This window comes from Pseudarthrobacter sp. NKDBFgelt (assembly GCF_046097905.1).
Lineage (GTDB): Bacteria > Actinomycetota > Actinomycetes > Actinomycetales > Micrococcaceae > Arthrobacter > Arthrobacter polychromogenes.
This window is the reverse complement of record NZ_JBJURL010000031.1, coordinates 1-46552: the sequence shown is the minus strand read 5'-3', so window position 1 is coordinate 46552 and position 46552 is coordinate 1. Positions and strand designations below refer to the sequence as shown.

Here is a 46552-nt window from a genome sequence, read left to right as displayed (position 1 = left end):
GGTAAGGACATGAGCTCCAAATACAAGGAAACGGCCATGGGCGGCCTCGCCGTCAACGTCGTCGAATGCTGAAGGAACAGGAAACCTTCAGTTGTGGACTGCAGCCCACCAATTCAAGGTGGACGCGAAGACCAGCCAGGCAATGTAGGGCAGCAGCAGCAGTCCAGCGGTCCGGCTGATGGGGCCGAAGTAGAGCACCGTCACCGTGACCGCGGCGATCAGGGCCACAATAATGGCCATGGCCAGCCAGAGGGCAGCCGTCCCCAGAGCGGGGTAGAGGCCGAAGAACACCGGAGTCCAGGCGAGGTTCAGCCCCAACTGGACCGCGTAGGCAGTCAGCGCCCGCCTGGTTTTGGGAGCCCGCTTCCGCCAGACCAGCCAGGCAGCCACCGCCATGGCTGTGTAGAGCAGTGTCCATACCGGGCCGAAGAGCCAGTTGGGCGGGGACCAGGGTGCCTTGTCAGCCGTGGCATACCAACCGTCCACGTTGTCCACGGTGGAGAATCCGCCGAACCCGGCCACCAGGAAGGATGCCGCCAGGAATCCGGCCAGCACCGCTGCCTGGACCCGCGCGCTGTACGGCTGGTCGCTTCCATCAGGCGGGTAAGACAAGTCTTCACGGTTCGGCTGCATGCCTCCACCCTTGCCAACCGGTCCGCCCGAGTCAAGGGCGCGGGTGACGGCAGGCACGGGCCGGCTGCTGAAAAGCCGTGGGGGCTTCAGGCTTTAGACTTGAGGCTGCATGTCCGCACGCAGACACGAGTACCGAAACCGCGCACGACACCGATTGGACACGGCCCCCTTGCGAGAATTTACCGCACGTTTTGCCACAGCCGAAGAGATTGAAAACTGGGACAAGCACGTCACGGCCAACCCCAACGGCGGCAACATGCTGCAGTCCGCCGCGTACGCGTCAGTGAAGAACGGCAGCGGCTGGAAAGTCCGCTTCCTGGTCCTCGAAAACGGTGGATCTGCCAGCTACAACCTGGTGCTCGAAAAGAGCTTCCCTGTGCTGGGCCGGCTCTGGTACCTCATCAAGGGCCCCGACCTGGAAGCGGCGGCGGACCTCAAAGCGGCCCTGGAGGCCTGCGCAGCTTTGGTGCGCGGCCGGAAGCTCAACGTCTTCACCATCAAGATCGAGCCGGACATCGTGGACTCGGAGGAGGCCCAGGCACACCTGAGGGGGGCGGGCCTGGTCAAGGCGCCCAACATCCAGTCCAACGACTCCACTGCGCTGCTGGATATCTCCGGCCCCGAAGAAGCGGTGTTCAAGGCCATCTCCTCCCGGGCACGTAACGCCATCCGACGGGCCCAGCGGGAAGGCTGCGAAGTGGTCCGCAAGGAACACGGTCCGGAAACCTACCGGGCCCTTTATGGCCTGATGGCGGACACCGTCAGCGCCAAGGGCTCCATGCCCTTGCGCAGCTACGAGTATTACGCTGCGTTCTGGGACGAATTCTGCAACCGGGGCCAGGGCAACTTCTTCTTCACCTATGAGGACGGAAAACCCAGTGTGGGAGCCTTCGTCATCAACTATGGTGCCAAAGCCACCTACAAGGACGGCGGCTCCACCCAGAACCGCACGCAGTACGGCGATTCGCACCTCGTCCAGTGGGCTGCCATCCGGCGCATGCAGGAACTGGGCTGCACGGAATACGACTTCTGCGGCACCCCGCCAGCCTCACGGATCAAGGACAAGAGCCACAATCTCTACGGGATGGGCATGTTCAAGACCAGCTTCACCAAGACTGTCACCGATTTTGTCGGGTGCCACGACTACGTTCTCTCGCCCCTCAAGCACCGGCTCTGGGTTAAGGGAGCGGAGAAGGTGTTCCGCCGGATCGAAACTGCCCGCACCGGCCAGCAGTTCTACTGACCCGGAAGGCGGGGCCGCAGCTGACTTCTCAGCCACCCCGCCGCCGGCCTGCCCACATCCTGCCTATGCCAGCCCCCATTCGTGAAGAAGGTAACCCCTTGACTGCAATCTCCGCCGCCGACCTGGAGTTCGCCATGCTCAGCGATGCCGAATTCGAGCAGTTCGCACTGAAGCACCCACAGAACAGCTTCCTCCAGTCCCTCGACTTCGCCCGGTTCCAGCGCGCCCGGGGACAGCAGGTTGAACTCTTCGGAGTGCGCCGCGACGGTGAACTGGTGGCGGCCGGCAAACTGAACTACACCACCACGCGCCTCGGCTACACGGTGTGCGAATGCGCCAAGGGCCCCCTGATGGACTACACGGACCCTGAACTGGTGCGCGCCGTCGTCGAACTCCTCCGCAAACGTGCAGCGGAGCGGAAAGCCGCCGAGCTGCGGATCTCCCCGAACCTCAGGTACATCGCCCGCGATGCCGACGGCGCGGAACACCCCGAAGTGGAGGACAACAGGCCGCTGGTGGACCAGCTCGGCGGGCTGGGGTTCCAGCACCAGGGGCTGGACATGAACTTCGTGAACGTGAACTGGATGTTCATCAAGAGCCTGGAAGGCATCCAGGACGCGGAGGAACTGATCATGGGCACCAGCTACCGCACCCGGAAGGCCATCCGCAAAGCGGAAAAGAACGGTGTTTTCCTGGAACAGGCAACGCTGGAGACCCTTGATGAGTTCTACGGCGCCCTGAGCCGGGCCGGCGACGAAAAGGGTTTTGTCTACCGCGAACGCGCCTACTATGAACAGCTGCTCCGCACCACGTCGGCCGAGTTCACCAAGCTCATGATGGCCAAGATTGACATTCCCGCCTACCGGAAATCCATTACGGAGCGGCTGGCCGCGGAATCGGAAACCGCGGCAGAACTCCGCCGCGACGTGGAGGAGACCGGCAGCAAGAAGAAGGCCAACCGGCTCAAAGTGGTCCAGGACCTGGTGGACAGCTACGAGCGAAGCCTCAAGGACATCGAACGTTTTCCGGATTCGGTTGGCGTTGCCACGGTGGCCGCCATCCACTTCGTCTGCTACGGCGACGAAGTGGTCTGCGTCATCGGCGGCACCGTGCAGGACTACATCTACTTCAACGGCGCCACGTCGCTGTACTGGGGGATGATGCTCCACGCCCTTGAAAAGGGTTACCCGCGGTACAACTTCTACGGTACGTTCGGCATCTCCGGCCAGGACGAGGAAGGCCACGGGGGCTACGAGTTCAAGAAGGGCTTCGGCGGCGAAGTGGTCCAGCTCGTGGGCGACTTTGTGATGCCTCTCCGCCCGGCAGTGTTCCGCGCCAACAAGCTTGCCCGCGCGGCAGCGGGCGCCGCCCGCCTCCTGCTGGCCAAACTGCCCCTGCGGCGCTCCGCCTGACGCGCTCCGCAGCCACGCTGCACACCATTACAACGGGAGGAGGGACCCATGACCGACCGGCCTGACTATCCCGGCGGCGGATCACCGAAGGCAACGCCATCACCGAAGGCAACGCCGCGCACGGACGGCCTGCCCAAAACCGAGCCGCTGACCCCCTCCCAGCTGCGGCAGAATGCTGCGGCGAAAAGGATGCTGCGGCGCCTGGTCCAGGGCGAGAACCCGCCTACGGCTCCCATGAGCATCGTGGACAGGCTCACCGGGAGCCCCTATGCGAACCCCATGATCCAGGTGGGCGGTGTGGACACGTCCGCCCGGAAAACCCTGGATTTCGCGCTGCACCTGGCCGAAACCATGTTCCGCTACGGTGCGGGAGCCCTCGAGGTTGAAACCAGCATCATTGCCGTCACGGCGGCGCTTGGCCTGAAGAACATCGAAGTGGACATCACCAACCAGTCGGTGGGCATCAACTACGCCCCGAAGGACCAGACCCCCATTGCGCTGCTGCGGGTGGTGCGGTCCTGGACCAACAACTATGCGGGCCTGGCGAAGGTCCACCAGCTGGTGACGGACATCGTTGCCGGGGGAGTGGGGCGCGACGAGGCGATCCGCCGGCTGGATGAGGCAATTACCAGTCCCAAGCCGTTCCCCCGCTGGATGGTGACGGCGGCGTTCGGGGTATTTGCCGCCGCGTTCGTTGCGGTGCTGGGCGGCGGCCCAGTGTCCTCCGTCATAGCGTTCGCCGTGAACATCGGCGTGAGCCTGCTGGCCCGCCAGCTGGGCCGCTGGCGCGTGCCGGACTTCTTCACCACCGCCAGCTGCTCCTTCGCCGTGACCCTGCTGGCATTGCTCTTATGGCAGTTTGGGCTGACCACCTCGCCGGCGATCGTGGTGGTGGGCGGAATCCTCCTGCTCCTGCCCACAGGACGGCTGGTCTCCTCCGTGCAGGACGCCATCAACGGCTTCCCCGTGACCGCCGCGGGGCGGTTCCTTTCCACCCTGCTGACCTTTGGCGCGCTGGTGGCAGGCATCGCCGTAGCTTTCGTGGTGGGCCAGCTGACCAGCATGCAGGCCATCGACGTGACGCAGACCTTCCCGCCCGCCTACGACTTGTGGGTGCTGGTGATCCTTGTTGCCGTGGCGGTGATGGCCATCGGGGTGACCGAGCAGACCACCTGGCAGCTCCTGCTTCCCACCGCGGCCGTGGGGGTCGCGGGGTACCTGGTCCTGCTGGGCGGCGGCCTGCTGGGCATTGGTGACCGGTTCTCGCCGGCCCTGGCCGCCGTGGTGATCGGCCTGCTGGCCCGGGTGGTCGCCTTGCGGATGGGAGCACCCCAGCTGGTGGTGGCGGTACCGGCGGCACTGATCCTGCTGCCCGGCCTCACCATTTTCCGCTCCATGTACGTACTGACCATCGAGGAGGCCGAGATCCTGCTCGGCGCCGGCGGGATGCTCAACGCCGGTGCCATCGTCCTGGGAACTGCCGGGGGGATCGTGCTGGGGGATACCCTGGCGAGGCCACTGACCCGCAGCCTGGCCAGCAACGAGCGCCGGCGGGCCCGCCGCCGCTGACCTGGCCTGGCTGCCTAGATCTGTCCTACGGGCAACTTCTTCTCCGCTTGGAAAACGTCCTCAACGCGGCCCTTGGCCCAGTAGCCGGACAGGGACACCTGCTTGCGTTCCAGTCCGCGCTGGACGAAAAGGAGATCCCGGAGCGCCTTCATGTACCCCCGCTCGCCGTGGGCAAAAACGTCCACCCTCCCGGCAGGCCAGTCAGCGTCCGCGACGGCCTGGACCAGGAGGTTGCTTTCGCCGGCGGGGACACCGTGGCGGAAGAGCCAGCGCAGTTCCAGCCCGGCCGGGGCGGCAATCGGCTGGATGTCGGCGTCGGAATCGACCTCGAGGAACGCGACGCCGGCCGCTTCCGCAGGCAGGGATTCAATGCAGGCGGCGATGGCGGGCAGGGCGGCCTCGTCTCCGGCGAACAGGTACCAGTCAGCTTCGGGATTCGGGTTGTACGCTCCGCCCGGGCCGGTGAAAGTCAGGGTGTCGCCCGGCTGGGCCCTGGCCGCCCACGGCCCAGCCAGCCCCTCATCGCCGTGGACCACAAAGTCGATGGCAAGTTCCCGGGCCGCGGTATCCACCCAGCGAAGGGTGTATGTGCGCGTGAACGGCCATTGTTCCCGAGGCATGGTCTCCCGGATGCTCCACAGATCGAGGGGTGAGGGGTACTGGACACCCGGCTGCGGAAATACGATCTTGACGTAGCGGTCAACAAAGCCGTTGTTGACGAAATCGGCGAAACCGTCACCGCCCGCGACAATCCGGACCATCTGCGGCGCCAGCTGTTCCCGGCGCACCACCGTGAGGTTGACCTGGGGGCGGCTTTTCTTGCTGGCGCTGGTGGAGGCGGGAACAATGCTCATAAGGCAAGCCTAAGCTAGGGCACCGCCGGAAGCTCCCAGGTTACGTCCGCGGCCCCCTGCTCACGCAGGAGCTCGTTGACACGGCTGAACGGGCGGGAACCAAAGAAACCCCGTGAAGCGGACAAGGGGCTGGGGTGCGCGCTGGACACTGCCGGGACCCCGGGCAGCAGCGCGCGCACGCTCTCGGCGTCCTTTCCCCACAAAACCGCGACCAGCGGCAAGGGCGACCCGTCCGGTGCCCGCCGCGCGCCCAGCGCCTCGACGGCCGCCGTCGTAATTTCTTCCCAGCCCTTCCTCCGGTGGGATCCCGCAGATCCCGCCCGTACCGTCATTACGCGGTTCAGCAGCAGCACCCCCTGCCCGGCCCACGCGGAGAGGTCCCCATGCACCCTCGGCGGGATTCCCAGGTCAGCCTCCAGCTCCCGGTAGATGTTCGCGAGGCTCCTGGGAATGGGCCGGACGTGCGGGTCAACGGCAAAGGACAGTCCGACGGCGTGTCCCGGCGTGGGGTAGGGGTCCTGTCCCACAACCAGCACTTTCACTTCCGCGAGGGGCTGGCGGAAGGTCCGCAGGACGTTCGACGGCGCCGGCAGGACCTGGTGCCCGGCCGCCACCTCGCCGGCCGCGAAGCGAAGAACGGCGCGAAGTTCCGCGTCCACGTCCGAGAGTGCGGCGGCCCAGTCGGGCGCCATCAGCTCCGCCAGCGGCAGCTGCGCCAGACCGGCGAAGCCGGTGCTGCCTGCCGGTTCCTGCTCCAGCTCAAACAAGGCGTCCGATTCAAACATCAGTCCATTCTTGCAGGCGGCTGGAGGCGCCGGCTGTACCGTTCGGCGTGCGCGGCAGGGCTATGCGCAAATGACAATGGTGTTGTTCGTCCGTAGCATGGGGGTCAGACATTTACGTAACCAGCTAAGGAGAGTGCGCCGTGGCGGAGCCAGCTCGGGAGCACCTGCCGGCGCAGGCACAACGGAACACCCTGCTGGCGGATTTCACGCTGCGGGAGTCGCCGCTGAGCGAGCGGGACCAGCAGATGCTCGCACTGGAGCGGCAGTGGTGGAAGTATGCCGGCGCCAAGGAACAGGCCATCCGGGAACTGTTCGATCTGTCCGCCACCCACTATTACCAGCTCCTCAACGCCCTGATCGACACCGAGGATGCCCTGGCGCACGACCCCATGCTGGTCAAGAGATTGCGTAGACTACGTACGTCGCGTCACCGTGCACGCACTGCACGCCGCCTGGGGTCCGACGCATAAGACGCTCACGCTGAGTCCTCAGCAGCTACACACAAGGATGTCTCTTTCCCATGACCAAATACGCCCGCGATGAATTCGACAAGGTCCCGGAGACCGCGTCGCGACAAGGTGTACACCGCACAGCCTCCGCTCCGGCACGGGTCCGTCTTTGGCCCATCCTGACTGCGGGGATTGTTGCGCTGGCCATCGGCGTGGTTTCCTTCCTGATCCTGCCCAAGCTCGGATTCGACGGTCCGGCAACCCAGGCGTCGTCGAGCCTGGAAGCAGCGCCGCTGGCCGAAACCGGATCGTCTCCGTCCGCTACGCCGGAGACCGCCGGCGTCCCCTCCACCGAGCCTGAGCCGTCGTCTTCCCCCGAACCGGCCGGCACCGCGGGGAACGGTACCCCGTCCAGCCCCCAGAGCACTGCTCCGGCCGCAACAGTGGACAAGGCCCAGGAGGTGGCGGTCTACAACGCTGCCGGAACTGCCGGGCTGGCCAGCCGGGTGGGCGGAACCGTGCAGTCGGACGGGTGGACCCTGGGCCCGGTAGGCAACTGGGCAGGGGCGCCCCAGCAGGGTTCCATCATCTTCTACGCGGGAGCGGCGCAGGAGGCCAACGCGCAGGCCCTCGCGGAACTCCTGGGAGTCCCCACCGTAGTGGAGAGCACCGAATTCCAGGTTCCCCTGGTGGTGGTGCTCGGCCCCGGATACCGGTAGGCCGGGGTCCCCAACAGGGCGCCTCACGCCACATGCGCGCAGGTGAAGGCCGGGGGTCACGCCTGAATAACGTTTGCGGCCGGCCATGCTGTGCCCCGGCGCTGCCGGCGAGCATTGGCTAGAGTGAATTCCGGGCTTCGAGCCACGGCGGCACCGGCGCAGCATCCCGGACCTAACGGAAAGAGTGGTCATCATGGCACGAGGAACCGTCAAATGGTTCAACGCGGAAAAAGGCTACGGCTTCATCACCGTTGACGGCTCCGGGGACGACGTTTTTGTCCACTGGTCCGCCATCCAGGGCGAGGGCTACCGCGCACTGGACGAGGGCCAGCGCGTGGAACTCGAAGTTGGCGAAGGCGAGAAAGGCCCGCAGGCCGAAAGCGTCCGGCCGGCCGAGTGAAGCACCCGTTTTCCTCCGCTACACCCATCCGTCCGTTGTTCGCCGCAGCCCTCTGCGGCACGCTCGCCCTCACCGGCTGCTCCGGGGTGACCGGAAACGCGCGCACGGAACCGGCGGAGGCCTCAGGTGACGGCACGCTGCGGGTCGGCCTCATCCTGGACAACACCGGTGCCAACAGCTTCCTGAACGGTCCCCAACTGGCTGCCGCCAAGCTCGCGGTCAAGGAAATCAACGCTGCCGGCGGGCACAAGGGCCGGCCGGTGGAACTTCTCCCCGTTGAAACAGGCCAGGACACAGCGTCCCAGGCGCAGTCCCTGGTCCAGGCCAAAGCGGATGTGGTCATTGGCCCCACCGACTCCAGCCACGCCTTCGCAGCCGTCGACATCCTCTCCAGGGCGCGGACGCCACTGATTTCGCCTGCCAACACCGCGGCCGGGCTCAGCAGCATTGCCAGCGGCGGATACTACTTCCGGACGGCCGCCGCCGACGTCGCGCAGGGACCCGTGCTGGCCAAGCTCGCCAAGGATGCCGGCGCCGCAACCATCTCCGTGGTGTACCAGGAAGGCTCCTACGGCAGCGATGTCTCCGCGGCCGTCTCAGCGTCCGCTGAACAGGCGGGCCTGGACGTGTTGTCAGCGGTGGGCTTCACGCCGGGTGAAGCTGGATCTGCGGCTGCCGCAATCCGCGAGGCGCAACCCGACGCCGTCATCCTGGTGGCCCGTGACGGCGCACAGGGCGCCCTGGCCGAGCTCAACAACGCCGCCCTCGCAGGCTCAAGGCTTATCCTGAGCGACGGCGCCTTCAGCCGGTACGGCTCCCGGCTGGGATCCAAGGCCCTGGACGGTGCACGTGCGGTCGTCCCGGGGCAGCTTCCCTCGGCAGGGTTCCAGGAAAGGCTGCTGGGCATCGATCCGGCCCTGAAAGATGTGTCCTTCGCGGCGGAGACATACGACGCCGTGACCCTTGCCGCGCTGGCAGCGGCCAGGGCTGAGGACGATTCCGGGCGTTCAATCGCCGCAACACTGATCGCGGTATCAGGCGGGACTGCTGACGGAACCGGCCCGGCTGGAACGGCGCCCTGCCCCAGCTACAAAGACTGCCTGGCAGGCAAGGCCTCCGGTGCGGACATCAATTACGACGGCGAATCGGGCCCCATCGCCTTCGATGCCAACGGTGACATCACCTCGGCCGCCTTCACGGTGTTCACATATGGCGCCGACAACATTCCGGCGGCCACCGGCGTCGAAACGGCAGGCCGCGCCGCCGGCTGATCGCCCTCGGCGAAGACGTGGCGGCCAGGGTGCTTTCCGCCGGTTATTCGCTTGCACTCTCACGTGGGGAGTGCTAATTATTGAGTTAGCACTCTGACGTACCGACTGCTAAGCAAAGCGTGGCTCCGGCCGGCGGCGCCGGCATCGGTCGAAGAGCGAAGAAACACCTAACTGGAGTGAGACCCACACCCGAAGGCATACAGAGGCCGCCGGCAACGGGTTGTCCGTCGCGGGCACTGCAGCGAAGGTTCATTCTTAACGACTGTCCCGAAAGGACTACTGCCGTTATGGCCAAGATCATTGCATTTGATGAAGAGGCACGCCGCGGCCTTGAGCGGGGCCTGAACATCCTCGCCGACGCCGTTAAGGTCACCCTCGGCCCGCGTGGACGCAACGTCGTCCTCGAAAAGAAGTGGGGCGCCCCCACGATCACCAACGATGGTGTTTCCATCGCCAAGGAGATCGAGCTGGACGATCCTTACGAAAAGATCGGCGCCGAGCTGGTCAAGGAAGTTGCCAAGAAGACGGACGACGTCGCCGGCGACGGCACCACGACAGCAACCGTGCTGGCACAGGCACTGGTGAAGGAAGGCCTGCGCAACGTTGCTGCCGGCGCCGACCCGCTGTCCCTCAAGCGCGGCATCGAGAAGGCCGTTGAGGCCGTCACCGCCGAACTTCTGAACTCCGCCAAGGAGATCGAAACCAAGGAAGAGATCGCCGCCACGGCGTCCATCTCCGCCGGTGACGAGGAAATCGGTGCACTCATCGCCGAAGCCCTGGACAAGGTGGGCAAGGAAGGCGTCATCACGGTCGAGGAGTCCAACACCTTCGGCCTGGAGCTTGAGCTCACCGAAGGCATGCGCTTCGACAAGGGCTACATCTCCGCCTACTTCGTTACCGACGCTGAGCGCCAGGAAACGGTCCTCGAGGATCCGTACATCCTGATCGTCAACTCCAAGATCTCCAACGTCAAGGAACTGGTTGCTGTCCTGGAAAAGGTCATGCAGTCCAACAAGCCGCTGCTGATCATCGCTGAGGACATCGAGGGCGAGGCCCTGGCCACCCTGATCGTCAACAAGATCCGCGGCACCTTCAAGTCCGTCGCCGTGAAGGCTCCGGGCTTCGGCGACCGCCGCAAGGCACAGCTTGCCGACATCGCCGTCCTCACCGGCGGCCAGGTCATCTCCGAGGAAGTCGGCCTGAAGCTGGAAAACGCCGGCCTGGAACTCCTGGGCCAGGCACGCAAGGTTGTTGTCACCAAGGACGAGACCACCATCGTCGAGGGTGCCGGCGACGCCGACCAGATCGCCGGCCGCGTTTCCCAGATCCGCGCCGAGATCGAAAACTCTGACTCCGACTACGACCGCGAGAAGCTGCAGGAGCGCCTGGCCAAGCTGGCCGGCGGCGTTGCAGTCATCAAGGCCGGTGCCGCAACGGAAGTTGAGCTCAAGGAGCGCAAGCACCGCATCGAAGACGCCGTGCGCAACGCCAAGGCTGCCGTCGAGGAAGGCATCGTCGCCGGTGGCGGCGTAGCCCTCATCCAGGCCGGCGCCAAGGCCTTCGCCAACCTGCAACTGTCCGGCGACGAAGCAACCGGTGCGAACATCGTCCGCGTTGCCATCGACGCCCCGCTGAAGCAGATCGCCTTCAACGCAGGCCTCGAGCCCGGCGTCGTGGTGGACAAGGTCCGCGGCCTGCCCGCCGGCCACGGCCTGAACGCAGCCACCGGCGAGTATGTCGACCTGCTGGCTGCCGGCGTCAACGACCCCGTCAAGGTGACCCGCTCTGCCCTGCAGAACGCGGCTTCCATCGCCGGCCTCTTCCTCACCACCGAGGCAGTTGTTGCTGACAAGCCGGAGAAGAACGCTGCTCCGGCCGGCGGCGACGACATGGGTGGCATGGGCGGAATGGGCGGCTTCTAGCCACTCCTGCCGGGACCTGTCCCGCTAAACACGAATGTGGCCCCCTCTCCGGAGGGGGCCACATTCGTGTTTTACCGCAGGATGTTACTACCTGGCGCTGGCCAGCATTCCTTCAACTTCCTTCTTGAACGCGTCAGCGGCCGCCTGGGGCGTGAGGCGGTCATAGAGCACCTCATCGGTGTAGCGCTTGATGACGTTCTGCACGCTGCCCGCCCCCACCGGCGGAACAGGCGGCGCATCTTTGATATCGGGTGCGATGTCCTTCAGGAAGCCCACCACCGTGGTGTCGGCAGGCTTGAGGGACGGCGTAATGCTCTCAACGATGTCCGTGTTGGTGGGCACGCCGCGGTCCGTCATCAGGATGGCCCCGGCCTCCGGGCTGTTGGCCAGGTAGTTGATGAAGGTGGAAGCGGCTTCCGGGTGCTTGGAACGTGAGGAAGCCGACCAGAACATGGTGGGCTTGTAGTACATCCCGTTCTCAGCCGACGAACCGTCGACGCTGGGTGCCCGGAGCATCTTGATGCTGCTCCCGGTGGTGGACTCCAGGGACCCGAGCTGGTTGGTCCACCACCACGCCATCCCTACCCTGTTGGTGCCGAAGAGGCTCTCCTCGAGTCCGGCGCCGGAGTCCTCCGTGGCCACCGTGGCCGGCGGACTTGCCTTGGAGTCGCGCTGTTCCTTCAGCCGTTCCCAGAAGGACGCGGCCGTGGCGGTATCGAAATCGAGCTTGCCGTCCTGCGAGTACAGGTTCTCCCCGTGCTGGCGCAGCCAGATGATCAGGTCGGCTTCATTGCTTCCGTAGGCGGCACCGTAGTTCTTGCCGTCCCCGGCGGCACTGATCTTCGAGGCTGTTGCCATGAATTCCTCCCACGTCCACGTGGTGTCATCCGGCACGGGAACATTGGCTGCTTCGAAGACCTTGGTGTTGGCCATGATGACATAGGCGTTCTGGCCGGTGCTGAGTCCGTACTGGGCGCCGTCATACTGGCCCGACACCAAGGCTTCCTGGTCCAGTTTGGAGGTATCGATACCGCCCTGCTTGGACAGGTCAAGGAGCGCCCCGCGCCCGCCGTATTCCGCGATGTACTTCTGGTCCATCTGGATCACGTCCGGCGCATCGTTGGCGGCTGTCTTGGTGGCCAGTTTGTCCCAGTAGCTGCCCCACTCGCCCGGCTCGGATTCAATCTTGATGTTCGGGTGTTCCGCCTCGAAGGCGTCGATAACCTTCTCGGTCTGGGCGTTGAGGTACTCGTTGCCCCACCAGGCAAACCGGAGGGTTACTTCCTCATTGCTCTCAGAGCCTGAAGAGGTGCCACAGCCTGTGGCGAGGAGGGAGAGTGCAACGGCGGCGGCGCCGAGCTGGAACTTCCTCCGGCTGAGGTTTGGGATCGTCATTGATGTGCCTTCCTGGTGCTGAGGGCGCTTTTCGTTGGCTGCCGCCGCGCGGTGCGTGTTGGGGACCAGGTGAGAAAGCGCTTTCTCGTTTCAATACAGCGATTGTGCCTGCCCGGCTCTCCCCGCGTCAAGTACTTTCGGTAACCGCTTTCCGGGCAACGGTCCGGGGCGGACTCCGGTTTGTCGTGCCGGTCTGGCAGGATGGACCGGTGACGATTACTGCAGCGGCTGACGGTTCGGCCTTGGGAAACCCTGGTCCGGCCGGCTGGGCCTGGTACGTGAATGACGACTGCTGGCGTGCCGGCGGTTGGCCCCACGGGACCAACAACCAGGGCGAACTGATGGCGGTCCTGGATCTGTTCCGGGCCACCGCCCACCTTCCCCAGGAGGACCTTCACATCCTCTGCGACAGCCAGTACGTCATCAATTCGATCACCAAGTGGATGCCGGGATGGAAGCGCAAAGGCTGGCGCAAAGCAGACGGGAAGCCGGTCCTCAATGTGGACCTGCTTAAGGAGCTGGACCGTGAGCTTGCCGGCCGGAAGTACACCTTCGAATGGGTGAAGGGGCATGCCGGGCATGACCTGAACGAAGCCGCGGACGAACGTGCGCGGGCGGCCGCAACGGCCTACCAGCAGGGCGTGGCTGCCCGCTCCGGGCCAGGCTTTCCCGGTGCCCACCATGCACATCCTGCGCCGGCGAAACAGGAAGCCAGGGTCGCGCCCCCGGAACCAGAAAAGCCGGCAGTGGCCTACGAGGAACCTGATCTGTTCAGCCAGCTGGACAACCGGGGTTTCGACGCGCCCGGGACTGCCGCAAAGGCAGCTGAAGCCCCGCCTGAGGCCGTGGTGGAGGAACTTGAGCGGGAACTGCTGGGCCCGCTGGTGCGCGGGGACATCGGCCGGACAGCCGTGCTGCTCCACCCCGATTTCATGGAAATCGGCAGCTCAGGCAGGATGTGGACCCGGGACGCCATGATGATGGCGCTCGAGGAGGATCCGGGCGAGCGGACGGACATCGAGATCCTGGGTGCCGAACGCGTCGGTGCTGAGACGGTCCTCCTCACGTACCGCAGCTATGCGCGCTCCGGCACCACCCTCAGGAGCTCGCTATGGGTATTGCACGGCGGCCGGTGGCGGCTGCGGTTCCACCAGGGCACACCCGAAGCCTAGGCGCAGCTCAGCTGAACCGCTGGGTATTGCCCTGCTCCGCCTGCGCGTAAGTGGCTGCTGCTGAGGCAAGCGCGGCGTTGATGGATGCCAGCGATGCCTCCACCCTCCCCTGCGTGAGGGTCCATTCCGTAATCAGTGCCTGGAAGTTCGTGGCGGCGGAGCCCCGCCAGGAACCCTGGAGTTCGTCCAGTCCGCGTTTCATGGCCTGGACATCGGCGCTGATTCTGTCCATGGTGGCCTGGACGCTGGCGGACTTCAGCTGCAGGAGTTCGGTATCGACGGAGATAATGCTCATGGTGGTGCCTTTCGCTGTGCGGCAGCTTGCGCCTGCGGGCCCGGCCGGTCCGGACCCTTGCCCTCGAGCGTAGGGAAGCCGCTCGGGACGCTGCCACTGCAAACGGCTATATGTGCATAACCTCGCCGCCGCTGCCCTTGCTCTTTTCAGCACGGTTCTCTTCCACGCGCATCCCCGCATCCGGGATGTCGTTACGCTGCGGAAGGCTGACCACGAGGGTGGCGCCGCCGCCGTCGGTCTTTTCAACCCGGACGCTGCCGCTGTGGGAGCCCACGATCGCGGCAACAATGGCGAGTCCCAGCCCGCTGCCTCCCGTTTCCCGCGTCCTGGAGGTGTCTGCCCGGTAGAACCGTTCAAAGACCTTGGACGCGTCTTCTTCCGAGATGCCCGGCCCGTGGTCCCGAACTTCGATCACGGAGAGCAGCTGCCCGTCTTCCGCCGCCCGGACCCCCACCGCCAGCTCGATGGGGCTGCCCTCAGGGGTGTAACGGAGGGCGTTGCCCACGAGGTTGCCCACTACCTGGCGGAGCTTGGCTTCGTCGCCCAGCGCAGGGGCAGGCGTGGCGGGGCCGCCGTCGAGGCCGGTCAGCGAAATCACGCGGGAGCGGTCGCTGGCCTGGGTGTCCACTACGGCATCATGCGCAATGAGCTGGAGGTCCACGGGTTTTTGCTGCAGCGGCCGCTGCTCGTCAAGGCGGGTCAGCAGCAGCAGGTCCTCCACCATCGAACCCATGCGCTTGGCTTCGCTTTCGATCCTTCCCATGGCTGTGGACACGTCTTCCTCCGTGGCCAGCGCGCCATGCCGGTACAGCTCGGAGAACCCCCGGATGGTCACGAGCGGGGTCCGCAGCTCATGGGAGGCGTCGGCCGCGAACCGCCGCATCCTCGCCTCCGATGCGGTGCGGGCCGCGAAGGCTGTTTCGATATGGGCGAGCATGGCGTTCAGCGACCTGCTCAACCGCCCGAGCTCGGTGCCGGGGTTTTCGACCTCCACGCGGCGGGAAAGATCGCCGGCGGCGATTGCGGCCGCCGTCTTTTCCACCCGGGCCAGCGGCCTGAAGGAGCGGGAGACGGTCCAGCTTGCAATGAGGGACGCGAGCAGCAGGGTGAGCAGCCCCACCCCGGTCACCACCAGCGTGGCATGCTTAAGGACGTCGTCGACGCTGCGCAGGGGCAGCCCTATGGCCACCACCGCTGTGGTCTGGCCGTTCTGCACGGGCACCGCGACCACCCGCCAGTTTTCGCCGTCCGTGCCCCGTACCTGGTACGGGACCGTCCCGCGTGCCTGGGCCTGTTCCACGGTGATGGAGCTGATGTCCGGGCGGTTCTCCGGATCGCCGCCGAACGGATAGGGCTCCTCGCCGGGGGCGAAGAGAATCAACGAATAGTCCGTGGGGACCATCGGGTTCGTGGGAGCCTGCAGCGGCGTGAAGGAGCGCTGTTTCCGGGCCAGGTCCACAGCGGCATACAGTTTGCCGTCCACCTGCCCCTGCAGGTAACTGTGCAGCAGCGCCAGCGTTCCAGCCCCGGTCACTGTCAGGGCAACTATCAGCAGCGCCATGATCATGGCCACCAGCTGCGTCCTCAGGGACGCCGACTTCCATCGCTGCAGCAAGGTCAGCGCTTTTCTGCCGTCCGGAGCACGTAGCCCACGCCGCGCTTGGTCTGGATCAGTGCGGGGGCGTCGGGGTCGATGTCCACCTTCCGGCGAAGGTAGGAAATGTACGACTCCACGATGGAGGCGTCACCGTTGAAGTTGTATTCCCAGACGTGGTCCAGGATCTGCGATTTGGAGAGCACCCGGTTGGGATTGAGCATGAGGTAGCGGAGCAGCTTGAACTCGGTGGGGGAGAGCTCAATCACGGTACCGCCGCGGCGTACTTCGTGCGCGTCGTCGTCGAGCTCCAGATCGTCCACGCGGATCACGGCGTCGTCATCCATCATCGGCTGCGTGCGGCGCAGGACGGCGCGGATCCGGGCCACCACCTCATCGAGGCTGAACGGTTTGGTGACGTAATCGTCCCCGCCGACAGTGAGCCCGGTGACCTTGTCCTCGGTGTCGTCCTTGGCAGTAAGGAACAGGACCGGGAAATGCTTCCCGGCGGCGCGGAGGCGGCGGGTGACAGTGAAGCCGTCCATGTCAGGCAGCATGACGTCCAGCACGGCCAGGTCCGGGGCATGGGCATCCGCGGCTGCAAGGGCGTCACGTCCGTTGGCTGCCGAGACGACGTCGAATCCAGCAAACCGCAGCGAAGTGGAGAGCAGCTCGCGGATGTTGGGTTCGTCGTCGACAACGAGGAGCTTCGCTTCTGGACCGTTCTTGTTCATGCTCCCATCATGCTCCCAGACTCTGGGAGTTGTCTGGATATTTGTTGGAAGCCAGGTGGGGAAAGGGGGTGCTCACCAACCCATGGTCCCGGGTTCGCCCTTGAACGGGCCAGCCACGCGGTCAGTGATCCAGCCTCCGTAGAAGCCTCCCGCCTGCGGACGGACACGCTCGCCCTCCACTTCGCAGTAGTCCATCCTGCCCGGGTACACGGCAACGCGGTCAGCCAGTGCCTCATACCCCTTGGATGGCTCCGGGTAGAACCACGCTGCTGCTTCAGCCACCGTCCCGCCGCCGTGGACAGTCAGGTAGTGTGCTGCGCCTTTGAACTCACAGAAGCTGCTTCCGGGGGCCGGTTCCAAGGACCCTGGCGGGAACGCCGACCGGGGCAAGTAGTAGACCGGCGGGTGGCTGGTTTCGAGCACCCTGAGCGAGTCAGCGGTGTCCAGGATCAGTTCGCCGCCAAGGACGATCCGGATCCGTTCGGTGCCCGGCTCCACGCGTGGGGGCCGGGGGTAGTCCCATACGGATTCCTGTCCGGGGCGGGGGATGGCGGGGGTAACTTTTGGGCGCATGCCTCCAGTGTGCAGGACGGGAACCCAAACCGGAGTAAGAACGTTCCGGGCTTCACGCCTTCCACCGGGTGCAGCACGGGAATACAGTGATGGTGCCGGGCTTGGGTCCATCCCTAATCCGGCACCGCAGGGCCCTCCCGGCGCCCGCGGATCCGTGCCTGGCTGCTGTACAACATGTTCTTCAAGGATTTCCGGCCCAATGAAGGGGATAGACCATCATGACTGACCTGAGTGCATCCGAAAACACCGCATCCAACGAACGCAGCATCCGGGACTGGGCGGACCTGGCGGAGGAGATGTGGTCATACCTCACCGGCAAGGGTGCCGCGATCAACTACCAGTTCGTTGATATGACCGTCGAGGTGCCGCGTGACATTGGCCCCGACGCTCCCCGGGCCACCTGGAAGCTGAACGGCAGCCTGCGCGTCACCACCAGCGACAAGGATGCCGTTGGCTCCGATCTGAACCGTGGCTGACGGATATGGCTGACTACCGCCTGGACGTGGATCTGGACTTCTCGTACACAGATGAGTCCGGATCGGTTACGAGGGGCAGCGCCCGGTCCTCGGGCACGGACGTCACGGTGTCCATGGACAGCCTGGCACCCCTGGGAGGCGGCGGCATCCCGTCACTGGACGAAATCAGGCCACTGGCGGAGATGCTGGCCGGGAAGGGACTCAGTGTCACCCTCTCCGGCCCGGACGGAAGCATCGTCAGCCTGGGGGCGGTGAACAGCCCCGCCTCACAGCGCCTGGTGACGCGGTCGCCCCACATCAAACTGGGCAAGCTGGGAGCACTCGTACCGATTGTCAGGCAGGGCCGGCGCAAGGCGGCAGCCGTCCCGCTGCTGCCGCCGTCCACTCCGTTGCCCTTGCTCCCCACCGTCCGGCGGAAGATAAACCGCCGGATCACCACCACGCACTACACCCGGGGCAGCGGCCGGCCGCGGTTGATCTTCGTCCAGGATTCAGCCACATGGACCGGACAGATCCCCAGGGAAGTGACGCTTGCCGGGGAGAAGACCACGATCGGAAGCGACCCTGGCTGCGACATCCTCCTGGAGGGGCTGGAAGGGCTCCATGCCGAAATCAGGCATGACGAGCTGGACGAGTACGTCCTGGTCCCTCACGGCGTGGTCAGCGGCAGCGTGGCGCAGGGCGGACCTTCAGTGCTTCGCACCGGCGCCAGGATCCAGATGGGGCAGTGGTGCCTCGCCTTCTTCCGGGAAGAGTTCGCCGACCACGGCCGCCCTTACGGCGGCCGCAGCGGTGGTGAACTGGCGTACGAGCGCCCGCAGTTCGATCCTCGGACCGGCACCATGGAAAGGGACAGTTCGCGCGGGGTGACCTGACAGGACCCAACCTGGCCGGCACGGCCTAGTCAGCCGTTTCCACGTCCTTGGCGTCCATGATCCGGTACGCGTAGCCCTGTTCCGCCAGGAACCGCTGGCGCTTGGCGGCGAAGTCCTGGTCCAGGGTGTCCCGCGCCACGAGCGAGTAAAAGCGTGCCGAGCGGCCGTCCTTCTTGGGCCGCAGGAGCCTGCCCAGCCGCTGGGCTTCCTCCTGCCGGGAACCGAATGAGCCCGACACCTGGATCGCCACAGAGGCCTCGGGAAGGTCGATGGAAAAGTTGGCCACCTTGGAGACCACCAGCGTTTGGATCTCCCCGGCACGGAAGGCGTCAAACAGCTTCTGGCGCACCTTTACCGATGTATCGCCCTTGATCACGGGCGCATTTAGGCGCTCGCCGAGCTCGTCCAGCTGGTCGATGTACTGGCCGATGACCAGCAGCTGTTCACCTGTATGCCGGCTGACCAGCTGCTCCACCACCTGGGTCTTGGACTCGGAGGTGGCACAGAGCCGGTACTTGTCAGCGTCCTCAGCCATGGCGTAGGCAACCCGTTCGTCCTTGGGCAGGTCCACGCGGACTTCCACGCAGTCGGCTGGCGCGATGTAGCCCTGGGACTCGATGTCCTTCCAGGGCGCGTCGTAACGTTTGGGCCCGATCAGGCTGAACACCTCGCCCTCGCGGCCGTCCTCCCGCACCAGGGTTGCCGTCAGTCCGAGGCGCCGCCGCGCCTGCAGGTCCGCCGTCATCCGGAAGATCGGCGCTGGCAGGAGATGCACCTCGTCGTAGATGATCAAACCCCAGTCGTGCCCGTCCACCAGCTCCAGGTGGGGGTAGAGGCCGCCGCGCTTCATGGTGAGGACCTGGTAGGTGGCGATGGTCACCGGGCGGACTTCCTTGACCGCCCCGGAGTACTCGCCGATCTCGTCCTCCGTAAGGGACGTGCGCTTCAGCAGTTCGTCCTTCCACTGGCGCGCGGCCACGGTGTTGGTCACCAGGATCAGGGTGGTGGTGGACCCGGTAGCCATGGCGGCAGCCCCCACCAGCGTCTTCCCGGCGCCGCAGGGCAGCACCACCACGCCGCTGCCTCCGGACCAGAAGTTGTCGCTCGCCATTTGCTGGTAGGGCCTCAGCTTCCAGCCGTCCTCGTTGAGGGCGATCAGGTGTGGTGTGCCGTCCACGTAGCCCGCCAGGTCTTCGGCCGGCCAGCCGATCTTCAGCAGCAGCTGTTTGAGCTGTCCCCGCTGGGAGGCGTGCACCACCACTGTTTCGCCGTCAATCCTGGGCCCGAGCAGGGGCTGGATCTTTTTGGCCCGGATGACTTCCTCCAGTACCGGATAGTCATCGGTCCGCATGACCAGCCCGTGCTGGGGGTCCTTCTCCAGGCGCAGCCGTCCGTAGCGGGACATGGTTTCTTCGACGTCGATCAGCAGCGAATGCGGCACGGGGAAGCGCGAGTACTTCAGCAATGTATCCAGAACCTTCTCCGCATCCAGTCCGGCTGCGCGGGCGTTCCAGAGCCCCAGGGGCGTCAGCCGGTAACTGTGCATGTGCTCCGGTGCCCGTTCGAGCTCCGCGAAGGGTGCGATGGCGTGGCGGGCTTCGGTTGCCAGCTCATGGTCCACTTCCAGCAAAATGGTCTTGTCGCTTTGGACGATCAAAGGTCCGTCGTTCACGCCGGGAAGTCCTTCACTGGTGCAGTTTCCTCTGCAGCCTCAATGTCGATGATGCGGTGGATGGACAGCACGCGTTCAGTTTCCCTGGCGGGATCAAACACCCGGACGCGTCCGCCGCTTACAGAGAGCGGAACAACCGTTTCCAGGTTGGCATTCCCCAGGCCGTCCACCACGTTCATGCTGATCCGCTGCTTGAGCCTGATGGCGCGCTGCAGGGCCTCAAGCCCCAGCTGCGTCCCCGTCTCGCCGGCGTGGTCTCCGGGCGCGCCGCGGTGTCCGACGGCGGCGCCACCCTGGCGCAGGACCGCCAGCTGGGCTTCCACCTCCTCCGTCCCGGGCGCCATCCGCGGCGCGGTGTACACCGGGCGGTGGGCGTCCTGGGCGGCCTGGGTTCCGCGGAGCCGGACGACGGGCTCATCCGCGCCGTCCACGGCAGGGGAGAGGCCCAGGGTGCGGAGGACCTGTGCGGTTTCCCGCGGTGGCGCGGACGAAACCAGGACAGTTGGGGCAATCTTCTCCAGCTTCAGGTGGGCTGCCGTAGGCCCGGACAGAAGCTCCAGCAGGGCGCCCTCGTCCTCGCTGTGGACGAAGCTGGCCGCCGGCCCCACCCGCAGCCTTCCGTGCCGCAGCGATGTGTCCTCCACAAGGTATTGGAGAGGCTGGGGCACCGCGGTGGCGGAGTGATCGCGGAGGAACTCCAGGATGCCGGCAGCGTCGTACCCCGTGTCCAGGGCCCGCTTGATGGAGCCTTCCGAGAAGCGGTAGATGGTGGCCGGCCCCTGGCCTTCGGCGTCAGCCATCACCAGTAGCTTCTCGGTCAGCCCGGGGTCGAGGTACCCCGGGGCGACAGCTGTGAGATCTGCCTGGAGCAGGACATGGCTCAAAGCTGCCGGCAGGTGTTCGCCGAGGATGGCAATCGCGGCTTCCGGCTGGTCCTCCGCGAGGGCGCTGCCCAGTTGGCTGAGGGCGCCGGACCCCACCAGGCCCAGGAGTTCAGCTTCGGCGAGCACACCGCGGATCATCGAGCTGAAGCGGCGGGCCATCCGCGGCTGGGCCCATTCCGCGCGCTGGAGGACCGCTGCGGCATCAAGCACCGGTGCGGTGCCGTCTGCGGAGCCGGCCTCCACGGTCAGTTCGTGCAAAATCTCCAGGATGCGTTTGCGGACCAGGGGAGCGTCAGGCCGTTGGGCTTCCGCCGACAAAGCGATGATGGTGCTGCCGGAGGCTGAACGGTGCGCCGCCGGCACGCCCCGCGTCCCGTTGATGGGCTGGCCCACCAGGGACGGCACGCGCTCGCTGGCCAGCCAGGCATTCACCAGCCAGAGCCACTGTTCCTGGCGCGGCAGGACCAGCCATTCAAGCTGCGGAGGCTGGACCCAGGACGAGGAATCGACGTCCAGGCGAATCAGGCCTGCCAGTGCGGCCAGCTCCAGCAGGAGTCCCGTTTGCTGCTGGTCGATCCGCAGCAACTCGGCCAGCCGCCTCATCTCGCGCACCCCTACGCCACCGCTGCGCAGCGTGGCCAAGGGTTGCTCCCGTACGGCATGGAGGAGCTCGCCCATCAGCCGCAGCGTCTCCGATATTGCGCTGAGCGCAGCATTCCTGCGCAGGACCGCAGAGGTCCGGCCGAGCTCTGGGACAGGGGGCTGGAGGGTGAAATCGTTGATGATCGCGCCGCCGCGCAGCGAGAGTCCCACGCTGTGGGGCAGCTCCACGTGTGCGGCGTCCAGGGGCACCAGCAAACCGCGCGCCAGCAGCCAGTCGACGGGCCCGACGTCGGACCCCTCCGTGGTGATGGAGGCCTTGCGTTGCGCCTGGGGGACCGCCCCCATGGCCCAGTTGCGGAACCTGGCGAGCAACGCCGTCGTCCGCTCCGGTGCCGTGGACAGGATGGTGTTGAGGGCCTCAGGCGAGGAGGTCCAGTGCTGCAGCGCCAGCGCCGCCTCCATGGGAGTAGTGGCATCGTGGATGGCCACGCCGCTGCGGTGCAGCTCGGAGACCAGCTGCACCACGCGCTGGGCGAAGGCGGGCTGAAGCCGGACCAGTTCCGTGTAGCTCCTGCCCAGCCCGGCGGGATAGATCCCTACCACATCCTTAAGCGAACCCACCGGGAGGTAGTGGCGCTGTTTTGCCGCAGATTCCGGGGTGCCATGGGGAGGATCGGCACGGTGCACCAGTGCCAGGTCCTGCAGAGTGTGCAGGATCCGTTCAACCGCGGCCCCTGACGATCCCGGAATCATTTTGCGGAGTCCAGCCGCCGAGGCGCTGTGCCCGGTGTCCGTATTGGTGCACAGGTGGAGTGTCTCAAGGACCTGCATCTGCGGCCTGTTGAGCCGTTCCAGCGCACGCTGCACGCTGAGCCTGGCGCTGGCCCGCGCCGCGAGGGCGCCGAAGTCGGGGACGGGGGGAGTGATGAGGTCCGGCCGGGCGTCGAACAGCGCACGCAGTGAATTGTCGCTGCGTGCCTCCAGCTCCTTGCTCAACGCGCGAATGAGGGACATCAGTCCAACGTTACCGCCGGTCCGGCTTTCCTGCCCGGCGCCGCCCGGCAACGCTGTCCAGAACCAGGAAAAGCATCAGGAGGAACGCGACCGGCAGGCCGTACAGCGCCGAGTACGTTACCCAGGAGGGGGCCACTGACCCGGCGAAGGCCAAGGCCATCACGGTGCCTACTGCCACCAGGGAGAGCACGGCGACAGCTGCGGCGAGGATCATCAGGGCGCGCCGGTAACGCGAGGGAGTCATGGACGTAACGCTACAGCTCCGGCACCCTCCGGCGTGAACGCTGCTGCACGGAGCCCCGGAATGCCTCCGCAAGGCACATAAAAGCAGGAATAGGGCGGTGGGCAGGATAACCTTGGGGGATAGACCAACACGGCCTGCAGCCGCCATACCCTAAACCCGCACAGCAATGCGGATGCGGTGGCGGGCGGCCGTGTCAGAAGACGCAGAACGAAGAAGGTTGATTACGTGCCTACCGGCAAGGTCAAGTGGTATGACAAGGACAAGGGCTTTGGTTTCCTCGCGGGCGAGGACGGCCAGGAGGTATTCCTGCCTAAATCGTCGCTGCCCGAGGGCGTAACAGAGCTTAAGGCCGGCACCCGGGTTGAGTTCGGTGTGGCTGACGGCCGGAAGGGCGCCCAGGCGCTTGGCCTGCGCGTCCTGGACAAGACACCTTCCCTCGCCAAGGCAAAGCGGCCCAGTGCAAAAGACCTTGCTCCCCTTGTCCAGGATCTGGTGACTGTCCTGGACAACCTGTCCGGAACGCTCTCGGCAGGCAAATACCCGGAAGGCAACAAGGGCAAGGCCATCGCCGCTGCCCTGCGTAAGGTTGCCGACGAGCTGGACGTTTAGGCACTGATGATCCCGGAAGCTGAACAGCCGGTCCCGGCCCCGCCGGAACAGGACATGCCGGAAGAGGACGGTACGACGGCGGGTGGCGCGGCCGCTGCCGGCCCCGCAGTTGCGGGGACGAAGGCTGCCTCCAAGCGCCGCGCGGGTGTCCCGGTATGGCGGACAGGGAAGCCGGATGCTTTCCTTGCCGCCGCCGTGGACGCGGCGCGTGCTGCTGTGGAGGAAATCACGCCTGCACCGACCGTTGGCCGCCACCTGGCGGCCAAAAGCGAAGGCGACCGCCTGGTGACGCACCTGTTTGAATCCCGGCTGCCTGGCTACCTGGGCTGGCAGTGGTACGCGGTACTTACCCGCAACTCCCGCTCCAAGGTGGTCACCGTCAGCGAACTCGGCCTGCTGCCGTCGGAAGATTCGATCCTTGCCCCGGAATGGGTGCCGTGGGCTGAACGCGTCCGGCCCGAGGATGAGCAGGACCAGGAGCCGGAGCAGGTCCGGGCAGGGGAGCCGGAAGCTGGCGGGCAGGAAGCCGGGCCCGTGGAAGGCGAAGCCGATGACGACGCCCAGGATGCCGGAACAGAGCCCGCCGTCGACGCTCCTGGTGGTGCCTCTCTTCCGCCCGCACAGCACGCGGAAGACGACGCCGTCACACCTTGAGGCACGCTGAACACTCCCCGCGACATACACAAAGGCGCCGCCCGGAACTAACTCCGGGCGGCGCCTTTGTAATTTAACGCTCTTTGCTGCTGGGTGCGCTGCTTTTGGGACCACTGAGCCCGCAGCGCGGACTGCTGCTGGAGCCCGCTACTTGCGCAGCTTGCCCACCACGAAGTCGATGCTGGCCAGCAGCGCGGAAACGTCGTCCGGTTCGATGGCCACGAACGTGGCGATGCGCAGCTGGTTGCGGCCGAGCTTGCGGTAGGGCTCGGTGTCCACGACGCCGTTGGCCCGCAGCACCTTTGCCACCACGGCTGCGTCCACGGACTCGTCAAAGTCGATGGTGGCGATGACGTTGGAGCGCTCATCCGGGTTGGTGACGAACGGGGTGGCGAACTCGGAAGATTCGGCCCAGCTGTAGATGCGGCCGGCGGAATCGGCGGTGCGTGCGGAGGCGAAGTCCAGGCCGCCGTTGGCGTTCAGCCACTGCACCTGGGCATCCAGCGTCACCAGGGTGGACAACGACGGCGTGTTGTACGTCTGGTTCAGCCGCGAGTTGTCGATTGCGGTCTGCAGGTCGAGGAAATCCGGGATCCAGCGGTCGGTGGCCTTGATGCGGGCCGCGCGGTCCAGGGCGGCGGGGGAGAACAAGCCCAGCCAGAGTCCGCCGTCGGAGGCAAAGTTTTTCTGCGGGGCGAAGTAGTAGACGTCGCTCTCCGCCACGTCCACGTCAAGGCCGCCGGCCGCTGATGTTGCGTCAACCAGCACCAGTGCGCCCTCGTCCGCGCCTGCTACGCGCTTCACGGGGGCGGAGACGCCGGTGGAGGTCTCGTTCTGCGGCCAGGCGTAGGCATCAACGCCCGCTTCGGCCTGCGCGGCCGGGCGGGTACCTGGTTCGGACTTGATGATGGAGGAGGCAGCCAGGAAGGGCGCCTTGTTGGTGGCGGCCGCGAATTTGGACCCAAACTCACCGAACGAGAGGTGTTGGGCCTTCTGCTCCACCAGGCCGAAGCTGGCGATGTCCCAGAACGCAGTGGAACCGCCGACACCGAGGACCACCTCATAGCCCTCGGGTGCCCGGAAGAACTGGCTGAGGCCCTCGCGCACCGACCCCACCAGGTTCTTCACCGGAGCCTGCCGGTGCGAGGTTCCCAGGATGGTTTTCGACGCGGCGGAAAGCGCATCGATCTGCTCCTGCCGGACCTTTGACGGGCCAGCGCCGAACCGTCCGTCCTTGGGCAGGAGGTCGGCGGGAATAGTGATGCTGTTTTCGCTCACAGGTGCTCCAATTTCGGCGTGGACGCGGCTAGGGTCCGGACGGGTGGTTGCTTGGCGGACAGTCGGCTGTGACTGCAACTTTCGGCCCTCCTCATTCTGCCTGAACAGGCGTTGGGGCGGGAACCGGCGCCGTCATAGTCCAGACACTGAGACGGCCTGGTGTGACGGCCGCCAACTATTCGGACAAAGTCAAAATAGGCTAAGCTTTTCAACGGACTACGTCGCGCGGAAGGCGATACGGTGGGACAACGCAAGGTACTGCGCTCGAGGAGCTGAGCTGGATGACGGATCTGATCGACACTACGGAGATGTACCTTCGGACCATCTTGGAGCTTGAGGAAGAGAATATCGTTGCCCTTCGCGCCCGAATCGCCGAACGCCTGCGCCACTCAGGGCCCACAGTGTCCCAGACCATTGGCAGGATGGAGCGGGACGGCCTGGTGGTGGTCTCGGGAGACCGGCACCTCGAACTCACCGAAGTTGGCCGGAAGCGCGCTACCGAAGTGATGCGGAAGCACCGGCTGGCGGAGAGGCTGCTGGCAGACGTGATCGGCCTGGACTGGGCCTACGTCCATGACGAGGCCTGCCGCTGGGAGCACGTCATGAGCGAACGCGTGGAACGGCGCATCTACGAGCTGCTTGACCACCCAACGGAGTCCCCATACGGCAACCCCATCCCTGGCCTCGCTGCCCTCGGCGGCCAGGCATCACAGGGCTTTGCCGACGGGGCCATCAGCCTTCTGGAAGCAATGAAGTCCTATGGCCCGGCGTCCGAGGTAACCGTAAGCCGCCTGGCTGAGCCGATCCAGGTGGAACCGGAACTGCTGGTCCAGCTGGACGAGGGTGGAATCCGCCCCGGGGCCGCAGTCTCGCTGGAGCGGGTGGGAGACTACATTTCGGTCCGCGTGCCCGGCATAGAGGGCGCCCTGGAGCTGCCACCGGAAGTGGCGGCCCACGTCTTCGTTGCCATCCGGTAAACGGGCCTACTACCCCGGCTGGGGCAGAATAGGCAAAGATAACGGAATTGTTACTTTGGGACTTCTGGCCCTATAGTTAAACCCAAGCGTAGATACTAAAGCGTTACCTGATCCGGAGCCGAGCTCTGCCAGCGGATCAGGTGCACGAGTCATTACTGGCAGAGGCGGGGGAACCACAACCGGCAGACGGGGGACTGCCTTGGGGTGAAGTCCGTCAGCAGCAAGCCTCTTCCAGCGTTGGATCCTTCCGGGGATACCTCTGTGCCGAGCTTGCCCAGGCGGACCGGGTCTGTGAACTCTCTGACCCGAATCCGACAGCTAACTTCGCAGGCTTTCCAGAGAGGAACCCTTCTTGTCCATGCAGACCCCCAAGGGGCGCCGCCGCGCGGCCGCCCCCGTTTCAACGCCGCGCGTTGTCGAGGTCATCACCACGGAACGCCCCCGCGATCCGCACCGTGATGCACGCCGCCGTCGAGGACCCTTCCGGCAAATCACTGAATTTGCCTCCGCCAGCGGAATCGGCCAGAAGGCCGGAATTGCGCTGGCCGCCACCGGGCTGGTGTTGACCGTGACCGTTCCGGCCACCAGCCCCGTCATGGCCACCGACAGTGCCGGCAGCGTTACCCCGGTGGCAGCCTCGGCTATCACTCCGCAGCCGCAGGTATCGGCCGAGGCCGGCGCGCAGATCGACTTCAGCCGCTCTGCCGTGGTGACCCAGGCGGACCCCGACGGCAAACTGAAGCAGCTGCTCAGCGCGCAGTCCGCAGGTTCCGTATCCCGCGCAGCATCTGCCGGAAGCCTCGGAGCCCCTTTGGCCGCGCTGTCCACTGCCTCCCCGTTCGGTTACAGGGTCAGCCCGATCACCGGCGGCTCCGGTGACTTTCACCGCGGCCAGGACTACGTGGCCCAGTGCGGCACCTCGGTCCTGGCAGCAGCCACCGGCACTGTGACATTCGTTGGCTGGCACCAGTACGGCGGCGGAAACCGGGTTGTCGTGGACCACGGCAACGGCCTGGAGACCACGTACAACCACCTCTCGTCCTTCAGCGTCACCGAGGGCCAGACGGTCTCCCGCGGCGATGTCCTCGCGCTCAGCGGCACCACGGGTGCTTCAACAGGCTGCCACCTCCACTTCGAGGTCCAGGTCAACGGCGAAGTCGTCGATCCCACCGGCTGGCTGTAGTCAAATGATGGTTCACTCTCGAATCATCGTGACCTGCCGTGACCTGAATGTGACATTCAACGAAAACTGCTGTACCGTCTAACTCGCGTCAACTTTTCCGAAGTTGACGCTCTTGTGCGGATTGCCTAGCTCTGCCACCGCTCAAGGTCCGTTCGCATTTCATCGTCTGGCAGGGGCGGGGGAACCAATTTTGGTCTTTGCTTGAGCGAAGGCCTTGGGGTTAAGTCGCAAAGCTTCCTTGGAAGCGATGTGGCCGGGTGACTCCCATCCGAATCCGACAGCTCACCTCGCAGGCATTGGGAGAGGCTACCTTCGTGTCTTCACGCCATAATTCTGCGCGCCACCGTGCGCAAACGGTTCGTACCAACCCTTTGGACACCGTGTCCAAGGCTGTTAGTGCCAATGCCGGGACAGTAGGTCGCCAGGCTGCCGTTATCGCAGCCGCTTCCGGTCTCATCCTCAGCATGGGCCTGCCTGCAAACGCCGCGGACACCACCGCCGGCGTTTCCGCTTCCACCGAGTCCGGGTCTGCCCAGTCCGCCCTCGCGGTGACCGCAGCACCCACCGCCACCGTCTCCTTCGAGCGTCCCGTGGTGAAGACCACCGCCGCTCCGAAGCCGGCACCGGTGCGGGCACAGTCGACCGATTCCGAGAGCCGGACTGCTTCCGGAACCCGGACGGCTTCCACCGCGTCGGCCTCCACCGCGCCGGCTCCCGAAGCTGCAGCTGAGAAGCAGGCCGAAACGGTTTCCTCGGCCTCCACCTCCGGCATTGCCGCACTCGCGTACACCGGCATCGGCCGTCCCTACGTCTGGGGCGGCACCACCCCCAACGGCTGGGACTGCTCCGGCTTCACCCAGTGGGTTTATGCCCAGGCCGGCATCAGCATCCCGCGCGTCAACGCCTGGACGGCAATGACGCCCACCTCCACCCCGCAGCCGGGTGACCTGGTCATGCAGAACGGTGGCGCGCACGTAGGCATCTACGTCGGCAACGGCATGATGATCAGCGCGCTCAACCCCTCCCAGGGCACGCTGCTTCACTCGGTGGCCGCCACCGGAAGCTCCGCCTTCTTCACGATCAATAAATAGTTCTTGGGCCTTCGGGCCCAAGAGCTATTTCTTTGCTCCACCACGCTTTCCACAAACACCACATCCCCGTTCGGGGCGTGCCGGCGTACCCCCAAGATGCCGGCACGCCCATACCCCTTGGTGCCCACAACGGCCTGAGGAAAACGAAAGAGAGAACTGATGACTACTCGTGCCACCGCACGGCATCGCGCCGAAGTCACCAAGACCAGCTCAATTGCCGTTATCGCCAAGGCTGTTGGCGGCAACGCCGGCGGCATGGGCCGCCAGGCAGCGGTTATTGCTGCTGCTTCAGGCCTGGTGCTGACCAGCGGCATCGCTGCAAACGCGGCTGACTCCAGCGTCCAGCGCGACTCCGCCCCGGCGTCCACCCTGGAAGTTGAGTCCTCTGTCGAGGCGCCGATCTCCGCTGCTTCCACCATCGCCATCACCTTCGAGAAGCCGGCCGTCACCACCACGCCCGCGCCTGTTGTGGTTGTCGAGGAAGAGCCAGCTCCTGTTGAGGTCGAGGAAGCCGAGCCGGCTCCCGCCGTCGTCCAGCCTGCCGCAGCCCCCAAGGTGACCGCCAAGGTAACCACCGCCTCTGCACCCGCTGCAGCTCCTGCCGCTTCCGCCAGCGGCAAGGGCGCAGCCATCCTCTCCGCTGCGTACGCACAGCTGGGCGTCACGCAGGACTGCACCATGCTGGTGACCAACTCCCTGGCTGCAGTGGGCATCAACTTCCACGACTGGCCTGCAGGGTACCTCTCCCTGGGCCGCACCGTAAGCGCCGCGGAAGCCCAGCCGGGCGACCTCATCTACTACGCAGACGGTGGCGCGGGCATGGCCCACATCGCTGTCTACGCCGGCAACGGCCAGGCTGTCCACGGTGGATACAACGGAAACCAGACTGTCGTCTTCAGCGCCAATGTTGGCTCCGGCCCTGTTTTCATCCGCGTGAACTAACGAGCCCCGCGTTAGCCTTTCCCTGGGAACGGCACGAAGAACCCCTGCCCCGCGGCAGGGGTTCTTCCATTTAAGGACGATGCCGGCGGAGTGCAGCCCGCAGCCACCCGGGGAACCCCGCCAATGGACCCGACACGGCAGTTTTGGAAAACCGCAATTAGCTGATAGTGGGCTTCTATGTTTACTCTTGTGGTGTCGATCCATAGCCCGGACATGCCGAGGGCAGCCGGCCCTCGTGCCCCTGACGGGTGCGGCCGTGAAGAGGTACGTGCATGCGCACTCTCGTTCTGAATGCTGGATATGAACCGCTGGCGGTCATCACGTTCCGCCGGGCGCTGGTGCTTGTGCTCACAGGCAAAGCCAGCGTGGTTGCCGAGGGTGATGATCCCGTGGTGGGACCGCAGGAGATATTGGGCCGCCCGTCCGTTATCCTCCTGAACCGCTATATCCGTCCCAGATACAACCAGGCCACGGCCGTCAGCCGCCGCGGAGTGCTGAGGCGTGATGGCCACCGGTGCGCCTACTGCGGAAAAGCAGCCCACACTATCGACCATGTCCAGCCCAAGTCCCGCGGCGGTGCCGATTCCTGGGAGAACCTGGTGGCGGCCTGCCTGCGCTGCAACAACGTCAAGGGCGACCATACTCCCGCCGAGATGGGGTGGAAGCTGCGGTTCGTCCCGGAGCCCCCGCACGGAACCATTTGGCAGATCAAGGAACTCGAAAAGCCCACCCCCGCCTGGGACCCGTTCCTGCTGCCCGAGCGCGCCGCCTGACCCCACCCCGCACCATGCGCTTGGTGACTAGGCTGGGGGAGTGGAAGAGAACCGGTTGCCCTTCGATGCCCTCATCCTGGCCGGCGGCCGGTCGTCCCGGCTGGGCGGAGTGCCGAAGCAGGACCTTGTCTTCCACAATGCCACTCTCCTGCAGCGTGCGCTTGCCGCGTCCGCAGGTGCCTCCAGCACGGTGGTGGTGGGTCCCCGGCCGGAATCTTCCGCTCCCGGGCTGATCTGGTGCCGTGAAGAACCGGAGTTCGCGGGGCCGGCTGCAGCCATCGCGGCCGGGCTGGAGGCTCTTGCACAGCACGGCAGCAGCACAACGGAATACACCCTTGTGCTGGCGTGCGATATGCCGCTGGTCCAGGACGCCGTAGCGGCACTGAAGGAGGCGCTGATCCCGGGAGGGGGTGACGGCGTCGTGGCCCGTTCCGGTGACGGGACCCTCCAGCCGCTGGCCGGCATCTACCGCACGGCCGGGTTAATAAAATCAGCGGCGGAACTGTCGTCACGCGGTGCCTTAATCAACGGCTCCGTGCGCTCCCTCCTTGCTAGTCTGGAGGTGCAGCCTGTCACCGTCCCCGCAGGTTCCACGGCAGACGTGGACACGTGGGATGATGCCGCCGCACTAGGGATTGCCGCCGGGAACCAGGACAAGGGCCAGGACCGGCGCAGCCGCAGTTAACTTGGGAGGCACGTTCGTGAAAAGTCAGGATGAAACGCTGGAGGAGTGGTGCAGGTCCCTGCTCCAGGCCTATGAGCTCGAGGACGTCCAGGTGGACGTCAACGCCATCCTTGCCCTGGCTGGTGTGGCCGCCCACTCGGTGGTCCGCCCGGCGGCACCGCTGACCACCTTTATCGCGGGTTATGCCGCTGGGCTGGCGTCGGGTTCCGGGCAGGCAACGAACGCCGCTTCCATGGAATCCGCGCTGGCCGTGGCCCGCACCCTGGCCGCCGACTACGATGCTGAAGCCGCCGGGACTCCCGGCGAATGACCAGCGACGCCCAGGAGGAACCGAGCAAACCCGAAGCTGACCAGCCCCGGCATCTCGACCACACATGGGACGAAGCCCGGCAGGCCGCTTTCGACGCCGCCCAGCCGATTCCCGCCGGGCCGGTTGCGCTGGAGCTTGCCCTCGGACGGAAACTGAACCAGGACATCGTGGCGCTGCAGGACATGCCCCACTATGCGTCGTCGGCAATGGACGGCTGGGCGGTGAACGGCACCGGACCCTGGATCCTGGTTGAACCCGGTACGCCCCTTGCCCCGCACCAGGCCAGTCCCATCGCCACGGGGGGACTCATCCCCCCGGGTGGCAAGTCGGTATTGCGCAGTGAAAGTGCCCGGCTGGACAAGGACGAGGACGGACTGCCCATCCTGATGACGGGCGGCACGGCCCGCCCCGGCGAGCCCCGCACCGGCCAGCACGTGCGGAAAGCGGGGGAGGAGGCTTCCGGGGGCGACGTCCTGGTCAGGGCAGGAGTGGTGCTCAACCCCGCACACCTGGCGCTGGCCGCCCTGGCTGGATATGACGAACTTGTGGTCCAGGGAAAGCCCCTGGTCCGGCTGCTGCTGACCGGCTCCGAAGTGGTTGGCCACGGCGTGCCCGTCCCCGGCCAGGTGCGGGACACCTTCGGCCCGCAACTGCCGGCCGTGGTGGGCATGCTGGGCGGGATCCCCGGCGGGCAGCAGAGGATCGGCGATTCCTATGCCGAGTGGCTGGGCGCGCTGGAGGACGTGGTCCCGGAGGTGCCGGGGGCGCCGGACCTGCCGGCCGACGTCGTCATCACCACCGGCGGGACAGGAAAATCAGGCACCGACCACCTTCGCCGGGCCGTAGCTGAGCTGGGAGGGCGGCTGATCATCGACGGCGTGGCCATGCGTCCGGGGCATCCGGCCGTCCTGGCCGAACTTCCGGACGGGCGCTTCGTGCTGGGACTGCCGGGCAACCCGCTTGCCGCCATGATTGCGCTGTCCACGGTAGGGGCCCCGCTCCTGGCGGCGCTGGGGCACGGCGAGATGCCGGCGGTCCAGGACGTGCCGTGCGGAACCACTCTCGAGCCGGAGCCGGGGCGCACCCGCCTTATGCCGTTCCGGCTGCTGTACGGGATGGCCTCCCCGGCCCAGTACACCGGCCCGGGCATGATGCGGGGGCTGGCCTCCGCCGACGGCGTTATGGTTGTTCCTCCCCACGGGGTGAAGCTCGGTGAGCTGGTGCCAGCCTTCGCCCTGCCCTGGGGGCAGCCCATCCCTGCGCCCCCTGACCCCAATGCCAGGCCGAAGACGCGCAGCGCCGGAAGGACAGGCCGGACAGCTGCAAAGCCGGCCGCCACCGGTCCCGTGGACTGGAGCGAACTCCTTGGCTGACGAAGCCCGGGAGGGGCCGGCTGCGCTGGCGTCACCACGGGGCGGTTGCGATGATGGAACCATGAACAGGAACGGTGGGACATGGGACGTGTAACCCAGCGCCGCAAGGTGCACAAGTACGTGCTGGATGGCTCGCCGAATGCCCTCGAGTTCCCGGTCCGGTACCGGGAGGATGTCCTAGCGGTGGAAGAGCCGCTGGAAATACGGCTGGGCAGCATGTCCTACTCCGTCACGATGCGGACCCCCGGCCATGACTTCGACCTGGTGGCCGGGTTCCTGGTGTCCGAGGGCGTCATTTGGGATTCCGGGCAACTCGTCTCGCTGCGCTTCTGCGCAGGGGAAGACGAAAACGGCGTGCAAACCTTCAACGTGGTGGAGGCCCAGTTGCGGCCGGATGTAGAGGCTCCGTCCATAGGCCGGCACGTGTACACCTCCAGTTCGTGCGGCATTTGCGGCACTGATTCCATCGAATCCGTCAGCAAGTCCTCGCACTACAGTCCCGCCGCAGATTCCCTCAGCGTTTCCGCCGAGGTGCTTGCCTCGCTCCCGGACATCCTTCGGGAGTCCCAGCGCCTCTTCGACGACACCGGCGGCGTCCACGCTGCCGGGCTCTTCCGGATTGAGGACGACGGCGGCGCGAACCTTCTGTGCCTCCGGGAGGACGTGGGACGGCACAACGCCGTGGACAAGGTGGTGGGGTGGGCCCTGCGGGAGGGCCTGCTGCCGCTGAGCGGCACGGTCCTCCAGGTCTCGGGACGGGCATCGTTCGAGCTTGTCCAGAAGGCTGCGCTGGCCGGAATACCCGTCCTTGCTGCCGTGAGTGCGCCATCCAGCCTTGCAGTCGAACTGGCCGAGGCCAGCGGCCTGACACTCGCCGGCTTCAGCAGGGGAACCAGCCTCAACATCTACGCAGGTGACGGGAGGATACGGCGGCCGGTGGCAGCTGCGCCGTCGTAGGCCAACCCAGCTGCCTGCTGGCCCGGAAAACAGCCGGGAAACGGTTTCGAAAGGGTTGGTAAAAGGGGTGCCAGCAGGTAGATTTATCCATCGAATGGACACCAGGATCCAGTCCCAAGCGCTAAAGAGGGCACACATTGCATGACGACCGCCGGATCACTGAAGTGCGCCTGCACAGGTTCGTGCGGGAGCGCATCACCCCTGCGGTCTACAGCCGGACCCTTCCCCTCACGCTGAGCAGCTGGGATGCCCCGGATGAACCCGTCCCCGCGCTGGAAGCCATGCGGCAAAAATTCCAGCCGCAGGAACACGGCGCACTGTGGGGAAAGCCTTGGGGCACCAAGTGGCTCCGTCTCCAGGGGGAAGTTCCCGAATCATGGGGCACGGAACCGGACACCACCGTTGAAGTGCTGGTGGACCTTGGGTTCACCGTTGAAATACCCGGGTTTCAGTGCGAGGGCATCGCGTGGCGCCCGGACGGCACCATCATCAAGGCGGTCTCGCCCCGGAACCAGTACATCCCGCTGAAACTCTTGGGTGGCGGCATGGCGGTGGACTTCTACGTTGAAGCTGCGGCGAATCCGGACGTCGCCCAGGGCTGGACGTTCGCCCCCACGCCCTACGGGGATAAGTCAACGGCCGGGGCAGCACCGCAGTACAGGCTGGGAAGCATTGTCATCGCCGAACTGAACCAGAACGTCTGGGAACTGCAGCAGGATATTTCAACTCTCTCAGGCCTCATGGCGGTACTGCCCCTGGAACTGCCCAGGCGGCACGAGATCCTCAGGGCCCTCGAGCGCATGATGGACATCATGGATCCGGACGATGTAACCGGAACCGCTGCCGCAGGACGCGAAGTGCTCGCGGACGTACTTGCCCGGCCGGCATATGCCTCTGCGCACCAGCTGGTAGCCACCGGTCATGCCCACATCGATTCCGCCTGGCTCTGGCCGGTCCGGGAGACTGTCCGGAAATGCGCCAGGACGTTTTCCAACGTCGTGGCGCTGATGGACGAGAACCCGGACTTTGTATTCTCCTGCTCCTCGGCCCAGCAGTTCGCCTGGATCAAGGAGTTCTATCCCGAACTCTTCGGCCGCATCCGCGAGAAGATCCGTGCCGGCCAGTTCGTTCCGGTCGGCGGGATGTGGGTTGAATCGGACACCAATATGCCTGGCGGTGAGGCAATGGCGCGGCAGTTCGTAGAGGGCAAGGGCTTCTTCCTCGCGGAGTTCGGTGTGGACTGCCACGAGGCCTGGCTACCGGATTCGTTTGGATACTCCGCTGCGCTGCCGCAGATCGTCAAGTCCGCAGGCAGCCGCTGGTTCCTGACCCAGAAAATCTCCTGGAACCAGGTCAACAGGATGCCGCACCACACCTTCAACTGGGAGGGCATCGACGGCACCCGGCTCTTTACCCATTTCCCGCCTGTGGACACCTACAACTCGGAGCTGAGCGGACGCGAACTTGCCCACGCGGAGCGGAACTACCGCGACCACGGCCACGGCACAGTGTCACTGGTGCCGTTCGGCTATGGCGACGGCGGCGGCGGACCAACGCGGGAAATGCTGGCTGCTGCCTCACGCGCCGCGGACCTGGAAGGTTCCCCAAAGGTCCGGATCGGCTCCGCGGAAAGCTTCTTCACGCAGGCCGAGGCTGACTACCCGGTCCTGCCGGTCTGGGTGGGCGAGATGTACCTCGAGCTGCACCGCGGAACCTATACCAGCCAGGCCAGGACCAAGAAGGGCAACCGCCGCAGTGAGCACCTGCTGCGGGAGGCAGAATTGTGGTGCGCAACGGCTGCTGTGCGCACCGGCGGCAGGTTCGCCTACCCGGCTGCGGAACTCAAGCGGTTGTGGCGGCTGGTCCTCCTGCAGCAGTTCCACGACATCCTTCCCGGCAGTTCCATCGCCTGGGTCCACCACGATGCCGAGCGAAATTACCAGGCCGTCAGTGATGCCCTTGAGGCCATCATCGGCGGGGCTGCCGCCGCCGTGCTGGGCAGCGGCGACCGGGCATTCCTGCTGAACGCTGCGCCGCATGCCCGGGACGGCGTGCCTGCACTGGCTGCAGGCGAGCCGGCTGCAACGGAGGGCAGGGTCCAGGCCAACCCGGACAACGGGGGCTTTGTCCTGGACAACGGAGTCATCCGCGCCGTCCTGGACGCCGACGGGCTTATCGCCTCGCTGGTGGATTACGCCAGTGGCCGGGAATCGATTGCTCCCGGCCAGCGGGGAAACCTCCTTGAGCTGCACCGCGACACTCCCAACGAGTGGGACGCCTGGGACATCGACGAGTTCTACCGGCGCAACGTAACGCCGCTCACCCGGGCCGCTTCCGTCCGGCTGGTTCACGAAGAGGCAGACGGCGTGGTGCTGGTGGAGCGGCTGGCTGGCGCTTCCACCATTACCCAACGGATCGCACTTGCGCCGGGCAGCCCGTCCCTCTCCATCACCACCTCGGTGGACTGGCAGGAACGCGAGAAACTGCTGAAGCTCGGCTTCGCGCTGGACGTCCGGGCTGACAGGTCGGCTGCAGAGACGCAGTTTGGCCACGTGTTCCGGCCCACCCACACGAATACGTCGTGGGAAACGGCAAAGTTCGAGATTTGTGCCCACCGCTGGATCCATGTGGCGGAGCCGGGGTATGGTGTGGCGATTTCCAACTCCTCCACCTACGGCCACGACGTGGCGCGGAACATCAGGGATGACGACGGCGGCACAACCACGACGGTGCGCCTGTCACTGTTGCGCGCTCCCAAGTTCCCTGATCCGGAGGCGGACCGAGGCCTGCATGAGTTGACCGTCACCATCCGTCCGGGGGCGGATATTGCCGGCGCAGTGGAGGAGGGCTACCGGACCAACCTTGTTCCCAGGCTGGTCCGCGGCGGTTCCCCGGTGGAACCGCTGTTCTCCGTGACGAACCCTGCCCTGGTGATTGAGGCCGTCAAGCTGGCCGAGGACGGGTCCGGGGACGTGGTTGTCCGGCTCTACGAGTCCTTGGGCCAACGGTCTGCAGGAAAGCTGACCGCGAACTTTCCCGTGCAGGGCGTCACACCGGTCGATTTGTTGGAACGTCCGCTCGAGGCCCCAGGTGTGAACGTCAGCGCTGACGGAGCGGAACTTGGCCTCCGGCCTTTCCAGTTGGTGACCCTGCGGTTCGCCTGCTCGGCCGCGGCAATCACCAGCTAACTGAACCGGAGCGTGGGGCCGGGCACTTCGGGCTGCTCACGTTTGCCACGATCGGCCAAAACGGGCCTTAACCAGGCTGAGTGGGGGCGGTCCCCAACGGCCGCCACCACTCATCCCCCCAATAGGTGTGAAGGCCCCCGGAGCGGCCAACGCTTTGGAATTTATCCCCGTTCGAAAACGACCTGCGCTCCACCTTCACACAATCATGATTGTTTCACATTCTAATGAATTTGTGAAAGCCAGCAGGGTTACTTTTCGGTATATGTCCTCTTGGCAGGCGAGGTCCGGCTGCTTCGTACCCTTGCAGCCCAGATCAGCGCCAGGCCAAGGACGAAGCACAGCACGGCCGTGTAGTTGATGACGAACTCCGCCGCCCCCCACTCCGGAGGCACCGCGGGAAAGAGCAGTGTCAGGGCGATAGCTACTCCGCCTGTTGCGAGGAGCGCGGCAGCGACCCGCACCAGCAAGGGCAGGCGGCTTCGGACAGCGCGGACCATGGCAGGCAGCAGCACCAAGGATATGTACGCGGGATAAGCCCGTCCGGCTGCTCCGTAGTATTCAACAAGAACAAAGTTCCGTTCGCTCTTTTCTGACACAGCTGCAAGGCCTGCCGAGGAACCCACTGTATCCATCATGAAGAACAGGACCATCAACGCAAGGGAGATGACCAGCAGCACAACCATGCCCGCTTTACCCGTGATGAGCCGGTACGCGCTGTCGGCGCCGAAACCGCGGGTGACCCGGATCCCGACAAAATAGATGGCTGCGAAGATGATGAAGCGCAGCAGCAGGTTGGCCAGGTTGATGCCGCCCAGGGCCTGGTCGATGGCCACGTAGGGCGCCTCGATGCTCAGGAGGATGGCGACGGTCATCAGTCCGAAGATGTAGAACAGCGACCTGTTCTCTCCACGGATGGCGCTGGGCACCCGGGCTGCAGCGATGAGTCCGCAGGTGGCAAGCGTGGACCACTGAAGAATTTCGATCATCCCAGGTTCTCCCAGATCTTTTCCGTTTGTGCCTGATCCTGCTCCTGGCGTCGCAGCACCTTGCCCAATGCCTGCAGCCTGTCGCCCGCCAAGGCGGTGAGGTCGCCGTCGGAAAGGCTGTCCAGGGCGGCCTGCCGCGCACCCGGCGGCCAGCCCGCTTCCTCTTCGGTGATCAGGCCGGTGGCCACAAGGCCGCCGGCCGGTCCAACGCCGGCAGCAAGGGCGGTGGCAAGCGCCAGCTCCGGTGACAGCCGGTTGGCGGTCAGCTGCGCTGAATAGTTCTGGGGAGCCACTCCGGTGGCTGCGGAAACGCGGTGCCTCACTTCGCCGTCGTCGATCGCGTCAACCCAGTTTTTTACCGAGGTGGCGTGCGGGGCGGCGGAAAGAGGCGGGGACGCAGTCCCGGAGCCGGCGGGCTCCATCGCCGGACGGGCAAGGACAGCGCGCAGGATGTCGGGGGTGGAGACCTGGCTGACAAGTTCGCAACGGGTGGGCGGAACCTGGGGACCGGCCAGGTCCTGGTAGGCCTCGAAGGTGGCCAGGGCCGAGAGTGGATTCACGTTGTAGGCGCGGCTGATGCTGACCACAGTGCTGACTGAGACTTTTCCACGGACCAGCTGCTGGGCCAGGGTGGTCCTCTTGATCCCTGAGATCCTGCAGACGTCAGCCGTGCTGGCGTCCGGCGCAATGCCTTGCAGCCAGCGCTGGAACGCCTTGGCGGGGAGGGTCATGGACAGCTCTCTGCAGAACGGATGGTGTGTCGATTTTAGCGTGCCGCATCCTGGCGGTTTTACCCCTGCTGCCGTTTCGACTATGCTTGATGGTCGAGCCCGTTGGTCCGTACACCCCCCAAGTCCGGACCAGCGGGCTCTTTCATGTCCTGCGGCCCGGGCTCCTTCCTCCCCGGGTAAATGTCAGGGCCCTGCCAGCCAGTGCTCGGGCAGGAAACCCGCTGCGGACGCAGTGGCGAAAGGACAGAACCATGACTGCAACCCTCGTAGCGAAGGACGTTTCCGGCGGCCACGACCACCGGCAGCTTTTCTCCGGGCTCTCCCTGACAGTGGCCCCCGGGGACGTGGTGGGCGTGGTGGGTGCCAACGGAGCCGGAAAGTCCACGCTGCTGCGGCTCCTCGCCGGCGTGGACCAGCCGCAGGAAGGTTCCGTCAGCCTCGCCCCCGCCGACGCCTTCGTTGGCTGGCTTCCCCAGGAGCACGAACGCGTGCCGGGTGAAACGGTGGCAGGCTACATTGCCCGCCGCACCGGCTGTGCCCAGGCCACTGCTGAGATGGAATCCACCGCTGAGGCCCTTGGCAGCGGCGCGCCCGGAGCGGACGACGCCTATGCGCTGGCCTTCGACAGGTGGATGGCCTCCGGTGCGGCCGATCTTGATGACCGGCTTCCCGCTGTCCTGGCGGACCTTGGGCTGGACACCGGTCCGGATGCGGCCATGACCGGCCTTTCCGGCGGGCAGGCAGCGCGGGTGGCGCTGGCGGCGCTGCTGCTGAGCCGGTTCGACGTGGTGCTGCTTGACGAGCCCACCAACGATCTTGACCTCGAAGGACTCGCCAAGCTGGAGGACTTTGTCACAGGCCTGCGCGGCGGCGTGGTGCTGGTAAGCCACGACCGCGAGTTCCTTGCGCGCTGCGTCACCACTGTGGTGGAACTGGACCTTGCGCAGAACGCCGTGGCCGTGTACGACGGCGGCTACGACGCCTTCCTGGAGGAACGGTCCGTTGCCAGGCGGCACGCACGGGAGAAGTACGAGGAATTTGCGGCCACCAAGGCCGACCTGGTGTCCCGGGCGCGCACCCAGCGCGAATGGAGTTCCCAGGGTGTCCGGAACGCAATCAAGAAGAGTCCGGACAATGACAAGATCCGCCGCGCAGCCAGCACGGAATCCTCCGAGAAACAGGCCCAAAAGGTGCGGCAGATGGAATCGCGGATCTCACGGCTGGACGTGGTGGAGGAGCCGCGGAAGGAATGGCAGCTGCAGTTCTCGATCGGAAAAGCGCCGCGTTCCAGCTCCGTGGTGGCAACCCTCCGAGACGCGGTGGTCCGGCAGGGCGACTTCACCCTGGGGCCCGTCAACCTGCAGCTCAACGGCGGGGAACGCATCGGCATCACGGGGCCCAACGGCGCCGGCAAGTCCACCCTGCTGCGCCTGCTGCTGGGCGGCATCCAGCCTGACTCAGGCAGTGCCGCGATGGGTGCTTCCGTGGCCATCGGCGAGATCGACCAGGCCCGCGGACTGCTCGCGGGCAACCTGACACTGGCCGACGCCGTGGAAGCAGTCCTCGTTGACCTGAACCCGGCCGAGGTCCGCACACTCCTGGCGAAATTCGGACTCAAAGCCGACCATACGTCCCGGACTGTGGAGTCCCTGTCACCTGGGGAGCGGACGCGGGCGGCTTTGGCCCTCCTGCAGGCCAAGGGCGTGAACCTCCTTGTCCTTGACGAGCCCACCAACCACTTGGACCTTCCGGCCATTGAGCAGCTCGAAGAAGCGCTGGAAAGCTACGAGGGCGCGCTGCTGCTGGTCACCCACGACCGCAGGCTGCTGGAAAACGTACGGCTGGATGTACGTTGGAATGTGGACAACGGAACGGTAGAGGAGCAGCAGCAATGAGCATGGAAGGGGTGGCCTGGAGCTCCCTGTACAAGATCACCCGGTCGACGAGCGGTTCCCAACCCTTTTCGAAGGCCACCCTGAAGCGTGTCCTGGGCTTTGCCCGGCCGCACCGCGGAAAGTTAATCGCCTTCGTGGCACTGTCCGTGGTGATGGCGTTCCTCGCCGTTGCCACGCCTGTCCTCGCCGGACAGGTGGTGGACGCCATCGTGGCGAAGGCCGCCACCGGGGAAGTGGTGCGGCTCGCCGTGCTGATCGCCGTCGTGGCCGTAGCAGAGGCAGGCCTGGGCCTGGTGAACCGCTGGCTTTCGTCCACGATTGGCGAGGGCGTGATCGTGGACCTGCGCACCAGGGTCTTTGACCACGTGCAGAAGATGCCCATAGCGTTCTTCACCCGCACACGCACCGGGGCGCTGGTCAGCAGGCTGAACAATGACGTGATCGGTGCCCAGTCCGCCTTCGCCGGCACCCTGTCCGGCGTGGTCAGCAACGTGGTGGCCCTGGTCCTGACCCTCATCGTGATGCTGGGAACCTCCTGGCAGGTGACGGTCCTGGCGATGATCCTGCTGCCGGTCTTCCTCATCCCCGCCCGGCGCATGGGCTCCAAACTCGCGGACCTGCGGCGCGAAGCGGCGGAACACAATGCCGCCATGGGCACGCAGATGACCGAGCGCTTCTCCGCCCCCGGCGCCACCCTGGTCAAGCTCTTCGGGCGCCCCCACGAGGAATCCCGGGAATTCGCCGTCCGCGCAGGACGTGTCCGTGACATCGGAGTCCGGACCGCCATGCTGCAGTTTACCTTCGTCACGGCCTTGACCCTCGTTTCTGCGCTCGCGCTCGCCCTGGTCTACGGGATGGGCGGTTGGCTGGCGATCACCGGCCAACTGGCTGCGGGCGACGTCGTGGTCCTGGCGCTGCTGCTCACCAGGCTGTACGCCCCGCTCACTGCACTGTCCAACGCGCGGGTGGAGATCATGAGTGCACTGGTCAGCTTCGAGCGCGTCTTCGAAATCCTTGACCTCAAGCCGCTCATCAGCCAGAAGCCGGACGCTGTGGAATCGCCGCGCGGCCCGCTCTCCGTGGAGTTCGACGATGTCCGGTTCTCCTATCCCTCTGCGGACAAGGTGTCCCTGGCCTCCCTCGAAGACGTCTCCACCCTGGATACCCGCGGCGGCGAGGAAGTCCTGCACGGGGTCAGCTTCCGGGTTGAGCCCGGGCAGACGGTGGCCTTGGTGGGCTCTTCGGGTGCCGGCAAGTCAACCATCGCGCAGCTGCTGGCCCGGCTTTACGACGTCGATTCCGGCGCTGTCCGTTTTGGTGGAGTGACGCCCGGAAAAGGGGTGGATGTCCGCGACCTGACCTTCGACTCGCTCCGGGACACACTGGGCATGGTGACCCAGGACGGCCACCTGTTCCACGAGAGCATTGCCTCCAACCTGCGGCTCGCCCGCCCGGACGCCACCGAGGCCGACATGTGGGAGGCCATCCGGCAGGCCCGGCTGGAGTCCATGATCCGGTCACTCCCGGACGGGCTGGACACCGTGGTGGGGGAGCGCGGCTACCGGCTTTCCGGCGGTGAACGCCAACGTCTCACCATCGCCCGGCTGCTGATCGCCCAGCCCCGGGTGGTCATCCTCGATGAGGCAACGGCGGCGCTCGACTCCACCAACGAAGCTGCCGTGCAGGCTGCCCTCGGGGCGGCACTCGAGGGGCGCACCGCCGTCGTGATTGCGCACCGCCTCTCCACCGTCCGCGCCGCGGACGCCATCCTGGTGGTGGAGGACGGCCGGATTGTGGAACGCGGGACCCACACCGAACTCCTCGCTGCGGAGGGGCGGTACGCCGAGCTCTACCGCACGCAGTTCAACGAGGCCACCGCTGTTGCCCAGGAGGCAGTTCCCGAGCTCTAGGCCTGCCCGTCCGCGCTGCCGGACCTTGCCAGCTCCGGGAGGATATGGTCCGTCAGCAGCGGGGCAAGGTCCCGGGTGGGTTCGGCGCCCAGCGTCAGCCACCGGATCTCGGCGATTTCCGCGGAAGGGTGGGCCTCCCACACTCCCGGGGCCATAAAAACTGTTGCCTCGATGTCCGTGGCGGCCTCATTCGCGGCATCGGCGATCCACACCCCCATCAGCTGCAGTTCCCGGGGATCGAGGACGATGCCCACTTCTTCCGCGAGCTCACGTGCTGCCGCCTGGACGGCTGTCTCCCCGGCCTCGGGTTTGCCGCCGGGATGCATGAACATGGCCGTGCCGCGTTTCCTCACGGTCAGGAGCCGGCCAGTCTTGTCGAAGACACAGACAGCCGAGACCACAATGCGGTTTTTCATGCTGCGGGGCCCTGCCTGCGCACCAGGTGTGACGTCAGCAGCAGGTCCTTGCGGGGGCCCTGGACGTCCCAGGTGTAGCTGAACCTGTCCTGGCCCCCATAGACGTACGTAACGCGGTAGGTATCGGGATCGCACCAGTGGTTGTCAAGGTTGGACGCCGGAGTGAAGCTCATCCGGTGGAAAGGCCTGCCGTCAGGGAAGAACACGTCCATCGCATCCGGGCCCCCGGCAGCCCGCAGGAGGTATTCGCGGGAGGCGGGGCCCGTGAAGGAGGGCCAGCGCATGGTGCCTTCCTCACGGAAGGCCAGGCCGCCGTCGTCCGTGGGGACAAAATGTACGACGCCGGAGAAGGTTCCGCGGGTGCCATCCGCACGGTCCAACAGGTCCCGCTGGACCGTCCACTGCCCGGCGCTGGCAGCGTCCGCGGCGGGGCCGGGTGAGGCGGGGCCGAGGAGGTAGGCGCGGAGCGCGAACTCCGGGGGAGGAAAGTTCAAGTGCCCTCGATTGGAATCGAACCAACGACACCGGCTTTAGGAGAGCCGTGCTCTATCCACTGAGCTACGAGGGCTTAGCATCCGGCGGATCGGCAGGCCAGTCCGGCCGGACACGGATACAAGCATACAAGGTGCTGGGCCGTACTACGCTCAAGGCATGAGTTCAGCGCCGTCCACCGCCAGGCCTGCCACGTTAATTCCGGATACCGCGTCCACCCGCCAGTACATCGGCGCCTGGTCGGTGCTGAGCGTCCTGCAGTATTTTGCCGCGGAGGCGGCAGTGATCGGTGCCTGGGCGGGCCCCAGGCCCTATGACCTGCGGACGGGGTACATCAGTGACCTTGGCGCCCTGAACTGCGGCATCTTTGACGGCCGCGAGGTCTGTTCTCCATTGAACTGGCTGATGAACGCCTCATTCGTGGTCCAGGGGCTCGGCATGCTCCTGGGTGGCCTTTTGCTGAGCTCCGGGCTGCTCTGCGTGGCGGCCCGGGCGGATCTGCGGGTGCAGCCGCGGCGCGGGCCCTGGCTGGCAGCTGTCTGGGTCCGGATCCTGACCGGGACCGCCGGGGCAGGCACTGTGATCGTGGGGCTGGTACCCGAGGACGTAGGTTCCGGCTGGCACATCGTGGGGGCGGTGATGTACTTCCTCGCCGGGGCCGCCGCCCTGCTGGTCCTGGGCATCCTCTGGCTGCGGAAGACAAACTTCGCCTGGTTCATCCTGGTGTGCGGTGCCGTATCCCTCACCGCCCTGGGGACGGGGGGCCTGACGGGAATGGACGTTCCGGAGCCTGGCACGCTTGAGCGGCTCATGGGTTATCCGGTTACCCTGGGCATGGCCACTGCAGGACTGGTTATTGCCCGCCAGGTCCACCGCCACCGCAAAATGATGCGGGCCCGGGCAGCCCTCAGCTAGCGGCCTTGGGCTTGCGGGCGCCGAGGACAACGGCGGCGGCGCCCGCCAGCAGGCTGAGGACCAAGAGGACCCAACCGGCCACGGTGAGTCCCGAGGCGAGGGCCACCTGGCCGGCGTCGGCAGTTCCCGAGGCCAGCACTCCGTCGATGGCGGCGTTGCCCCAGAGCCGGACCACAACGAACAACAGCGGCAAGGACCAGAGCGCCCAGCGCAGGGCCTTCCGGGCCACGTTCGTGCCGATCAGCAGCAGCCAGGTGAATCCGAAGATCAGCGGGAACAGGGTCCCCGCTGTTTTGTGCACGTAGTTAAGCTGGCCGCGCGCGTCGTCGTCCATCACGGCCTGGAGCTGGCTGACGTAGGCCGCATCGAAGCCTCCAATGAGCGAGTCCGGCATGGCCAGGCCTGTGGAGAGGTCACGCATCTGCTCCAGGGTCAGCAGGTGCAGGTACCAGAAGAGGAACAGGCTGGCCACCACGCCGGCGATCAGGATGAGGTTGCTGTTGTTTTGGGCTTTCTGCGGCGTGCGCGCCGTGGTGGGGTTCACCACCGGCGGCAGATGGTGCTGCGGTACCGCCGCCTTCGAGCCGTGTTTCTTGATCCGCTGGGCAGGTGTTTTGGCCATGGCTTCATTATCGCGCCCCTTAAACTGAAGCCATGACCACTGGCCGGCACAGCGCTGTTGAACTTGACCCATCTTTGGACGACTACCAGCTGGCAGCAGCCCTGGTGCGGGAGGCCGGGCAGCTGGCGCTGCTCATGCGGATGGCAGGCCTGCAGTCACAGCAGAAGACCTCCATTTCAGACGTCGTGACCGCCGCTGACCATGCGGCAGAGGCCTATGTCCTGGAGCAGCTGCAGCGCTGCCGGCCACAGGACGGCATCCTGGGGGAGGAAGGCGCATCGGTACAGGGCAGCAGCGGCCGGACCTGGGTCATCGATCCGGTGGACGGCACGTACAACTTCCTGCACGGCTCCACGTACTGGTGCTCGGCCATCGCCTTGAAGGACCAGTCCGATGTGCTGCTTGGTGCCATCTTCCAGCCGGAGGAGGACAAGCTCTGGCTTGGTGGCCGGGCGCATCCGGCCAGCCTCAACGGTGAACGGCTGACGGTTTTCCACGACAACAGGGGAGAGCGCAATGCTACCCCCGCGGCCCAGCTGGGGGCGGCAACCTACATCCACCCCAGCTGGCTGATGGATCCGCTGTGCGCCATGCCCTGGCACGCGGCGGCGACGTCGGCTGCAGCCCTGCGGATGCTCGGCTCCGGCTCGTGCGACCTTGGCCGGGTGGCGGACGGCCAGATCGGGTGCTGGTTCCAGCACAGCTGCCCGGAATGGGACTGGCTGCCCGGCAAGGCCATCGTCCGGGCTGCCGGAGGCGCCGTGGACACGGTGCGGGTCAACGGTTTGGAGTGGTTTATGGCTGGAGGGACGACGGCGGTGCGCGAGCTGCGTGCGGCCCTCGAGTCTGGGTCCGTGGCATAGCGCAAACTCACGCCGCCTCCCGTCGGCTGAAGCGGAGGCTCTTGAGCACCCTGGCCTGCTGACGCTGTCTTCTGCGGCGTTTCCGGCTGCCCCGGGTAGCCGACCTGGCCGCCACGGCAAAGCCCGTGCCGCCTGGTGGGCTCGTGTCCAGCCCTGTGCCGGGTGGGGGAGGCGCCGTGGAGTGGTGGGTGGCCGGTGGGGGTGTGGAGTTCCACCGTGTGCCTGGGCCCGGGTACCGGCGTGGCTGTCCAGCCGGGTGTTTCTTTGGTGTGGTTGCAGGCTTCGCAGAGGCCTTGGCCGTTGGTGCTGGTGGTTGTGCCGTCACTGTGCCAGGGGGTGATGTGGTCGTGGTGGCGGATGGGCGCGTCGCAGTAGGGGGTGCGGCAGGTGTCGTCGCGGACCTGGAGGAACCGGCGGAGCCCGGGAGGGAAGAGCCGGGCCTTGGAGTCCATGGCGAGCAGCTCACCGGTGCCGGGGGCGGTGTAGAGCCGGCGGAGCCACGTGGTGGACTCTGCGGTGTCAGTGTCTTCTCCGAGGACTGTTCGTCTGGCCCAGTGGGCGGGGACGGTGCCGTAGCCTGCGAGGCGGGCGGGTTCGCTGTCGCCCTGGAAGAGTGTGCGGTCGGTCATGACGAGCTGGACTTCGATGCTGCTGACCCCTCCGGGGGTGCCGGTGATGTTTTCGACGAGCTGGTCGGCCATGACCGCGCCCCTGGAGCGTTCATCACCGTTGGCCCGGGCAGTGTCGGCGTGGCGGGTCAGGGCGGCGTACACGGCGACGCCCTGCGCGACCGGGAGCAGAGCGGTCAGGCGGGCCATGGTGTCCGGCGCCGGGCGGAGGGTCACGGTTCGGTCGTTCACCGCATGGCTGGCGCGTTTTGCCACCGAGTGCGGGTCGCGCCGGTACGCGGCAGC

General features: G+C 66.0%; 44 protein-coding genes, 1 tRNA gene, 1 pseudogene and 2 riboswitches. Of the genes and pseudogenes, 27 read left to right on the top strand and 19 right to left on the bottom strand.

What is annotated here, in order from left to right; genetic code table 11:
- Window positions 1–87: 87 nt before the first annotated feature.
- Window positions 88–633 carry a TspO/MBR family protein gene (locus tag ACKAE7_RS10365; RefSeq protein ID WP_190614656.1) on the bottom strand — a complete coding sequence of 182 codons (546 nt, stop codon included), beginning with the start codon at window positions 631–633 and terminating at the stop codon, window positions 88–90.
- 109 nt (window positions 634–742) lie between these two features.
- Between ACKAE7_RS10365 and ACKAE7_RS10360 the strand changes: the two genes are divergently transcribed.
- The 3 genes from ACKAE7_RS10360 (at window position 743) to ACKAE7_RS10350 (ending at window position 4857) form a co-directional block, all read left to right on the top strand.
- The gene (locus ACKAE7_RS10360; RefSeq protein ID WP_190614654.1) at window positions 743–1876 is read left to right on the top strand and encodes a peptidoglycan bridge formation glycyltransferase FemA/FemB family protein; all 1134 of its coding nucleotides are present in this window, start codon (window positions 743–745) and stop codon (window positions 1874–1876) included.
- Window positions 1877–2010: 134 nt separating this feature from the next.
- The gene (locus ACKAE7_RS10355; RefSeq protein ID WP_408979101.1) at window positions 2011–3288 is read left to right on the top strand and encodes a peptidoglycan bridge formation glycyltransferase FemA/FemB family protein; all 1278 of its coding nucleotides are present in this window, start codon (window positions 2011–2013) and stop codon (window positions 3286–3288) included.
- A gap of 48 nt (window positions 3289–3336) precedes the next feature.
- Window positions 3337–4857, top strand: coding sequence for a threonine/serine exporter family protein (locus ACKAE7_RS10350; protein ID WP_238340645.1), 1521 nt, complete (start codon window positions 3337–3339; stop codon window positions 4855–4857).
- Between the two features lie 14 nt (window positions 4858–4871).
- Here ACKAE7_RS10350 and ACKAE7_RS10345 read toward each other — a convergent pair whose 3' ends face one another.
- Both ACKAE7_RS10345 and ACKAE7_RS10340 read right to left on the bottom strand, forming a co-directional pair.
- Window positions 4872–5711: a siderophore-interacting protein gene (locus ACKAE7_RS10345; protein WP_190614650.1), complete on the bottom strand. Its 840-nt coding sequence runs from the start codon at window positions 5709–5711 to the stop codon at window positions 4872–4874.
- Between the two features lie 14 nt (window positions 5712–5725).
- On the bottom strand, window positions 5726–6496 hold the full coding sequence (locus ACKAE7_RS10340; RefSeq protein WP_408979099.1) for a uracil-DNA glycosylase: 771 nt from the start codon (window positions 6494–6496) through the stop codon (window positions 5726–5728).
- Between the two features lie 140 nt (window positions 6497–6636).
- Between ACKAE7_RS10340 and ACKAE7_RS10335 the strand changes: the two genes are divergently transcribed.
- The 5 genes from ACKAE7_RS10335 (at window position 6637) to groL (ending at window position 11257) form a co-directional block, all read left to right on the top strand.
- Entirely contained in the window at window positions 6637–6966 is a 330-nt protein-coding gene (locus tag ACKAE7_RS10335; RefSeq protein WP_188811058.1) for a DUF3263 domain-containing protein, read from the top strand.
- A 50-nt stretch (window positions 6967–7016) separates the two neighbouring features.
- Window positions 7017–7664 (top strand): LytR C-terminal domain-containing protein, encoded by a 648-nt coding sequence (locus ACKAE7_RS10330; RefSeq protein ID WP_408979098.1) that lies wholly within the window; start codon window positions 7017–7019, stop codon window positions 7662–7664.
- Window positions 7665–7857: 193 nt separating this feature from the next.
- Entirely contained in the window at window positions 7858–8064 is a 207-nt protein-coding gene (locus tag ACKAE7_RS10325; RefSeq protein ID WP_139028133.1) for a cold-shock protein, read from the top strand.
- Window positions 8061–9335: an ABC transporter substrate-binding protein gene (locus ACKAE7_RS10320; protein WP_408979097.1), complete on the top strand. Its 1275-nt coding sequence runs from the start codon at window positions 8061–8063 to the stop codon at window positions 9333–9335. Before ACKAE7_RS10325 ends, ACKAE7_RS10320 begins: the two co-directional genes overlap by 4 nt.
- A gap of 287 nt (window positions 9336–9622) precedes the next feature.
- A complete protein-coding gene (gene groL / locus ACKAE7_RS10315) occupies window positions 9623–11257 on the top strand; it encodes a chaperonin GroEL (RefSeq protein ID WP_066273856.1) in 1635 nt (544 codons plus the stop codon).
- Between the two features lie 87 nt (window positions 11258–11344).
- On the opposite strand, the gene ACKAE7_RS10310 is transcribed toward groL, so the two are convergent.
- Complete coding sequence (locus ACKAE7_RS10310) at window positions 11345–12652, bottom strand: ABC transporter substrate-binding protein (protein ID WP_188811064.1); 1308 nt, start codon at window positions 12650–12652, stop codon at window positions 11345–11347.
- Window positions 12653–12861: 209 nt separating this feature from the next.
- Here ACKAE7_RS10310 and ACKAE7_RS10305 point away from each other — a divergent pair, with 209 nt between their 5' ends.
- Window positions 12862–13824, top strand: a complete 963-nt coding sequence (locus tag ACKAE7_RS10305) for an RNase H family protein (RefSeq protein ID WP_408979096.1) — start codon at window positions 12862–12864, stop codon at window positions 13822–13824.
- Between the two features lie 7 nt (window positions 13825–13831).
- Here the strand turns inward: ACKAE7_RS10305 and ACKAE7_RS10300 are convergent, their stop codons facing one another.
- The 4 genes from ACKAE7_RS10300 to ACKAE7_RS10285 form a co-directional block, all read right to left on the bottom strand.
- Window positions 13832–14119: a WXG100 family type VII secretion target gene (locus ACKAE7_RS10300; RefSeq protein ID WP_191035268.1), complete on the bottom strand. Its 288-nt coding sequence runs from the start codon at window positions 14117–14119 to the stop codon at window positions 13832–13834.
- Window positions 14120–14225: 106 nt separating this feature from the next.
- Window positions 14226–15734, bottom strand: a complete 1509-nt coding sequence (locus ACKAE7_RS10295) for an ATP-binding protein (RefSeq protein ID WP_408979095.1) — start codon at window positions 15732–15734, stop codon at window positions 14226–14228.
- A 2-nt stretch (window positions 15735–15736) separates the two neighbouring features.
- Complete coding sequence (locus tag ACKAE7_RS10290; RefSeq protein ID WP_104186151.1) at window positions 15737–16447, bottom strand: response regulator transcription factor; 711 nt, start codon at window positions 16445–16447, stop codon at window positions 15737–15739.
- Window positions 16448–16519: 72 nt separating this feature from the next.
- Window positions 16520–17020, bottom strand: a complete 501-nt coding sequence (locus tag ACKAE7_RS10285; RefSeq protein WP_408979094.1) for a DUF427 domain-containing protein — start codon at window positions 17018–17020, stop codon at window positions 16520–16522.
- A gap of 218 nt (window positions 17021–17238) precedes the next feature.
- Between ACKAE7_RS10285 and ACKAE7_RS10280 the strand changes: the two genes are divergently transcribed.
- Window positions 17239–17496 carry a hypothetical protein gene (locus ACKAE7_RS10280; RefSeq protein WP_408979093.1) on the top strand — a complete coding sequence of 86 codons (258 nt, stop codon included), beginning with the start codon at window positions 17239–17241 and terminating at the stop codon, window positions 17494–17496.
- Between the two features lie 5 nt (window positions 17497–17501).
- Window positions 17502–18371, top strand: a complete 870-nt coding sequence (locus ACKAE7_RS10275; protein ID WP_191035267.1) for an FHA domain-containing protein — start codon at window positions 17502–17504, stop codon at window positions 18369–18371.
- Between the two features lie 25 nt (window positions 18372–18396).
- Here the strand turns inward: ACKAE7_RS10275 and ACKAE7_RS10270 are convergent, their stop codons facing one another.
- The 3 genes from ACKAE7_RS10270 to ACKAE7_RS10260 are packed head-to-tail and all read right to left on the bottom strand — an operon-like array spanning window position 18397 to window position 22788.
- Window positions 18397–20043 (bottom strand): DNA repair helicase XPB, encoded by a 1647-nt coding sequence (locus ACKAE7_RS10270; RefSeq protein ID WP_377195394.1) that lies wholly within the window; start codon window positions 20041–20043, stop codon window positions 18397–18399.
- A complete protein-coding gene (locus tag ACKAE7_RS10265; protein WP_408979092.1) occupies window positions 20040–22544 on the bottom strand; it encodes a helicase-associated domain-containing protein in 2505 nt (834 codons plus the stop codon). Before ACKAE7_RS10265 ends, ACKAE7_RS10270 begins: the two co-directional genes overlap by 4 nt.
- Before the next feature lie 10 nt (window positions 22545–22554).
- On the bottom strand, window positions 22555–22788 hold the full coding sequence (locus ACKAE7_RS10260; protein WP_188811078.1) for a hypothetical protein: 234 nt from the start codon (window positions 22786–22788) through the stop codon (window positions 22555–22557).
- Between the two features lie 225 nt (window positions 22789–23013).
- Here ACKAE7_RS10260 and ACKAE7_RS10255 point away from each other — a divergent pair, with 225 nt between their 5' ends.
- The gene (locus tag ACKAE7_RS10255; RefSeq protein ID WP_188811080.1) at window positions 23014–23397 is read left to right on the top strand and encodes a cold-shock protein; all 384 of its coding nucleotides are present in this window, start codon (window positions 23014–23016) and stop codon (window positions 23395–23397) included.
- Window positions 23398–23403: 6 nt separating this feature from the next.
- A complete protein-coding gene (locus tag ACKAE7_RS10250; RefSeq protein ID WP_190614629.1) occupies window positions 23404–24051 on the top strand; it encodes a DUF3027 domain-containing protein in 648 nt (215 codons plus the stop codon).
- Between the two features lie 147 nt (window positions 24052–24198).
- Here ACKAE7_RS10250 and serC read toward each other — a convergent pair whose 3' ends face one another.
- Window positions 24199–25329, bottom strand: a complete 1131-nt coding sequence (serC, locus tag ACKAE7_RS10245; protein WP_408979091.1) for a phosphoserine transaminase — start codon at window positions 25327–25329, stop codon at window positions 24199–24201.
- Between the two features lie 281 nt (window positions 25330–25610).
- On the opposite strand from serC, the gene ACKAE7_RS10240 reads away from it, so the two are divergent.
- The 10 genes from ACKAE7_RS10240 (at window position 25611) to ACKAE7_RS10195 (ending at window position 36808) form a co-directional block, all read left to right on the top strand.
- On the top strand, window positions 25611–26306 hold the full coding sequence (locus ACKAE7_RS10240; RefSeq protein WP_104186160.1) for a metal-dependent transcriptional regulator: 696 nt from the start codon (window positions 25611–25613) through the stop codon (window positions 26304–26306).
- Between the two features lie 106 nt (window positions 26307–26412).
- A riboswitch (cyclic di-AMP (ydaO/yuaA leader) is annotated at window positions 26413–26654 on the top strand.
- 10 nt (window positions 26655–26664) lie between these two features.
- Window positions 26665–27489: a M23 family metallopeptidase gene (locus tag ACKAE7_RS10235; protein WP_408979100.1), complete on the top strand. Its 825-nt coding sequence runs from the start codon at window positions 26665–26667 to the stop codon at window positions 27487–27489.
- Window positions 27490–27625: 136 nt separating this feature from the next.
- Window positions 27626–27799, top strand: a riboswitch (cyclic di-AMP (ydaO/yuaA leader).
- A 70-nt stretch (window positions 27800–27869) separates the two neighbouring features.
- Complete coding sequence (locus ACKAE7_RS10230) at window positions 27870–28580, top strand: C40 family peptidase (protein WP_188811086.1); 711 nt, start codon at window positions 27870–27872, stop codon at window positions 28578–28580.
- A gap of 159 nt (window positions 28581–28739) precedes the next feature.
- The gene (locus tag ACKAE7_RS10225; protein WP_188811088.1) at window positions 28740–29522 is read left to right on the top strand and encodes an NlpC/P60 family protein; all 783 of its coding nucleotides are present in this window, start codon (window positions 28740–28742) and stop codon (window positions 29520–29522) included.
- 272 nt (window positions 29523–29794) lie between these two features.
- Window positions 29795–30295 (top strand): HNH endonuclease, encoded by a 501-nt coding sequence (locus ACKAE7_RS10220; RefSeq protein ID WP_066273874.1) that lies wholly within the window; start codon window positions 29795–29797, stop codon window positions 30293–30295.
- Between the two features lie 40 nt (window positions 30296–30335).
- On the top strand, window positions 30336–30980 hold the full coding sequence (locus ACKAE7_RS10215) for a molybdenum cofactor guanylyltransferase (RefSeq protein WP_229666419.1): 645 nt from the start codon (window positions 30336–30338) through the stop codon (window positions 30978–30980).
- A 16-nt stretch (window positions 30981–30996) separates the two neighbouring features.
- Entirely contained in the window at window positions 30997–31290 is a 294-nt protein-coding gene (locus ACKAE7_RS10210) for a DUF6457 domain-containing protein (RefSeq protein WP_181038097.1), read from the top strand.
- A complete protein-coding gene (locus ACKAE7_RS10205; RefSeq protein ID WP_408979090.1) occupies window positions 31287–32663 on the top strand; it encodes a molybdopterin molybdotransferase MoeA in 1377 nt (458 codons plus the stop codon). The genes ACKAE7_RS10210 and ACKAE7_RS10205 overlap by 4 nt, the downstream gene beginning before the upstream one ends.
- Before the next feature lie 81 nt (window positions 32664–32744).
- Window positions 32745–33620, top strand: a complete 876-nt coding sequence (fdhD, locus tag ACKAE7_RS10200; RefSeq protein WP_408979089.1) for a formate dehydrogenase accessory sulfurtransferase FdhD — start codon at window positions 32745–32747, stop codon at window positions 33618–33620.
- A gap of 137 nt (window positions 33621–33757) precedes the next feature.
- The gene (locus ACKAE7_RS10195) at window positions 33758–36808 is read left to right on the top strand and encodes an alpha-mannosidase (protein WP_408979088.1); all 3051 of its coding nucleotides are present in this window, start codon (window positions 33758–33760) and stop codon (window positions 36806–36808) included.
- Between the two features lie 248 nt (window positions 36809–37056).
- On the opposite strand, the gene ACKAE7_RS10190 is transcribed toward ACKAE7_RS10195, so the two are convergent.
- Window positions 37057–37794, bottom strand: a complete 738-nt coding sequence (locus tag ACKAE7_RS10190) for a hypothetical protein (protein WP_188811096.1) — start codon at window positions 37792–37794, stop codon at window positions 37057–37059.
- A complete protein-coding gene (locus ACKAE7_RS10185) occupies window positions 37791–38525 on the bottom strand; it encodes a hypothetical protein (protein WP_188811098.1) in 735 nt (244 codons plus the stop codon). Before ACKAE7_RS10185 ends, ACKAE7_RS10190 begins: the two co-directional genes overlap by 4 nt.
- Window positions 38526–38776: 251 nt before the next feature.
- On the opposite strand from ACKAE7_RS10185, the gene abc-f reads away from it, so the two are divergent.
- Together abc-f and ACKAE7_RS10175 are read left to right on the top strand one after the other, a co-directional pair.
- Window positions 38777–40420: a ribosomal protection-like ABC-F family protein gene (gene abc-f, locus ACKAE7_RS10180; protein ID WP_188811100.1), complete on the top strand. Its 1644-nt coding sequence runs from the start codon at window positions 38777–38779 to the stop codon at window positions 40418–40420.
- Window positions 40417–42330, top strand: coding sequence for an ABC transporter ATP-binding protein (locus ACKAE7_RS10175; protein ID WP_408979087.1), 1914 nt, complete (start codon window positions 40417–40419; stop codon window positions 42328–42330). The genes abc-f and ACKAE7_RS10175 overlap by 4 nt, the downstream gene beginning before the upstream one ends.
- Here ACKAE7_RS10175 and ACKAE7_RS10170 read toward each other — a convergent pair.
- From ACKAE7_RS10170 to ACKAE7_RS10160, 3 genes are all read right to left on the bottom strand, one after another.
- Entirely contained in the window at window positions 42327–42746 is a 420-nt protein-coding gene (locus tag ACKAE7_RS10170) for an NUDIX domain-containing protein (RefSeq protein WP_191035254.1), read from the bottom strand. The two genes, ACKAE7_RS10175 and ACKAE7_RS10170, sit on opposite strands and share 4 nt — an antisense overlap.
- Window positions 42743–43240, bottom strand: coding sequence for a DUF6314 family protein (locus tag ACKAE7_RS10165; RefSeq protein ID WP_408979086.1), 498 nt, complete (start codon window positions 43238–43240; stop codon window positions 42743–42745). The genes ACKAE7_RS10170 and ACKAE7_RS10165 overlap by 4 nt, the downstream gene beginning before the upstream one ends.
- 1 nt (window position 43241) lies before the next feature.
- Window positions 43242–43314 (bottom strand) — tRNA-Arg (locus ACKAE7_RS10160).
- 83 nt (window positions 43315–43397) lie between these two features.
- On the opposite strand from ACKAE7_RS10160, the gene ACKAE7_RS10155 reads away from it, so the two are divergent.
- A complete protein-coding gene (locus ACKAE7_RS10155; protein ID WP_408979085.1) occupies window positions 43398–44153 on the top strand; it encodes a DUF998 domain-containing protein in 756 nt (251 codons plus the stop codon).
- Here the strand turns inward: ACKAE7_RS10155 and ACKAE7_RS10150 are convergent.
- A complete protein-coding gene (locus ACKAE7_RS10150; protein WP_190614604.1) occupies window positions 44146–44775 on the bottom strand; it encodes a hypothetical protein in 630 nt (209 codons plus the stop codon). The two genes, ACKAE7_RS10155 and ACKAE7_RS10150, sit on opposite strands and share 8 nt — an antisense overlap.
- A 32-nt stretch (window positions 44776–44807) precedes the next feature.
- Here ACKAE7_RS10150 and ACKAE7_RS10145 point away from each other — a divergent pair, with 32 nt between their 5' ends.
- The gene (locus ACKAE7_RS10145; RefSeq protein ID WP_188811112.1) at window positions 44808–45638 is read left to right on the top strand and encodes an inositol monophosphatase family protein; all 831 of its coding nucleotides are present in this window, start codon (window positions 44808–44810) and stop codon (window positions 45636–45638) included.
- A 7-nt stretch (window positions 45639–45645) separates the two neighbouring features.
- Here the strand turns inward: ACKAE7_RS10145 and ACKAE7_RS10140 are convergent.
- Window positions 45646–46552, bottom strand: a pseudogene (locus ACKAE7_RS10140) (HNH endonuclease); the annotation flags it as partial.

Bases quoted from the DNA above. Each gene is read 5' to 3' on its own strand.
- ACKAE7_RS10300 (WP_191035268.1), bottom strand. From the start codon at position 14,119: ATGAGCATTATCTCCGTCGATACCGAACTCCTGCAGCTGAAGTCCGCC.
- ACKAE7_RS10285 (WP_408979094.1), bottom strand. From the start codon at position 17,020: ATGCGCCCAAAAGTTACCCCCGCCATCCCCCGCCCCGGACAGGAATCC.
- ACKAE7_RS10175 (WP_408979087.1), top strand. From the start codon at position 40,417: ATGAGCATGGAAGGGGTGGCCTGGAGCTCCCTGTACAAGATCACCCGG.
- ACKAE7_RS10235 (WP_408979100.1), top strand. From the start codon at position 26,665: ATGCAGACCCCCAAGGGGCGCCGCCGCGCGGCCGCCCCCGTTTCAACG.
- ACKAE7_RS10155 (WP_408979085.1), top strand. From the start codon at position 43,398: ATGAGTTCAGCGCCGTCCACCGCCAGGCCTGCCACGTTAATTCCGGAT.
- ACKAE7_RS10350 (WP_238340645.1), top strand. From the start codon at position 3,337: ATGACCGACCGGCCTGACTATCCCGGCGGCGGATCACCGAAGGCAACG.
- ACKAE7_RS10170 (WP_191035254.1), bottom strand. From the start codon at position 42,746: ATGAAAAACCGCATTGTGGTCTCGGCTGTCTGTGTCTTCGACAAGACT.
- fdhD (WP_408979089.1), top strand. From the start codon at position 32,745: ATGGGACGTGTAACCCAGCGCCGCAAGGTGCACAAGTACGTGCTGGAT.
- ACKAE7_RS10205 (WP_408979090.1), top strand. From the start codon at position 31,287: ATGACCAGCGACGCCCAGGAGGAACCGAGCAAACCCGAAGCTGACCAG.
- ACKAE7_RS10220 (WP_066273874.1), top strand. From the start codon at position 29,795: ATGCGCACTCTCGTTCTGAATGCTGGATATGAACCGCTGGCGGTCATC.
- ACKAE7_RS10365 (WP_190614656.1), bottom strand. From the start codon at position 633: ATGCAGCCGAACCGTGAAGACTTGTCTTACCCGCCTGATGGAAGCGAC.
- ACKAE7_RS10190 (WP_188811096.1), bottom strand. From the start codon at position 37,794: ATGATCGAAATTCTTCAGTGGTCCACGCTTGCCACCTGCGGACTCATC.
- ACKAE7_RS10360 (WP_190614654.1), top strand. From the start codon at position 743: ATGTCCGCACGCAGACACGAGTACCGAAACCGCGCACGACACCGATTG.
- ACKAE7_RS10290 (WP_104186151.1), bottom strand. From the start codon at position 16,447: ATGAACAAGAACGGTCCAGAAGCGAAGCTCCTCGTTGTCGACGACGAA.
- ACKAE7_RS10185 (WP_188811098.1), bottom strand. From the start codon at position 38,525: ATGACCCTCCCCGCCAAGGCGTTCCAGCGCTGGCTGCAAGGCATTGCG.
- ACKAE7_RS10260 (WP_188811078.1), bottom strand. From the start codon at position 22,788: ATGACTCCCTCGCGTTACCGGCGCGCCCTGATGATCCTCGCCGCAGCT.
- ACKAE7_RS10355 (WP_408979101.1), top strand. From the start codon at position 2,011: ATGCTCAGCGATGCCGAATTCGAGCAGTTCGCACTGAAGCACCCACAG.
- ACKAE7_RS10145 (WP_188811112.1), top strand. From the start codon at position 44,808: ATGACCACTGGCCGGCACAGCGCTGTTGAACTTGACCCATCTTTGGAC.
- ACKAE7_RS10280 (WP_408979093.1), top strand. From the start codon at position 17,239: ATGACTGACCTGAGTGCATCCGAAAACACCGCATCCAACGAACGCAGC.
- ACKAE7_RS10330 (WP_408979098.1), top strand. From the start codon at position 7,017: ATGACCAAATACGCCCGCGATGAATTCGACAAGGTCCCGGAGACCGCG.
- ACKAE7_RS10325 (WP_139028133.1), top strand. From the start codon at position 7,858: ATGGCACGAGGAACCGTCAAATGGTTCAACGCGGAAAAAGGCTACGGC.
- ACKAE7_RS10225 (WP_188811088.1), top strand. From the start codon at position 28,740: ATGACTACTCGTGCCACCGCACGGCATCGCGCCGAAGTCACCAAGACC.
- ACKAE7_RS10265 (WP_408979092.1), bottom strand. From the start codon at position 22,544: ATGTCCCTCATTCGCGCGTTGAGCAAGGAGCTGGAGGCACGCAGCGAC.
- ACKAE7_RS10345 (WP_190614650.1), bottom strand. From the start codon at position 5,711: ATGAGCATTGTTCCCGCCTCCACCAGCGCCAGCAAGAAAAGCCGCCCC.
- ACKAE7_RS10250 (WP_190614629.1), top strand. From the start codon at position 23,404: ATGATCCCGGAAGCTGAACAGCCGGTCCCGGCCCCGCCGGAACAGGAC.
- ACKAE7_RS10150 (WP_190614604.1), bottom strand. From the start codon at position 44,775: ATGGCCAAAACACCTGCCCAGCGGATCAAGAAACACGGCTCGAAGGCG.
- ACKAE7_RS10240 (WP_104186160.1), top strand. From the start codon at position 25,611: ATGACGGATCTGATCGACACTACGGAGATGTACCTTCGGACCATCTTG.
- ACKAE7_RS10310 (WP_188811064.1), bottom strand. From the start codon at position 12,652: ATGACGATCCCAAACCTCAGCCGGAGGAAGTTCCAGCTCGGCGCCGCC.
- abc-f (WP_188811100.1), top strand. From the start codon at position 38,777: ATGACTGCAACCCTCGTAGCGAAGGACGTTTCCGGCGGCCACGACCAC.
- groL (WP_066273856.1), top strand. From the start codon at position 9,623: ATGGCCAAGATCATTGCATTTGATGAAGAGGCACGCCGCGGCCTTGAG.
- ACKAE7_RS10340 (WP_408979099.1), bottom strand. From the start codon at position 6,496: ATGTTTGAATCGGACGCCTTGTTTGAGCTGGAGCAGGAACCGGCAGGC.
- ACKAE7_RS10275 (WP_191035267.1), top strand. From the start codon at position 17,502: ATGGCTGACTACCGCCTGGACGTGGATCTGGACTTCTCGTACACAGAT.